Origin of the sequence: Streptomyces incanus (genome assembly GCF_042656345.1) — a bacterium.
Taxonomy (GTDB): Bacteria; Actinomycetota; Actinomycetes; order Streptomycetales; family Streptomycetaceae; genus Streptomyces; species Streptomyces incanus.
In genome coordinates this window covers 76,019-133,689 of the sequence record NZ_JBHSPC010000101.1, presented here as the reverse complement: position 1 = coordinate 133,689, position 57,671 = coordinate 76,019, and the positions used below count along the sequence as shown (strand labels likewise).

At 73.4% G+C, this 57,671-nt stretch carries 33 protein-coding genes and 6 pseudogenes (1 of these 39 cut by a window edge); 17 read left to right on the top strand and 22 right to left on the bottom strand.

Annotated features, from left to right (window positions below; genetic code table 11):
• From ACFP2V_RS30115 to ACFP2V_RS30090, 6 genes and pseudogenes are all read right to left on the bottom strand, one after another.
• Nucleotides 1-3,666: the start of a non-ribosomal peptide synthase/polyketide synthase gene (locus tag ACFP2V_RS30115; RefSeq protein WP_381218453.1), read on the bottom strand. The gene continues 16,296 nt to the left of window position 1, outside the view; the window shows 3,666 of its 19,962 coding nt (coding positions 1-3,666); its start codon is at nucleotides 3,664-3,666; its stop codon lies off the left edge, out of view.
• 13 nt (nucleotides 3,667-3,679) lie between these two features.
• On the bottom strand, nucleotides 3,680-22,285 hold the full coding sequence (locus ACFP2V_RS30110; protein WP_381218452.1) for a non-ribosomal peptide synthetase: 18,606 nt from the start codon (nucleotides 22,283-22,285) through the stop codon (nucleotides 3,680-3,682).
• A gap of 125 nt (nucleotides 22,286-22,410) precedes the next feature.
• Nucleotides 22,411-23,760 (bottom strand): serine hydrolase domain-containing protein, encoded by a 1,350-nt coding sequence (locus ACFP2V_RS30105; RefSeq protein WP_381218451.1) that lies wholly within the window; start codon nucleotides 23,758-23,760, stop codon nucleotides 22,411-22,413.
• 91 nt (nucleotides 23,761-23,851) lie between these two features.
• On the bottom strand, nucleotides 23,852-25,264 hold the full coding sequence (locus ACFP2V_RS30100) for a cytochrome P450 (protein ID WP_381218450.1): 1,413 nt from the start codon (nucleotides 25,262-25,264) through the stop codon (nucleotides 23,852-23,854).
• Between the two features lie 885 nt (nucleotides 25,265-26,149).
• Nucleotides 26,150-26,902 (bottom strand): thioesterase II family protein, encoded by a 753-nt coding sequence (locus ACFP2V_RS30095; protein ID WP_381218449.1) that lies wholly within the window; start codon nucleotides 26,900-26,902, stop codon nucleotides 26,150-26,152.
• A 187-nt stretch (nucleotides 26,903-27,089) separates the two neighbouring features.
• A pseudogene (locus ACFP2V_RS30090) lies at nucleotides 27,090-27,263 on the bottom strand (tryptophan-rich sensory protein); the annotation flags it as partial.
• A gap of 432 nt (nucleotides 27,264-27,695) precedes the next feature.
• Here ACFP2V_RS30090 and ACFP2V_RS30085 point away from each other — a divergent pair.
• The 3 genes and pseudogenes from ACFP2V_RS30085 to ACFP2V_RS30075 all read left to right on the top strand — a co-directional run bounded on the left by ACFP2V_RS30085 (nucleotide 27,696) and on the right by ACFP2V_RS30075 (nucleotide 29,425).
• Nucleotides 27,696-28,028: a WhiB family transcriptional regulator gene (locus ACFP2V_RS30085; RefSeq protein WP_381218448.1), complete on the top strand. Its 333-nt coding sequence runs from the start codon at nucleotides 27,696-27,698 to the stop codon at nucleotides 28,026-28,028.
• Between the two features lie 495 nt (nucleotides 28,029-28,523).
• Nucleotides 28,524-28,820 (top strand): annotated as a pseudogene (locus ACFP2V_RS30080) (DUF2071 domain-containing protein); the annotation flags it as partial.
• Nucleotides 28,821-28,852: 32 nt separating this feature from the next.
• Nucleotides 28,853-29,425, top strand: coding sequence for a hypothetical protein (locus ACFP2V_RS30075; RefSeq protein WP_381218447.1), 573 nt, complete (start codon nucleotides 28,853-28,855; stop codon nucleotides 29,423-29,425).
• A gap of 45 nt (nucleotides 29,426-29,470) precedes the next feature.
• Here ACFP2V_RS30075 and ACFP2V_RS30070 read toward each other — a convergent pair.
• Together ACFP2V_RS30070 and ACFP2V_RS30065 are read right to left on the bottom strand one after the other, a co-directional pair.
• Nucleotides 29,471-30,351 (bottom strand): annotated as a pseudogene (locus ACFP2V_RS30070) (Rieske (2Fe-2S) protein).
• Between the two features lie 243 nt (nucleotides 30,352-30,594).
• Nucleotides 30,595-31,080, bottom strand: coding sequence for an SPW repeat protein (locus ACFP2V_RS30065; RefSeq protein WP_381218446.1), 486 nt, complete (start codon nucleotides 31,078-31,080; stop codon nucleotides 30,595-30,597).
• Nucleotides 31,081-31,533: 453 nt separating this feature from the next.
• On the opposite strand from ACFP2V_RS30065, the gene ACFP2V_RS30060 reads away from it, so the two are divergent.
• Nucleotides 31,534-33,255 carry a SpoIIE family protein phosphatase gene (locus ACFP2V_RS30060; RefSeq protein WP_381218445.1) on the top strand — a complete coding sequence of 574 codons (1,722 nt, stop codon included), beginning with the start codon at nucleotides 31,534-31,536 and terminating at the stop codon, nucleotides 33,253-33,255.
• An 81-nt stretch (nucleotides 33,256-33,336) separates the two neighbouring features.
• Here the strand turns inward: ACFP2V_RS30060 and ACFP2V_RS30055 are convergent, their stop codons facing one another.
• Nucleotides 33,337-33,576, bottom strand: a complete 240-nt coding sequence (locus tag ACFP2V_RS30055; protein ID WP_381218444.1) for a hypothetical protein — start codon at nucleotides 33,574-33,576, stop codon at nucleotides 33,337-33,339.
• Between the two features lie 735 nt (nucleotides 33,577-34,311).
• Between ACFP2V_RS30055 and ACFP2V_RS30050 the strand changes: the two genes are divergently transcribed.
• The 4 genes from ACFP2V_RS30050 (at nucleotide 34,312) to ACFP2V_RS30035 (ending at nucleotide 39,379) form a co-directional block, all read left to right on the top strand.
• Nucleotides 34,312-36,348, top strand: coding sequence for an ATP-binding cassette domain-containing protein (locus tag ACFP2V_RS30050; RefSeq protein WP_381218443.1), 2,037 nt, complete (start codon nucleotides 34,312-34,314; stop codon nucleotides 36,346-36,348).
• Between the two features lie 420 nt (nucleotides 36,349-36,768).
• Complete coding sequence (locus ACFP2V_RS30045) at nucleotides 36,769-37,230, top strand: universal stress protein (RefSeq protein WP_381218442.1); 462 nt, start codon at nucleotides 36,769-36,771, stop codon at nucleotides 37,228-37,230.
• Between the two features lie 153 nt (nucleotides 37,231-37,383).
• Nucleotides 37,384-38,796: an amino acid permease gene (locus ACFP2V_RS30040; RefSeq protein ID WP_381218441.1), complete on the top strand. Its 1,413-nt coding sequence runs from the start codon at nucleotides 37,384-37,386 to the stop codon at nucleotides 38,794-38,796.
• 139 nt (nucleotides 38,797-38,935) lie between these two features.
• On the top strand, nucleotides 38,936-39,379 hold the full coding sequence (locus ACFP2V_RS30035) for a hypothetical protein (protein ID WP_381218473.1): 444 nt from the start codon (nucleotides 38,936-38,938) through the stop codon (nucleotides 39,377-39,379).
• 31 nt (nucleotides 39,380-39,410) lie between these two features.
• On the opposite strand, the gene ACFP2V_RS30030 is transcribed toward ACFP2V_RS30035, so the two are convergent.
• Complete coding sequence (locus ACFP2V_RS30030; RefSeq protein ID WP_381218440.1) at nucleotides 39,411-40,301, bottom strand: oxygenase MpaB family protein; 891 nt, start codon at nucleotides 40,299-40,301, stop codon at nucleotides 39,411-39,413.
• A gap of 5 nt (nucleotides 40,302-40,306) precedes the next feature.
• Nucleotides 40,307-41,176, bottom strand: coding sequence for an oxygenase MpaB family protein (locus ACFP2V_RS30025; RefSeq protein WP_381218439.1), 870 nt, complete (start codon nucleotides 41,174-41,176; stop codon nucleotides 40,307-40,309).
• A 272-nt stretch (nucleotides 41,177-41,448) separates the two neighbouring features.
• On the opposite strand from ACFP2V_RS30025, the gene ACFP2V_RS30020 reads away from it, so the two are divergent.
• Nucleotides 41,449-41,880: a DUF6230 family protein gene (locus ACFP2V_RS30020; protein WP_381218438.1), complete on the top strand. Its 432-nt coding sequence runs from the start codon at nucleotides 41,449-41,451 to the stop codon at nucleotides 41,878-41,880.
• On the opposite strand, the gene ACFP2V_RS30015 is transcribed toward ACFP2V_RS30020, so the two are convergent.
• Nucleotides 41,853-42,479, bottom strand: a complete 627-nt coding sequence (locus ACFP2V_RS30015; protein ID WP_381218472.1) for a TetR/AcrR family transcriptional regulator — start codon at nucleotides 42,477-42,479, stop codon at nucleotides 41,853-41,855. The genes ACFP2V_RS30020 and ACFP2V_RS30015 overlap by 28 nt on opposite strands.
• A 60-nt stretch (nucleotides 42,480-42,539) precedes the next feature.
• Here ACFP2V_RS30015 and ACFP2V_RS30010 point away from each other — a divergent pair.
• Nucleotides 42,540-43,608, top strand: a pseudogene (locus tag ACFP2V_RS30010) (acyl-CoA dehydrogenase family protein).
• Between the two features lie 111 nt (nucleotides 43,609-43,719).
• On the opposite strand, the pseudogene ACFP2V_RS30005 reads toward ACFP2V_RS30010, so the two are convergent.
• A pseudogene (locus tag ACFP2V_RS30005) lies at nucleotides 43,720-43,923 on the bottom strand (long-chain fatty acid--CoA ligase); the annotation flags it as partial.
• Nucleotides 43,924-44,585: 662 nt separating this feature from the next.
• On the opposite strand from ACFP2V_RS30005, the gene ACFP2V_RS30000 reads away from it, so the two are divergent.
• Both ACFP2V_RS30000 and ACFP2V_RS29995 read left to right on the top strand, forming a co-directional pair.
• Complete coding sequence (locus tag ACFP2V_RS30000; protein ID WP_381218437.1) at nucleotides 44,586-45,056, top strand: Hsp20/alpha crystallin family protein; 471 nt, start codon at nucleotides 44,586-44,588, stop codon at nucleotides 45,054-45,056.
• Between the two features lie 91 nt (nucleotides 45,057-45,147).
• Nucleotides 45,148-46,050 carry a DUF1918 domain-containing protein gene (locus tag ACFP2V_RS29995; RefSeq protein ID WP_381218436.1) on the top strand — a complete coding sequence of 301 codons (903 nt, stop codon included), beginning with the start codon at nucleotides 45,148-45,150 and terminating at the stop codon, nucleotides 46,048-46,050.
• Nucleotides 46,051-46,242: 192 nt separating this feature from the next.
• Here the strand turns inward: ACFP2V_RS29995 and ACFP2V_RS29990 are convergent, their stop codons facing one another.
• From ACFP2V_RS29990 to ACFP2V_RS29970, 5 genes and pseudogenes are all read right to left on the bottom strand, one after another.
• On the bottom strand, nucleotides 46,243-46,863 hold the full coding sequence (locus ACFP2V_RS29990) for a hypothetical protein (RefSeq protein ID WP_381218471.1): 621 nt from the start codon (nucleotides 46,861-46,863) through the stop codon (nucleotides 46,243-46,245).
• Nucleotides 46,864-47,044: 181 nt separating this feature from the next.
• On the bottom strand, nucleotides 47,045-47,485 hold the full coding sequence (locus ACFP2V_RS29985) for a pyridoxamine 5'-phosphate oxidase family protein (RefSeq protein WP_381218435.1): 441 nt from the start codon (nucleotides 47,483-47,485) through the stop codon (nucleotides 47,045-47,047).
• 222 nt (nucleotides 47,486-47,707) lie between these two features.
• Nucleotides 47,708-47,905 (bottom strand): annotated as a pseudogene (locus ACFP2V_RS29980) (GNAT family N-acetyltransferase); the annotation flags it as partial.
• A 463-nt stretch (nucleotides 47,906-48,368) separates the two neighbouring features.
• A complete protein-coding gene (locus ACFP2V_RS29975; protein WP_381218434.1) occupies nucleotides 48,369-49,931 on the bottom strand; it encodes an MDR family MFS transporter in 1,563 nt (520 codons plus the stop codon).
• Between the two features lie 90 nt (nucleotides 49,932-50,021).
• Nucleotides 50,022-50,732: a TetR/AcrR family transcriptional regulator gene (locus ACFP2V_RS29970; RefSeq protein WP_381218470.1), complete on the bottom strand. Its 711-nt coding sequence runs from the start codon at nucleotides 50,730-50,732 to the stop codon at nucleotides 50,022-50,024.
• 121 nt (nucleotides 50,733-50,853) lie between these two features.
• Here ACFP2V_RS29970 and ACFP2V_RS29965 point away from each other — a divergent pair, with 121 nt between their 5' ends.
• Nucleotides 50,854-51,042 carry an Lrp/AsnC ligand binding domain-containing protein gene (locus ACFP2V_RS29965; RefSeq protein WP_381218433.1) on the top strand — a complete coding sequence of 63 codons (189 nt, stop codon included), beginning with the start codon at nucleotides 50,854-50,856 and terminating at the stop codon, nucleotides 51,040-51,042.
• Between the two features lie 60 nt (nucleotides 51,043-51,102).
• Here ACFP2V_RS29965 and ACFP2V_RS29960 read toward each other — a convergent pair whose 3' ends face one another.
• The 4 genes from ACFP2V_RS29960 to ACFP2V_RS29945 all read right to left on the bottom strand — a co-directional run bounded on the left by ACFP2V_RS29960 (nucleotide 51,103) and on the right by ACFP2V_RS29945 (nucleotide 52,849).
• A complete protein-coding gene (locus tag ACFP2V_RS29960) occupies nucleotides 51,103-51,738 on the bottom strand; it encodes an Rv1733c family protein (RefSeq protein ID WP_381218432.1) in 636 nt (211 codons plus the stop codon).
• A gap of 39 nt (nucleotides 51,739-51,777) precedes the next feature.
• Complete coding sequence (locus tag ACFP2V_RS29955; protein WP_381218431.1) at nucleotides 51,778-51,993, bottom strand: hypothetical protein; 216 nt, start codon at nucleotides 51,991-51,993, stop codon at nucleotides 51,778-51,780.
• A 91-nt stretch (nucleotides 51,994-52,084) separates the two neighbouring features.
• Nucleotides 52,085-52,456, bottom strand: a complete 372-nt coding sequence (locus ACFP2V_RS29950; protein WP_381218430.1) for a TraR/DksA family transcriptional regulator — start codon at nucleotides 52,454-52,456, stop codon at nucleotides 52,085-52,087.
• Nucleotides 52,457-52,522: 66 nt separating this feature from the next.
• On the bottom strand, nucleotides 52,523-52,849 hold the full coding sequence (locus ACFP2V_RS29945; protein ID WP_381218429.1) for a TraR/DksA family transcriptional regulator: 327 nt from the start codon (nucleotides 52,847-52,849) through the stop codon (nucleotides 52,523-52,525).
• Between the two features lie 282 nt (nucleotides 52,850-53,131).
• Between ACFP2V_RS29945 and ACFP2V_RS29940 the strand changes: the two genes are divergently transcribed.
• From ACFP2V_RS29940 to secD, 4 genes are all read left to right on the top strand, one after another.
• The gene (locus ACFP2V_RS29940; protein ID WP_381218469.1) at nucleotides 53,132-54,085 is read left to right on the top strand and encodes a HAMP domain-containing sensor histidine kinase; all 954 of its coding nucleotides are present in this window, start codon (nucleotides 53,132-53,134) and stop codon (nucleotides 54,083-54,085) included.
• Nucleotides 54,082-54,747: a response regulator gene (locus tag ACFP2V_RS29935; protein WP_381218428.1), complete on the top strand. Its 666-nt coding sequence runs from the start codon at nucleotides 54,082-54,084 to the stop codon at nucleotides 54,745-54,747. The genes ACFP2V_RS29940 and ACFP2V_RS29935 overlap by 4 nt, the downstream gene beginning before the upstream one ends.
• Nucleotides 54,744-55,226: a hypothetical protein gene (locus ACFP2V_RS29930; protein ID WP_381218427.1), complete on the top strand. Its 483-nt coding sequence runs from the start codon at nucleotides 54,744-54,746 to the stop codon at nucleotides 55,224-55,226. Before ACFP2V_RS29935 ends, ACFP2V_RS29930 begins: the two co-directional genes overlap by 4 nt.
• A gap of 66 nt (nucleotides 55,227-55,292) precedes the next feature.
• Nucleotides 55,293-57,632, top strand: coding sequence for a protein translocase subunit SecD (gene secD / locus ACFP2V_RS29925; RefSeq protein WP_381218426.1), 2,340 nt, complete (start codon nucleotides 55,293-55,295; stop codon nucleotides 57,630-57,632).
• Nucleotides 57,633-57,671: the final 39 nt, after the last annotated feature.

Below are 57,671 nucleotides of genomic sequence, written 5' to 3'. Positions count from 1 at the left end.
GATGCGCCAGGAGACGCTGTCCACCGCCAAGTGATGTGTGATGACGAAGAGTTGGGGGAGCTCGCCGGAGCGGGACAGCAGGGCGGCGCGCAGCAGGGTGCCGGTCTCCGGGTCGAGGGCGGCGCGGGCGGCCTCGGCGGCCTCCTCGCGCGCGGCCCTCGAGTCGGCGGCGTGGGAGAGGTCGTGGCGGGTGAGCAGGCCGGTGACCGGGCCGTCGTCGGGGTGCTGGCGCCAGGTGTCCCCCGAGCGGACGAAGCGGGTGCGCAGCGCGGGGTGGTGGGCGACCAATGCCTCCAGAGCGCGCTCCAGGGCCGGCTCGTCCAGGTCGTGCGGCAGGTCCAGCAGCATCGACATGCTGAAGTGCCGCAGCGGGCCGTGCGTGGCGAAGAACCACTCCTGGACCGGCGTCAGCGGCACCGGGCCCTCCTCGCGCGGCCGCCGGGGCGCGGGCACGTCGGCGGTCCGCGGGGACGCGGCGGCGGCGAGGTCGGCGACGGTCTGGTGGCGGAAGACGTCCCGCGAGGTCAGGTCGAGGCCGACCGCGCGGGCGCGGGAGACGGCCTGGATGCTGAGGATGGAGTCGCCGCCCAGCTCGAAGAAGTTGTCGGTCACACCGACCCGGCGCACGCCCAGCACCTCGGCCCAGATGCGGGCGAGGGTCTCCTCCTGCGGGGTGCGCGGGGCGACGAACTCCTTGTCGCGCTCGCCGCCGTCGAGGTCGGGGGCGGGCAGTGCGCGCCGGTCGACCTTGCCGCTGACGGTCATCGGCAGGGCGTCGAGCACGGTGAAGGTGGACGGCACCATGTGGTCGGGCAGCACGCGCCGGCAGGCCGCTCGCACGTCGGCCGCGGTGAGCCGCGCGTCGCGGCCCGCGGGTACGAGGTAGGCGGCGAGCCGGGTGTGGCCGTGCGGGTCGGTGACGGCGACGACCGCGGCGGCGGCGACCTCGGGCCGGTCCGTCAGGGCCGCCTCGACCTCGCCGGGCTCGATGCGGTGGCCGCGCACCTTGACCTGGTCGTCGGCGCGCCCCAGGTGGTCCAGGCGTCCGTCGGCGGTCCAGCGGGCCAGGTCACCGGTGCGGTACATGCGGGCGCCGGGCGGTCCGTACGGGTCGGGCAGGAACCGTGCGGCGGTGAGCCCCGGCCGGTCGGCGTAGCCGCGCGCCAGTTGCACGCCGGCCAGGTACAGCTCGCCGCCGACTCCGGGCGGCACGGGCCGGAGCCGGTCGTCGAGGACGTAGGCGCGCACGTTGGCGAGCGGCCGGCCGACGGTCGGACGGCCGTCGCCCTCGATGCGGCAGGCGAGGGCGTCGACCGTGCACTCGGTGGGCCCGTAGAAGTTGTACGCGGCCACGTCCCGCCGCGTCGCCAGCTCCCGCCACAGGCCGGGCCCGACGGCCTCGCCGCCGAGCATCAGCACCCGGGGGTGGTGGCGCGGGTCGGTGAGCAGTCCGGCGGGCAGCAGTTGGCGCAGGTGGGTGGGGGTCAGGTCGAGGAAGTCGATGCGGTGCTCGACGACGTACTCGACCAGCGCGGCGGCTTCCAGCCGGGTCGTCTCGTCGACCAGGTGCAGCGGGTGGCCGTCGGCCATCAGCAGCACGCCCTCCAGTGAGGTGTCGAAGGAGAACGACGCCGTCAGCGCCACTCGCAGCGGCCCGCCGCCCGCCTCGGCGACGAAGCCCTCGCGGTGGCCCGCCAGGAGGTTCGCCAGGGACCTGTGGGTCACGGTGACGCCCTTGGGGCGGCCGGTGGAGCCCGAGGTGTGGATGACGTAGGCGGTGGTGTCGGGGTGCGGCGGGGCGGGCCGGCCGGAGGCCGTACCGGAGGCCGTACCGGGGACTTCCCGCAGCGCGGCCTCGTCCAGGACGAGCGCCGGCCGGACGTCGTCCAGCAGGAACCGCACCCGGTCCGCCGGCAGCGCGGGATCCAGGGGCAGATATCCGGCGCCGGCCTTCCAGACGGCGAGGATCGCCACGATCATGTCGGCGGTGCGGGGCAGCCTGAGGGCGACCAGACGTTCGGGGCCCGCGCCGCACGCGACCAAGTGGCGGGCGAGACGGTCGGCGCGGGTGTCGAGCGTCGCGTAGTCCAGGTGTACGTCCCCGGCGACCAGGGCGGTGGCGTGCGGGGTGCGGGCGGCCTGCCGCGCGAACAGCTCGGGCAGGGTCTCCTCGGGCACGGGCCGCGCGGTCGCGTTCCAGTCCCGCGTCACCTGCCGCGTCTGCCGGGGCGAGAGCAGGGGCAGGGCACCGAGCGGGCGGTCCGGCTCGGCGGCGGCGCCGTCCAGCGTGCGCAGCAGCTGGTCCGCCATGCGCTCGGCGGTGGCCGCGTCGAACAGGTCGGTGCGGTACTCCAGCAGGCCGGTCAGCCCGTCCCCGTCCGGGACGAACTCCACGCTCAGGTCGAACGTGGCGGCCTGCCGGGGCACGGCGACCGGGGCCGTGGCCAGGCCGTGCGGGTCGGGTGCGGCGGGCGGCGCGGGGTGCAGCAGGACCATCACGTCGAACAGGGGGTTGCGGCCCGCCTCCCTGGCCGCGCCGACGGCCTCCACCAGCCGCTCGAACGGTGTGTCGCCGTGGGCGAAGGCGTCGTTGACGGTGTCCGCGGCAGCGGCCAGCAGGTCGCGGAAGGAACCGGTGGTCTCGACGCGGGTGCGCAGCACGACGGTGTTGACGAAGAAGCCGACGGCCCGTTCCAGGTCGGTGCGCCCGCGTCCGGGGGTCAGCGAGCCGACGGTGATGTCGTCCTGCCCGGACCAGCGGGCCAGCACGGCCTGGGATGCGGCGACCAGGGCGGTGAACAGCGTGGTGTGCCGCTCGGCCGCGAGGTGCTTCAGCCGGGCCGTGGTGGCCGCGGGGACCGTGAAGGTGTGCACCGCGCCCGCGCCGGACTCCTCGCCGCGGCGCGGCCGGTCCAGCGGCAGCTCGGGCGCCACCGCCCCGGACAACCGCTCCTTCCAGTACGCCAGTCGACGTTCCAGCCGGGTCCCGGACAGCTGCTCGCGCTGCCAGACGGCGAAGTCCGGGTACTGCGTGGCCACCGGCGGCAGCGCGGGCCGCGCGCCCCGCGCGAGGGCGTCGTAGGCGGCGCACAGCTCCTCCAGCAGCACGCCCATCGACCAGCCGTCGGTGACGATGTGATGGACCGTCAGCAGCAGGACGTGCGCGTCGGGCGACTCCCGCAGCAGCAGGGCGCGCAGCAGCGGTCCGGTCCGCAGGTCGAAGGGGCGCTCGTACTCGGTCAGCAGCAGTGCGTCCAGGTCCGCCGGCCCGTCGCCGGGGGCCGTCAGGTCCCGGACGGGCAGCGGGAGCGGCCCGGCGGGGTGCACGGTCTGCGCGGGCCTGCCGTCGGCCTCCTGGAACGTGGTGCGCAGCGCCTCGTGCCGCCCCACCACGTGCTCCAGCGCGCCGGACAGGGCGGTGTGGTCGAGGGTTCCGGTGAGGCGCAGCGCGACCGCGCTGTTGTAGCGCGGGTCGCCGGGGCGCAGCCGGTCCAGGAACCACAGGCGCTGCTGGGCGAAGGACAGCGGCAGCGGCCGGGTGCGGTCCGTGTGCGGGATGGTCTGCCGGGCGGGGGTGCCGGCGGCCCCTCCGGCGAGCCGGCGGCGGAGCACTTCCTGGAGGTCCTGCGGCAGGGCCTCGGCGCGGTTTCGCTTCGAAGACGTCATGGTTGTCCGGTCCTCACCGTTCTTCGTGGTCGCTGTCGCCGCGTGCGGCGTCTTCGAGTTCGCTCAGCACCTGTTCCTCCACCCGGTCCGCCAGGGCGGCGACGGTGCGGTTGACCAGGACGTCGCGGGGCGTGAGGGTCACGCCGAAGGTGTCGTTGGCGCGGGAGGCGATGAACAGGGCGCGCAGGGAGTCGCCGCCCAGGGCGAAGAAGTCGTCCTCGGCGCCCACGGTGGTCCCCAGGGCCTCCTCCCACAGGGCGGCGACGGCCTCCTCGGTGGGTGTGCGGGGCGGCACGTGCCCGGCGGTCCGCTCCTGCGTGTCCGGGCCGGGCGCGGGCAGCGCGGCCCGGTCGGTCTTGCCGTTCTCCGTGAGCGGGAAGCGGTCCAGCGTCACGAACGCCGAGGGCACCATGGGGCCGGGCAGGGTGCGGGCGGCGAAGGCCCGCAGTTCCGCGCCGGCGGGCGGCTCGGCACCGGGCGCGACGAGCAGGTGGGCCACCAGGCGCGGTAGCCCCGGTTCGTCCTCCCGCACGCTCACCACGGCGTCCAGTACCGCCGGGTGGCGTACCAGGGTCGACTCCACCTCGCCGGCCTCGATGCGGTGGCCGCGCAGCTTGAGCTGGTGGTCGGTGCGTCCGAGGTAGTGCAGTTCGCCGCGGGCGTCGCGGCGGGCCAGGTCGCCGGTGCGGTACATGCGGGTGCCGGGCGGTCCGAACGGGTCGGCGGTGAAGCGGGTCGCCGTCAGGCCGGGGCGGCCCAGGTAGCCGCGGGCCAGGGCAGGTCCGGCGAGCCACAGTTCGCCGGGGACGCCGTCGGGGACGGGGCGCAGGCGCGCGTCGAGGACGTAGGCGCCGGTGGCGGGCAGTGCGCGGCCGATGGGCGGTGCGGAGCCGTCCGGTTCCAGCGGGTCGGACCAGGTGGCGACGACGGTCGCCTCGGTGGGCCCGTAGGAGTTGACCATGCGGTGGTGCGGTGCCCACCGGGCGACCGGTTCGGCCCGGCAGGCGTCCGCGCCGACGATCAGGGTGCGCAGGTCCGGCAGGGTGCCGGGGGTGTCCGGCGGGAGGGTGGCGAGCGCGGCGGGCGGCAGCAGGGTGTGCGTGATGCGCGCGGTGCGCAGGAAGCCCGCCAGCTCGGCGCCGAGCAGCGGGCCGGGCGGCGGTACGACGAGGGCCGCGCCGTTCGGCAGGGACATGCACAGCTCCAGCACGGAGGCGTCGAAGCTGGGGGTGGCGAAGGCCAGGACGCGGTCCGAGGCGCGGACCCGGTAGTGCGCGGCCTCGGCGGCGGCGAAGCCGGCCAGTCCGCGGTGGGTGACGACGACGCCCTTGGGGGTGCCGGTGGAGCCGGAGGTGTAGATGACGTACGCCGGGTCGTCGAGGTGGAGGGGGCGGACGCGGTCGGTGTCGGTGGGCCGGTGGCCGGGCGTGCCGTCGGGCGGCGCGGCGAGCAGGTCGGCGACCTCCTCGGCGGTGAGGGTGACGGCGGGGTCCGCGTCGCGCAGCATCAGCGCGACCCGCTCGGCCGGGTAGCCGGGGTCCACCGGGAGGAAGGCGGCGCCCGCCTTGGCCACGGCGAGCTGGGCGAGGACCATGTCCGCCGAGCGCGGCAGGACCAGCGCGACGATGTCGCCGGGCCCCGCCCCGCGTGCGACGAGCCGGTGCGCCAGCCGGTTGGCGCGTGCCTCCGCCTCACCGAAGGTCAGCGGCGACTCCCCCGTGTCGAGGGCCGTCCGGTCGGGCCACCGGTCGACCGCGGCCTCGATCAGCGCGGGCAGCGTCGCCGGGGGCGCCGGCGGCAGCTGCGGGCGTGCGGGGCCGTGCAGCAGCCGGTGCCGTTCACCGGGCGGCAGCACGTCGACCGCGTGCAACGGCGCCCGGTCGCCGGACGCGGCGAGGGCGGACAGGGTGTGCACCAGCCGGGCGGCCAGGGCGTGGGCCGTGGTCTCCTCGAAGTACCGGGGGTCGTAGCCGAGTTCCACGCTCAGCTCGTCGCCGGGTGAGATCACCACGGTGAGCGGGTAGTTGGTCGCCTCGCGGGCGTCGAGGTCCCGGATGCGCACGCCGTGGGCGCCGGCGGTGGCGTCGCCCACGGGATAGTTCTCGAAGACCAGCAGGCTGTCGAACAGGGAGGTTCCGGGGGGCAGTTCGCTCCACCGGTGCAGGTCCGTCAGCGGCACGTGGTCGAAGCGCCGGTCCTCCGCGCGGGCGGCCTGGAGCTCCCGCAGCCACGCGGCGCACGGCGTGGACTCGTCCACGGTGACCCGCGCGGGCAGGGTGGTGATGAACAGGCCGGTGATCGTGTCCGCGCCCGGCAGATCGGCGGGCCGGCCGGAGACGGTGGTGCCGAAGCACACCTCCCGCTCGCCGCTGACGCGCGCCAGCAGCAGCGCCCAGGCGCCCTGCACCAGCGTGTTGAGGGTGAGCCGGTGGCGGCGGGCGAAGTCCGTCAGCCGGGCCGTGCCGTCGGCGCCGAGCCGCCGGGACAGCCAGGTTCCCGACCGGGCGGCGGCGCCCGGGGCGGGCCTGCGGTCGTACGGCAGCGCGGTGGGCGCGGCGTAGTCGGCGAGGGCGGCCTTCCAGTGTTCCTCGGCGGCGGCGGTGTCCCGGCCGGCCAGCCAGGCGGCGTAGTCCGCGAAGGGCCGCCGCTGCGGCAGCCGCGGCTCGCCGCCGGCGGCGAGCGCGGCGTGCGCGGCCATCACGTCCGACAGCACGTGGAAGACGCTCCACCCGTCCAGCAGGACGTGGTGGAAGGTCCACACCACGCGCACCTCGTCGGGGCCGAGCCGGATCAGGGTGACGCGCAGCAGCGGGGGACGGTCCAGGGCGATGCCGCGGGCGCGGTCCTCGTCGAGCAGCCGCCCGAGTTCGGTGTCCCGCCGCGCCGGATCCAGGCCGCTCCAATCGAGCACGGTGACGGGCAGGGTCACGTGGCGGTGCACGGTCTGGAGGGGGACCGGGACCTCGCCCGGGGCCACAGCGGTCCGCAGCACGGGCGTGCGGTCCACGACGTGCTGCCAGGCGGCCGCCAGCAGCCGGGGCTCGCGCACGCCGTCCGCGACGAAGGTGATCTGCTCGGTGTACAGGCCCTCGCCGGGCTCGTCCATGCCGTGCACGACCATGCCGGTCTGCGTGGGGGTGAGGGGGTAGACGTCCGCCACGTCACGCCCGTCGCCGGCGAGCCGGTCGACGGCCGCCTGGTCCAGCGCGGCCAGTGGGAAGTCCGACGGGGTGCGGCCGCCCGCGCCCGGCTCGGCGCAGTGCCGGACGATCCGCCGCAGTTCCTCCGCCGTCTCCTCCGCGAGGCGTGTGACGGTGTCGTGCCGGTGCACCTGCCGGGAGTACGACCAGGTGAACTCCAGCCGCTTGTCGGTGACCCGGCCGAGGACGTCGATGAGGTGCGGCCGGTCCGCCGAGCGGTCCATGCCGCCGGTCAGCCCGCCGTGGGGCGCGCGCAGCAGACCGCCCTCGGCCGCGTTCCAGTCCTGCTGTCCCAGGTAGTTGAAGCCCACCTGCGGCAGGCCGGGCAGCTCGCCTCCCGCCGTGGGGCGCAGGTGGCGCAGCGCGCCGTAGCCCACTCCCCCGCGCGGCACGGCCCGGAGGTTCTCCTTGACCGTCTTCAGCGCGGCCTCGAGGCCGGCGTCGCGGGGCACGTCGAGGCCCACGGGGAACATGGTGGTGAACCAGCCGACGGTACGGGCGAGGTCGACGTCGTCGAAGAGGTCCTCGCGGCCGTGGCCCTCCAGCGCGACCACCACCCGGTCCTCGCCCGTCCAGCGGGCCAGGACCCGGCCGAGGGCGCACAGCAGGACGTCGTTGACGCGGGTGCGGTAGGCGTCCGGCACGTCCTTCAGGAGCCGGCGGGTGTCCTCGCCGCCCAGGCTCACCGTCACGGTCTCCTCGTCGGCGGCGGTGTTGCCGCCGGTGAGGTCGGTCGGCAGGGCGGTGGGGCGCAGGGCGCTCCAGTGCGCGATCTCGTCGTCGAAGCCGCCGTCGGCGGTGTGCGCGGCCAGGCGCCGGGCCCAGGCGCGGAAGGAGGTCGTCTTCGCCCCCGGGTCGGGCGTGGCACCGGCGCGCAGTGCCCGGTGGGCGGCGTCGAGGTCCTCCAGGATCACGCGCCAGGACACCGCGTCGACGACCAGGTGGTGGGCGGCCAGCAGCAGGACGGGCGGCCGGTGGTCGTCCGGGCGGCACAGGGCGGCCTTGAGCAGCGGCCCTCGTGTCAGGTCGAATCCGGAGCACAGGGCGGCGGCCGCGTCGGCCGGCGCCACGGGCGCGTCGTGCACCTCGAGGTGCGGCGCGGCGCCGGGCGGGGTGCCGTGCTGGCGCCACCGTCCGCCGCCGGCCGGTTCGTAGCGCATGCGCAGCGCGTCGTGCTGCTCCAGCACCGCCGCGAGGGCGGCGCGCAGCAGCGTCTCGTCGGTGTCGGGCGCCAGCTCGAAGGAGACCGCCTGGGTGAAGCGGGCCGGGTCGCCGGTGAGGGTGTCGAACAGCCAGTGCTGTACGGGCGTGAGGGGGGCGTCTCCGACGACCGGGCCCTGTTCGGCGCCGGCCGTCGCGGCCGGGAACTCCTCGACCGCCGCAGCCAGTTCGGCGACCGTCTGATGCTGGAAGAGGTGCCGGGGCGTCAGCGCGAGTCCGGCCCGGCGGGCGGCGGAGACGATCTGGATGCCGAGGATGGAGTCGCCGCCGAGCGTGAAGTAGTTGTCCGCCGCGCCCACGTCGGGCACACCCAGCACCTCGGACCAGATCGCGGCGAGCGTCCGCTCGGTGGCGGTGCGTGGCGGCCGGGCGCCCTCCGTGGTGATGGCCGCGGACCACACCGGTTCGGGCAGGGCCCGCCGGTCCAGCTTGCCGGTGGCGCCCAGCGGCAGCCGCTCCAGCGGTACCACGACCGCCGGGACCAGGTGGTCGGGCAGCGTTTGGGCGAGGAAGGCGCGCAGGTCGGCCGGTGCCGGGGTGTCGCCGCCGCGGGGCACGGCGTAGCCCACGAGGCGCTTGTGGCCGTCGTGTTCCACGACCCGGGCGGCGGCCGCGGCCACCCGCGGGTGCCGGGCCAGCGCGGCCTCCACCTCGCCGAGCTCGATGCGGAAGCCGCGCACCTTCACCTGGTCGTCGGTCCGGCCGAGGTACAGCAGGTCGCCGTCGGCCGTCCAGCGGACCAGGTCGCCGGTGCGGTACATGCGGCTGCCGGGCGGGCCGAAGGGGTCGGCGAGGAAACGGGACGCGGTCAGGCCCGGCCGGTTCAGGTAGCCGCGGGCCACGCCGGTCCCGGCGAGGTACAGCTCGCCGGGCGCCCCGACGGGCACGGGGCGCATGCGGGCGTCGAGGACGTAGGCGCGGGCGCCGCCGACGGGCCGGCCGATGGGCGGGCTCCGGTCGGGGTCCGCCGGGTCGCAGGTGAAGGCGGTGGCGTAGACGGTGGCCTCGGTGGGGCCGTAGATGTTCATGACCCGGCAGCCGGGGATCGCCGCGCGCACCTGGCGGACGGCGCGGGCGGGCAGCGCCTCGCCGGCCAGGACGACGGTGTCGGCCGTGACCTGCACGGTGTCCTCGGCCAGCAGGCGGCCCAGGGCGGAGGGGACGGCGCTGAGCAGTCCCGCACGCCAGGGCCCGGGCCGTTCGGCGAGGGCCAGCAGGTCGCGGACGACCTCGACGTGACCGCCCGCCAGCAGCGGCGTCAGGATTTCGAACACCGACACGTCGAAGGTGAGCGACGTGGAGGCCACCACGTGGGAGAGCCCGCGGCCGGTGAACTCGGCGGCGGCCCAGTCGGTCAGCGCCACCACCGAGGCGTGGGGGACGACGACGCCCTTGGGCCGGCCGGTGGAGCCGGAGGTGTGGATGACGTAGGCGGGGTGGTCCGGCAGCAGCCCGCCGCGCCGCTCGCCGTCACCGACGGGGGCGGCGGACGCGGCGGCCAGCCGCCCGGCGCAGGCCGCGTCGTCCAGGGCGATCCGCGTGTACGGGCCGTCCGGCAGCCGCGCGGAGGTCTCCGCGCAGGTGATCACCGCGTCGGGCCGCACGTCCTCGAGGAGGAACGCGATGCGCTCCGCCGGATGGCCGGGGTCGACCGGAAGGTAGGCGGCGCCGCTCTTGAGGACCGCGAGGAGCGCCACGATCAGGTCGGCGGTGCGGGGCAGGGCCAGCGCGACGAACCGCTCCGGTCCTGCCCCGGCCTCGATCAGGAGGCGGGCCAGCCGGTTGGCGCGTTCGTCGAGCTGCCGGTACGTGAGGTGCTCGGCGCCGGCGGTCACGGCCGGGGCGTCGGGGGTGCGGGCGGCCTGTGCCGCGAAGGCGTCCGGGAGGGTGCGGTGCGGCAGCGGCGCCCCCGGTCCCGCGAGCCGGTCCAGCAGGCGGCGTCCGTCGGCCGGTTCGAGTGGCGGCAGGTCGGCCAGGCGGCGATCGGCGTCGGCGGCGATCCGCGTCAGCAGCGTGCGCAGGCTCGCGCCGAGCCCTTCGACGGTGGCGGCGTCGAAGGCCGCCGGGTCGTAGTCCAGGGACACCGTCACGTCGTCGCCGGGGGCGACGACCACGCTGAGCGGGTAGTTGGTCGGCTCCAGGTCGCGTTCCTGTTCGAGGGCGAGCCCGTGCCGGGCCAGGGCGCCCTCGTCGAACGGGTAGTTCTCGAAGACGACGATGCTGTCGAACAGGTGGGTGCCGCCGGGCACCTCGCTCCAGGTCTGCAACTGGGCGAGGGAGACGAAGTCGTGGCGCCGGGCCTCCGACTGGGTTGCCTGCACCTCGCGCAGCCACTCCAGCAGGGGGCGCCCACCGTCGATCCGCAGCCGGGTGGGCAGGGTGTTGATGAACAGGCCCACCATGGAGGTCACGCCGGGCAGTTCGGCCGGGCGGCCGGACACGGTCGTGCCGAAGACGACGTCGTCACCGCCGCCGTAGTGGTGCAGCAGCAGCCCCCAGGCGCCCTGGAGCACCGTGTTGACGGTCAGGCCGGCCCGCTGTGCGGTGTCCTTCAGCCGCGCCGACACCTCCTGCCCGAGGGCCACCCGGACCGTCCCCGAGGAGGACGTGCGGTGGGCCTCGGCGGGGTGCCGGTCGCGCGGCAGTGCGGTGGGGGCGGTGAACCCGGCGAGGGTCTCCCGCCAGTGGCGTTCCGCACGGCCGGTGTCCCGGCCGGCCAGCCACCGAAGGTAGCCGGCGAAGGGCTCCCGGTCGGGCACCTGCGGACGGTGTCCGGCGGTCAGGGCCGCGTACCGCTCGCACACCTCGTCGAACACCTGGGCCGCGCTCCAGCCGTCGAGCAGGACGTGGTGGAACGTCCACACCATGCGCACCCGGTCCGGTGCGAGCCGGATCAGCGCGAGCCGCATGAGCGGGGCCGTGCCGAGGTCGATCCCGGCCCGCCGGTCCGCTTCGAGCAGCGACTCCATGTCCCGCGCGCACTGTTCGGCGGGCCGGTCGGACCAGTCGTGGTGGGTGACGGGCACGACGGCCCGCCGCTCCACCACCTGGAGGGGTTCGGCGGTCTCCTGCCACACCAGGCGGGTGCGCAGGATCGGGTTCGCGTCCGCCGTGCGCCGCCACGCCTCGGCGAGCGCGTGCGGGTCGGTGACGCCGCGCAGCACCACCTGGACCTGGTTCACGTAGGTGCGGGCCCGGGGGTCCATGAGGCTGTGGAACAGCATGCCCGCCTGCATCGGCGTCAGCGGGTACGCGTCCTCGACCGTGCGTCCGTCTCCCACGAGCCGGTCGACGGCGGCCTGGTCGAGCCGGGCCAGGGGGAAGTCCGAGGGCGTGCGGCCGCCGGCGTGCGGGGCGGCGCAGTGCGCGACGATCTCCTCCAGCGACCGCAGCATTCCCTCGGCGAGCGAGGCGACCGTTTCCTCGCGGTGGCGTCCACCGCTGTAGTGCCAGGTGATCTCCAGCTCGTCGTCCTCGACGCGGGCCACCACGTCCAGCAGGTGCGGACGCGGCGCCCCGGGGTCCTCGGCGCCGCCCAGGCCGCCGGGGACCGCCCGGACCAGCGCGCCGCCGTCGGCCGACCAGTCGAACCGGCCCAGGTAGTTGAAGCTGATGCCGGGCGTCGGCGCGGCGGCGAGCCGCCCGTCGCCCGCCAGGTGGCGCAGGACGCCGTGCCCGACGGCCCGGCCGGGTACCGCCCGCAGTTGTTCCTTCACGGACTTCAGTGCGGTGCCCCAGTCCCCCTCGGGCAGTTCGAGGGCGACCGGGAAGAGGCTGGTGAACCAGCCGACCGTGCGGGACAGGTCGAGGTCGTCGAAGAGCTGGTCCTCGCGGCCGTGCCCCTCCAGTCCCACGGCGACGGTGCCGCGGCCGGTCCAGTCGGCCAGCACGCGGCCGAGGGCGGTCAGCAGGGCGTCGTCGATGCGGGTGCGGTAGACGCCGGGGACCCTGCGCAGGAGGTCGTCGGTCCGTCGGCGGTCGAGGCGTACGGTCACCGCGCGCAGGTCGGCGACGGTGTTGCCGCCGTCGAGGTCCACCGGCAGCGGGTCGGCGCAGTGCCTCGACACGGTCTCCCAGTGGGCGCGCTGGGCGGCGAAGTCTTCCTCGCCCGCGCGTTCGGTGAGCCGCCGCACCCATTCCCGCACGGACGTCGTGCGCTGCGGCAGCCGTATGCGCTCGTAGGCCCGGGCCTGCCGGTAGGCGGTCTCCAGGTCCTCCAGCAGGATGCGCCAGGAGACGCCGTCGACGATCAGGTGGTGGGCGGTCAGCAGCAGGCGCGGGGCCCGGTCTCCGCCGGTGAACAGCCGGGCGGCGATCAGTGGGCCGGCGTCCAGCCGGAATCCGGTGTGCGCCTCCTGCGAGAAGCGGGCCTCGGCCTCCGCGGCGGCCCGCGCGTCGAGACCGTTCAGGTCGTGCGCCCGCAGCAGCCGGGGGGCCTCGGAGTCCGGGGCGGCGTACTCCTGGTGCCAGGTTCCGTCCGCGGCGCGGGTGAAGCGGGCGCGCAGGGCGTCGTGGTGGGTCCACAGCGCGGCCAGGGCGGCGTTCAGCGCGTCGGCGTCGACGTCCTCGGCCGGCTCGACGACCACGGACTGGTTGAAGTACTCCGGGCGCGGCGGTTCGGCGTCGAGGAACCAGTGCTGGATCGGGGTGAGTCCGACCTCGCCGGTCACCGGACCGGTGCCCGCGACGGCCGGGGCGGCGCCGGTCGCGGCGGTGGCCAGGGCGGCGAGCGTGGGGTGCCGGAACAGGTCCCTCGGGGTCAGCGCGAGCCCGGCGGTGCGGGCGCGGGAGACGACCTGGATGCTGACGATCGAGTCACCGCCCAGCATGAAGAAGTTGTCGTCGACGCCGACCCGTCCCACGCCGAGGAGCTCGGCCCAGATGCCGGCGAGCACCCGTTCGGCGTCGGTGCGCGGCGCGCGGTGGGCGGTGTCGCCCGCCGCCGACAGGTCGGGTTCGGGCAGGCGTCGCCGGTCGACCTTGCCGTTCGCGGTCAGCGGCAGCTCCGCCACGGTGACGAACGCGGCCGGGACCATGTAGTCGGGCAGTTCGCCGGACAGCCGCTCGCGCAGCTCGGCCGCCGACGGCACGGCCGCGCCGGGGGCGGGCACCAGGTGGGCGACCAGGCGTGTGCGTCCCGCGTGCCGCGACACCGACACCACCGCCTCGGCGATCTCCGCGTGGGCGGTGAGCCGGGCCTCGATCTCGGCGGGTTCGACGCGGAAGCCGCGGATCTTGATCTGGTCGTCGGCGCGTCCCACGAAGTGCAGGTCGCCGCCGGCGCTCCAGCGCACGATGTCACCGGTGCGGTACATGCGGGTGCCGGGCGAGCCGAAGGGGTCGGCGAGGTAGCGGGTCGCCGTCGCGCCGGGACGTCCGGTGTAGCCGCGGGCCAGTCCGGCGCCCGCGAGGTACAACTCGCCCGGAACACCGGGCGGTTGTGGCTGGAGCGCGCCGTCCAGGACGTACGCGCGGGTGTCGTCCAGGGGGCGGCCGATGGGCAGTGCGGCGGGCAGCGCGTCACCGGAGCGGAAGACCCGCCGGGTGGCGAAGGTGGTGGTCTCGGTCGGCCCGTACACGTCGACGACGGTGAGGTCCGGGCAGGCGTCCAGCACGCGCCGTACGGCGGAGCCGGGCACGGCCTCGCCGCCGGTCCACACCTCCCGCGCGCCGCGCAGGCAGGCAGGGTCCTCCTGGGCGAGGAGGCGGAACAGGCCCACCGTCAGGAACAGGCAGGTCACCCCCTGTTCGGTGATCGCGTGACGCACGGCGGCGGCTTCGAGGTCCCCCGGCGGGGCGAGCACGGCCGTGCCGCCGCGCAGCAGCGGCACCCACATCTCGTAGGTGGAGGCGTCGAAGGCGTGCGGGGAGTGCACCAGGACGCGGTCGTGGACGGCGAAGGCACGGTCGAGGGCGAGCGCCGCGACGTCCCGCTGCCGCGCCGCCACGCCCTTGGGGTTGCCGGTGGAGCCGGACGTGAACATGAGGTACTGGACGTTGTCCGGGTGGACGCGCGGCGCGGCCGTGGGTTCCGGGGCCGCGACCGTGTCGTCGTCCGGGTCGTCGTCCGGCCGCAGCACGCGGCCTTCCGGGAGAAGGGCCGCGGCCGTCTCCTCCCACACCCCGTCCGTGAGCAGCAGGCCGGCGCCGGCCTCCCCGAGCATGGTGCGCAGCCGCTCCTTCGGCGCCCTGCCGTCGAGCGGGACGTACACGCCGCCGAGACGGGCGAGGGCGAGCTGGGTGACGACGAGGCCGGCCGAGCGGTCCATCAGGACGCCGACGGGGACCTCCGGGCGCACCCCGAGCGCGGCCAGCCGGCCGGCCAGTGCCCCGGCCCGGTCGTCGAGTTCGCGGTAGGTGAGCCGCTCGTCGCCGGCCAGCAGCGCGACGGCGCCGGGGCTGCGCCGCACCTGCGCGGCGAAGAGGTCCGCGGTGGTCGCCGCGGGGGTACCGGTGGCGGTGTCGTTCCACGCGTGGAGCACCTGCTCACGCCGGGCGGCCGTCAGCAGGGGCAGGCGGGCGGGCGTGCTCCGCGGTGCGGTGGCGAAGCCCTCCAGCAGGACGGTGAGGTACTCGGCCATCCGCTCGACGGTGGCGGTGTCGAAGAGGTCCGGGTCGTAGCCGAGGCGCAGGGTGAGTTCCGTGCCGGGGTAGGCGACCAGGCCGAGCGGGTAGTTGGTGGTCTCGATGCCGTCCAGGCCGCTGAGCCGCAGCCCGTGCGCGGCGGCGAGACCGTCGTCGACCGGGTAGTTCTCGAACACCACGATGCTGTCGAACAGGGCGACGCGTTCAGGTAGTTCGGTGAACGCCCTCATGTGGTGCAGCGGCACGTGGTCGTGGCGGCGGTCCTCGCTCTGCTCCTGCTGGAGCCGGCCCAGCCAGGTGAGCAGCGTCTCGTCCCGTGGCACGGTCACGCGGGTGGGCAGGGTCGCGATGAACAGGCCGGTCATGGTGTCGGCCCCGGGCAGCTCGGGCGGCCGTCCGGAGACGGTGGTGCCGAAGACCACCTCGTCGCGGGCCGCCTGGCGGCTCAGCAGCAGCGCCCAGGCACCCTGCACGAGGGTGTTCATGGTCAGACCCGCCCTCCTGGCCAGGCCCTCCAGTGCCCGCGTGGTGGTCTCGGGCACCGTGACGCGTACCGCCCGCGTCGACTCCGCGCGGTGGCTCTCGCGCGGTTCGCGGTCGAAGGGCAGCGCGGTGGCCTCGTCCAGGCCGTTCAGGCGGGTGTGCCAGTGCCGTTCGGCCTCGGCCCGGTCGGCGCGATCCCGCAGCCAGGCCACGTAGTCGCGGAAGGGACGGCGGTCGGGCAGCGGGACGTCCACGCCGCCCGACAGGCCGGCGTGGCACGCGAAGACGTCGGAGAGGACCTGGAACAGGCTCCAGCCGTCCAGGATCAGGTGGTCGAAGGACCACACGACACGGACCGCGCGGTCGGAGAGGCGGGCCAGCGCCAGGCGCTGGAGCGGCGCGCGCGTCAGGTCGACGCCGCGGGCGCGGTCGCCGTCGAGCAATGCGCGCAGCCGCTCGTCCCGCTCGGCGTCGGACAGGCCGCGCCAGTCCAAACGCTCCACCGGCACGGCGGCCCGGCGCTGCACCACGAGGAGCGGCTCGGGCACGTCCTCCCAGACCACGCGGGCGCGCAGCACCGGCGTGCGGTCCGTGACCCGCTGCCAGGCGTCCGCCAGCACGGCCGGGTCCTCCACGCCGTCCAGGTCGAACGTCAGCTGCTGGAAGTACACACCGCGGTCGTCCTGCGAGAGCCGGTGGAAGAGCATGCCGGCCTGGGTGGGCGTGAGGGGGTGGACGTCCTCCACGCCGGCGGGGTCCTCCCCCGCGATGCGGTCGACGTGCGTCTGGTCGAGCCGGGCCAGCGGGAAGTCCGAGGGGGTGCGTCCGGCGGCGCCGGGCCGGGCCGCGTGACGGGCGAGGCCGGCCAGCGCGTCGGCGAACCGTCCGGCGAGGTCCGCGACGGTCTCCCGCCGGTGCAGCTCGTCCGAGTAGAACCAGGTGAACTCCAGGCCGTCGTCGTCCAGGAGCCCCACGACCTCCAGGGCGTGCGGGCATGCCGCCGAGGGGTCGGCGTCCAGCTCCAGCGGACGGAACGGCCCGCCGTACAGCCCCTCGGAGGTCTCGGAGAGCCCGAAGCGGCCCAGGTAGTTGAAGCTGATCTGCGCGGTGGTCGCCGGGAGCGGTGCGGCGCCGCGGCCCGGCAGGGCCAGGACGCCGTGGCCGAGGCCGTGCCGGGGCACCGCGCGCAGCTGCTCCTTGACCTGCTTGAGCACGGCGTCCCAGGGCTCCTCGGGCGGGACGGCGAGCGCGACGGGGTGGCGGGTGGTGAACCAGCCGACGGTGCGGCTGGTGTCGACGTCGTCGAACAGTTCCTCGCGGCCGTGGCCCTCGACGTCCACCAGCACCCGGTCGTGACCGGTCCAGCCGCACAGCACCCGGCCGAGGGCGGCGAGCAGGACGTCGTTGGCCCGGGTGCGGTAGGTCTCGGGCAGGGTCCGCAGCAGCACTTCGGTGTCCTCGGGGCCGAGGCGTACCGTCACCGATCGCTGGGAGGCGTAGGTGTTGGTGCCCGTCCGGTCCGACGGCAGGGCGGCATGGGCGCCCTCGGTCGCCCGCGTCCAGTAGGCCTTCTCGTCGTCGAAGCCGCCGGCGGCGGCGTGCGCGGCGAGGCGCTCGGCCCACTGCCTCAGAGGGGACGACTTCGGGGGCAGCGCCGCCGCTCCGTCCCGGCCGGCGCGACGGGCGCGGTAGGCCCGGTCGAGGTCCTCAAGGAGCAGGCGCCAGGAGACTCCGTCGACGACGAGGTGGTGGACGGCCAGGTGCAGCACGTGCGGCCGTCCGGGGCCCCGGTCGTGCACCACGGCACGCAGCATGGAGCCGTGGCGCAGGTCGTGGGGGCCGAGGTGCGGGGTGTCGGTGTCCGGGCCGGTGTGGCGCGCGAGGCCGCAGCGGGCGGCCGGGCCGTCGATCAGCCACCGTACGCCCGCCTCGTCGGTGAGGAAGCGGGAGCGCAGGGCGTCATGGTGGGCGATCACGTCGTCGAGGGCGGCTTCGAGTGCCCTCGCGTCGACGCCGGCGCGCAGTTCCACCGAGAGGGTCTGGGCGAAGCGCCCGGCCCGCTCGGCGGCGCTGTCGAAGAGCCAGTGCTGGATGGGTGTCAGCGGCGCGGAACCGGTCGCCTCGACGGGTGCGGACCCGGGAGCGGGCCGCCGGCTTCCCGCCTCGTCGGCGCGGCGGGCCAGGGCGGCGACCGTCTGGTGCCGGTAGACGTCCCGCGAGGTGATCGTGAGGCCCTCCTGCCGGGCCCGGGCGACGACCTGGATGCTGAGGATGGAGTCGCCGCCCAGCGCGAAGAAGTTGTCGTCCGCTCCGACCCGCTCCACGTGCAGGACGTCGGCCCAGATGGCGGCGAGGGTCCGTTCGGTGGGGGTGCGGGGCGCGACGTGGCGGGCGGCGGGTTCGGCCGGCGCCGGGTCGGGGAGCCGGCCGCGGTCCAGTTTGCCGTTGGGATTGAGCGGCAGGGCGGGCAGCACCACGACGGCCGCGGGGACCATGTAGTCGGGCAGGGTGCGGCCGAGTTCGCGGCGTACCGCCTCCGGTTCCACGCGGGCGCCGGGGGCGGGGACGACGTATCCGGCCAGGCGGCGGTGGCCGTCGCCGTCGCGGACGGTCGCGGCGGCCTCGGCGACGCCCGTGCAGCGGCGCAGGGCCTCCTCGACCTCGCCCAGTTCGATGCGGAAGCCGCGCACCTTGACCTGCTGGTCGATGCGGCCGAGGTACTCGAGCCGGCCGTCGGCGCTCCAGCGCACCAGGTCGCCCGTGCGGTACATGCGGCCGCCGGGGGTACCGAAGGGGTCGGCGACGAAGCGGGCGGCGGTCAGGCCGGGGCGTCGCAGGTAGCCGCGGGCCAGTCCACCGCCACCGAGGTACAGCTCGCCCATGACGCTCGGTGGTTGGGGGCGAAGGAGGCGGTCCAGCACGTAGGCGCGGGTGCGCGCGACGGGACGGCCGATGGGCGGGGCCTGGTCGGGGACGGTGCCACCGGCGAACCAGGCGGTGGCGTAGACGGTGGCCTCGGTCGGGCCGTAGAGGTTCGCCACCTCGGCCGAGGGCATGGCGTCCCTGATGTCCCGCACGGTCCGGGCGGGCAGGGCCTCACCGGCCAGGACGACGGTGTCCGCCTCGAGGGCGCCGTCGCCGCCGAGCACGCGGGAGAGCACGGACGGGACGCCGCTGAGGAGCCCGGCCGGGCGCGGGCCGGGGCCGTCGGCGAGGGACGGGAGGCCGGCGACCACCTCGACGCCGCCGCCGGCCAGCAGGGGGCACAGCAGCTCGAAGACGGACACGTCGAAGTTGAGGGAGGTGGACGCGACGACGTGCGCCAGCCCGCGCGGGCCGAACGTCTCCTCGGCCCAGGCGGCCAGCGCGGCCACGCTGCGGTGGGTGACGATCACGCCCTTGGGACGGCCGGTGGATCCGGAGGTGTAGATGACGTAGGCGGGGTGGGACGGGTCGAGCGGCCGGGTCCGGTCGGCATCGGTCAGGTCGGTGTCGGTCAGGTCGGTGTCGGTCAGGTCCGGGGCGCCGTCGTCGGACGGTTCGGCGTCCTCCAGGAGCAGCGGCTCGCAGTCGTCGGGGAGCGCGTGGGCGGTCTCACGGGTGGCGACGACGAGGGCGGGGGCGGCGTCGGCGAGCATGAAGCGGATCCGCTCGGCGGGGTAGCCGGGATCGACGGGCAGGTATCCGGCGCCCGACTTCAGGACGGCCCACAGCACCGGCAGCAGGTCGGCGGAGCGCGGCAGGCACAGCGCCACCAGGGACTCCGGGCCCGCGCCGCGCGCCGTCAGCAGCCGGGCGAGCCGGTTGGCACGCCGGTTCAGCCCGGCGTAGTCCAGCCGGGCCCCGTCGCAGGTCACGGCGGTCCGGTCGGGGGTCCGGGCGACCTGTGCCTCGAACAGCGCCGGGAGCGTGGCGCCGTCGGCGTGGTCGCCGGCCGGCGCGGGCGGGTTCCAGGAGTCGAGGAGCGTGCGCCGCTCGTCGTCCGACAGCAGCGGCAGTTCGGCCAGCGTCCGGTGCGGGCCGTCCGCCATGCCCTCCAGCAGGCGGTGCAGTTGGCGGCTCATCCGGGCCACGGTCGCCGCCTCGAACAGGTCGGTGTTGTACTCGACCGTCAGCTCGCAGCCGCCGTCGGCGCGCGGCGCGAACTCCAGCACGAGGTCGAAGCGGGCGGCCGGGCGGGGCAGCGGGTGCTCCTCGATCCGCACCCCGGCCGCCAGCGGCGGCCGGGCGGGCGCCGCCTGCTGCACCACCAGCACCTGCACCAGCGGAGTGCGGCTGGGGTCCCTCGGCGGGGCCAGTTCCTCGACGACCCGGTCGAACGGCACGCCGTCGTGCGCGAAGGCGTCCAGCACGGTCGTGCGCACGGACTCCACGAACCGGTCGACCGTGACGGCGTCGTCGACCTCGCCGCGCAGCACGACGGTGTTGGCGAAGAAGCCCGTCACGTCCTCCAGTTCGCGGCGGCCCCGCCCGTTGGTGACGGTCCCGAACGCCACGTCCCGCTGCCCCGAATAGCGGGAGAACAGCACGGCCGCCGCCCCGGCGAACAGCGTGAAGACGGTCGTGCCGCGGCCCTGGGCCAGCTGCCGCAGCCGGTCCACCAGGTGTTTCGGGAGGCCGTGGCGGTGCGCCGCGCCCGCTGTGGTGCGCACCGCCGGCCGGGGCCGGTCGGTGGGCAGGTCGAGCTGCTGCAGGCCGGCCAGGTGGCGCTTCCAGTAGCCGAGGTCGCCGGCGTCCGCGTCGCCGGTGCGCCGCCCGCGCTCCCACAGCGCGAAGTCCGGGTACTGCGCGCCCGGCCGCGGAAGGCCGTCCGGTTCGTCGGAGGCTTCGGCGCGGTAGAGCGCCGCCAGGTCCCGGGTCAGGACGCCGACCGACCAGCCGTCGGTGACGATGTGGTGCTGGGCCAGCAGCAGGACGTGGTCCTCGGGGGCACGGCGGACCAGCAGCGCCCGGGTCAGGGGTCCGGTCGTCAGGTCGTGGGGGCGGCGCAGTTCCTCGCTCAGCAGGCGCTCGACCGCGTCGCCCTGCCGGTCGGCGGGCAGGTGCTCGACGCCGGCGGTGCGCAGGGGCAGGTCCGCCTCGGGGGCGATCAGCTGGACGCCCTGGCCGTCGACGGTGGCGAAGGTGGTGCGCAGGGAGTCGTGGCGGGCGGCGAGCCGGTCCAGGGCGCGCCGCAGGGCCGGCGTGTCGAGCGGGCCGCGCAGCCGCAGCGCGACACCGGTGTTGTACTCGGTTCCGCCGTCGGTGAGGTCGTCGAGGAACCACAGGCGTCGCTGGGCGCTGGAGAGCGGGACGGGCTTTTCGCGCGAGGCGGAGGGGATCGGGTCCGGCGGCGCGGCGGCGGACGGCTCGGCGGCCAGCGGGGCGAGCGCGGCGACGGTCCGCGCGGTGAACACGTCGCGCAGGGAGAGCCGGACGCCGAGGACGTCCCGGATCCGCGTCAGGGTGCGGGCGGCGAGGAGCGAATCGCCGCCCAGGTCGAAGAAGTCGTCGGTGACGCCGACCGTGTCGACGCCGAGGACGTCGGCCCAGATCGCGGCAAGGGCCCGCTCGTCGTCGGTGCGCGGCTCGGCGTGCTCCTCGGTCCGCGCGCCGCCGGGGGCGGGCAGGGCCCGCAGGTCGGTCTTGTGCTGCGGGGTGAGTGGCAGCGCGTCCAGGACGACGACGGCGGAGGGCACCATGTGGGCCGGCAGGGTGGCGGCGAGGGCGGCGCGCAGCCGGGCGGGCTCGGGCCCGCGGGCCGGGTCGGCGGGGGTGACGTAGCCGACGAGCCGGCCGCGGGCGGGTTCCTCGTCGCGGACCACGACGACGGCCTCACGGACACCGGGGTCGCGGATCAGGGCGGCCTCGATCTCGCCGGGCTCGATGCGGAAGCCGCGCACCTTGACCTGCCGGTCGGCCCGGCCGAGGAACTCCAGCTCGCCGTCCGCCCTGCGGCGCACCCGGTCGCCGGTGCGGTAGAGGCGGGCGCCGGGCGGGCCGAAGGGGTGGGCGACGAACCGGGTCGCGGTCAGGCCTGGGCGTCGCAGGTAGCCGCGGGCCAGCCCGTCACCGCCCACGTACAGTTCGCCCTCGGTGCCGGGCGGCACCGGGCGCATCGCCGCGTCCAGGACGTGGGCCTCGGTGCCGGGCAGCGGGCTGCCGATGGCCGGTGTCCCGGTGCCGGCGGTCAGCGGCCCGGTCCAGGTGGCGACGACGGTGGCCTCGGTCGGCCCGTAGGAGTTGATCATGCGGCGGCCGGGTGCCCACCGGTCGACGAGCGCGCCCGGGCACGCCTCGGCCCCGACGATCAGGGTGCGCAGGTGCGGCGCGCCGCCGGTGTCCGCCGGGTCGGGCAGGGTGGCGAGGGCGGCGGGCGGTATGAGGGCGTGGGTGATGCGGTGCTCGTCCAGGACGGCGGCCAGTTCGTCGCCCAGCCAGGGCCCGTCCGGCGGTACGACCAGCAGGGCTCCGGACAGGACGGATATGCACAGCTCCAGTACGGAGGCGTCGAAGCTGGGTGAGGAGAACTGCAGCACGCGGTCGCCCGGGCCGACGGCGTACCGCTCGGCGGCGGCCGCGGCGAAGGCGCCGATGCCGCGGTGGGTGACGGTGACGCCCTTGGGGGTGCCGGTGGAGCCGGAGGTGAAGATGACGTACGCCGCGTGGTCGGGGAGCACTCGGCTCCCAGGCGGGTTCGCCTCCCGGTCCCCGGCGTCCATCAGCGCGCGGACCCGGTCCGGGTCGTCCAGGACGACGGCCGGCGCGGCGTCGGCGAGCATCAGGGCACGCCGTTCGGCCGGATAGCCGGGGTCCACGGGGAGGAAGGCGGCACCGGCCAGGGCCACGGCCAGTTCGGCGGCGATCAGTTCCATCGAGCGCGGCAGGACCAGCGCCACCGTCCGCTCCGGTCCGGCGCCGCTGCCGACGAGGTGGGCGGCGAGACGGCCGGCCCGCCGCGCGAGTTCCCCGTACGACCAGGTGCGCCGGCCGTCGGTCACCGCGGGGGCGTACGGGTCGCGCGTCACCCGCCCGGCGAACAGCTCACCGAGCGGGACGTGCCGGGTGGCATGGTCGGCGCGGGCCGGCGGGGTGGTGCCGGCCGGTGCGGAGGCGGGCGCGGCGGGGCGTTGGGCGTGCAGGTCCGTCATCGGGGTGCAGTCCTTCGGGCGTGGGGCGGCGCGCGGACCCGGCGCGCCGGTCTCGGGCGGCCTGCGGGCACACCGGAGCGGTGCGGGGTCCGTGCGTACGGGGCTGGTGCGTGACGTGGGCGCGGTCAGACGGTGCCGGCGCGGCGCGCGGTGCGTCCGGATATCTGCAGGCGGTCGATGGTCCCGGTGGCGGGGTCGCGGTGGAAGCGGCCGCCGGGCTCGTGCCGGCCCGTGGCCGGGTCGACCAGATCGCAGGACAGGTCCGGGTAGCACACCAGTGGGATGGGGCAGTCGCCGTCGACGGACAGGGTCGGCGTGCCGTCGCCGTCGAGCTTGACCGCGTACTCGGTGCCCCCGTTGCGGTAGGTGCCGGCGCATTCCGGCAGCGGTACGGCAAGGCCGCGGCGGGCGGTGGCCGGGGCCGCCGGCACGCGTACGCCGGTGAGCCGGGCGAGGTCGGCGGCGAGGTCCCGCCACAGGGCGGTGGCGCCGCCGGCGTTGCCGGTGAAGGCGACGACGACGCCGCTGTCCGGGTCGGCCCGCAGATGGCAGGAGGTGCCCTGGGCGTTCCCGTCGTGGCCGCACCACACGCGGCCGTCCTGCTGGAAGAGGGCGAGGCCCAGGCCCCAGGAGTCCGCCAGGGCACCGGGGTCGGCGGCCGGCTCGGGACGGCGCATCCGGGCGGCGACGGACGCGGGCAGGGCGGTGGACCGGCCGATGACGGCCCTTCCCAGGGCCACTAGGTCCTCGGCGCTCGCCAGCAGGGCTCCGGCCGGAGCCTCCACCGGGGCGAGGTTCTGGTGGGCCGGGCGCACCAGGCCCGTGGCCGTGTTGAGGGCGTGACCGATGGCGACCGGCCGCGCGGGGGTGGCGTCGCCGAGGAAGGCGGGGACGATGCCCAGGGGTTCGAGGAGGAGCGCTCGCAGCGCTTCCCGCCAGGTCATGCCCGTCACTTCGGACACGAGCAGGCCGGCGGCGACGTAGCCGGCGTTGGAATAGGAGAAGCCGGTTCCCGGCGGGAACAGGGCGCTCTGCGCGGTGCAGACCGCCGAGAGGTAGCGCGTGGCGGTGGTGCCGGCGGCGCTGTCGGAGTCGGGTCCGGTGGGCAGGCCGGCGGTGTGACTGAGCAGGTGACGCGCGGTCACCTCGGACGACGGCCGTAATGCGGGTAACAGTTCGGCGGCGGGCCCGTCGAGGTCGAGGTCTCCGTCGTCGGCGAGGAGCAGCACGGCGGCGGCCGTGCCGATCTTGGTGACGGAGCCCAGGGGTACGGCCGTGTCCTCGGTGAACGGGGTTCCCGTCAGGGCGTCGGCCGTGCCGGTGTGCACGCTGAGGGTGTGCGTGCCGGTGTGGACGGCCAGTTGGGCGCCGGGCACGCGGTGGGCGCGCGCGAGGGAGTCGAGGCGGCTCTGCACCTCTTGGCGCAGTGGGGACGGCGGCCGGTCGGCGGCCGGAGCGGCGGTGGGGTACGGCATGGGAAAGGGACTCCTGGTGAGAGCGGGTGCGGGGAGAAAACGCGGCCGGCCCGCGGGTGAGCGGTGCGGGACCTGGGCGCGTCGACGCGCGTTACGGCCTGGTGGCGACGGTCGGCAGGTGGCGTACGCCGACGATGACGGCCGGGTTCTGGTACGCGACGTCGTCGTAGGAGGGGACCGCGAAGGCGGGGAAACGTTCCATCTGCATATGCGGCGTGATCCGTGCTTCCAGCCGGGCCAGGGGCGCGCCGAAGCAGAAGTGGATGCCGTGGCCGAAGGTCGGATGGGGATTCGGACCGCGGGCCACGTCGAAGACGTCCGGATCGGTGAAGCGGGAGGGATCACGGTCGGCGGCACTCAGGTGCACCATCAGCAGGGTGTCGGCCGGGATTTCGTGGCCGCCTAGGGGGTGTTTCGAAAGTCCTGTGCGGTGCCCGCGGTGCTCGGTGCGTGCTCTCGGCGTGCCGGACGAAAGCCCTCGTACTGGACGTACTTGGGCTTTCGGCCGGTGCGGCGAAGGGGGTACCTCCCTGCTCGAGCGAAGCCGAGAGCTTGGGGGCGCGTGCCGGGTGCCGCGGGCGCTGTGCGGGACTTTCGAAACACCCCCCAGCACCACCGGCCGGGTGGTGCGCCTTCCCCGTTCGGGGAAGGGCGGCAGCAGGCGCGGTACTTCCTCGACGGCGTCCGGCAGTCGGCCGGGGTTCTCGCGCAGCGCGGCGAGCGTTCCGGGATGCCGGTCGAAGGTGACCACGGCGTCGCCGAGCAGAGCGGTGGTGGTGATGTGCCCGGCGACCAGCAGCAGGGCCACCCATCCGGCGATCTCCTCGTCCGCAGGGCGCGTTCCGTCCACCTCGGCGGTGAGGGGTCTGCTGGTGAGGTCGCCCCCGGGGTGGGCGCGGCGGTGCCGGATGCGGTCCAGCGCGTAGCCGTTCGTCTCGCGCACGGTCGGGGCGGTGGCCTCCAGGGCCCGTTCCAGGTCGGCCGTGCCGAGGCCGTCGCCGAGCTGGTCGCCGCCGAAGAGGGGACTGGCCCGCTCCTGGAACAGCCTGGGGTCGTCGGCGGGGACGCCGGGGAGTTCGGCGATCACGGTGATCGGCAGGGAGTGGGCGAGGGTGTCGGCCAGGTCGAACCGGTCGCGGTCGGCGACACCGTCGAGGAGGCGCGCGCACACGGCCTCGATGCGCGGTTCGGGCCCGGGGACCACTCCGGGGGTGAAGGCCTGGCTCACCAAGGCGCGGAGTGTGCGGTGTTCCGGCGGGTCCATGCCGGCGAAGCCGCCCTGTCGGAAGGTCTCGAAGTCCTGCTGGGTGGGAGCGATCGGGGTGGGGCCGGAGGAGTACGCCCCCGGGTCGGCGAGTACGGCGGAGACCCCCCGGTGGTCCACGACACGCCACTGGTCCTGCGCTTCGTCGTAGGTCACGGGGCCCGCCTCGCGTATGGACCGCCACTGGCCGGGTAACGCGTCCAGGGGCGATTCGGCCTCGGTCGGTTGAGTGCTTGTCACCGGTTCTCCTTGGGTGGGGACGCACGGGCCCGGCATGGGCCGTCAACGGTGGTGGGGGCTCGCCGGGCAGGAAGCTACGGCCGTCATGGGCGCGGTCGACGGGTGTGCCACCGCACGGCGGACCTCGCTCCGCGCCAGGTGGCCGGCTCGCGGCCGGGCCGGGCGGGCCTCCGCTCGGGAGCGACCCGTCCGTCCGCCCCCTCGCGGAATCCCCGTGGTGGCCGGGGGCGTCAGCAGACCCGTGGACAGGTTCCGTACGCCGGGGCGGCGGTTCCGAGCGGTCCGGACGTCCGCCGTGCGGTCGGCAAGCCCGCACGCCCGCAGCCTGGTGACACGTGCCTCAAGCGCAAAACAGACATTCCTGCATCCCCCCAGCGGCTTTCCCGCGCAGTGGCTCCGCGCAGGACTCTCCTGTCCCATGATGTGGCGCTTTACGTGCCGAAAAGGCACTTCGGCACGATCCATCCGGGCCGAATGCGCTCACAGTTTTCACGTTGGGTCACAGGATGGCAACCCCCCGAAATCGGAGGGGAGACGGCCTGTCAGCAACCCACCGTCAGGGGCGTGTGTCCCGCCGTTCCAGAATCAAACCCCTTGCCCCGCAGCAGAATTGACTTTATTTCGACAACTGGGCCACAACCGCCACCACCTGCATCGTCCGTCTCGGACGCAGGGGCTCTCGCCCCGTGGGTTTCGGCCAGATTCGGCAACGGCACGCCTGAACGCCGCCCCGTCCCAGGCACTTCGGCGGGCACCCGGCGCGGGGGAACGACCCGGCGCATGGAGGGAGTCACCGGCGCTCACGGTCACCACGCGCGCACGGGCGCACACCAACAAGGTCGTGGCGCTACCACGAGCCCCCGCGAGCCGTGAACGCGCCGCCCGTCATCGTCCGCCGGCGTCGGCGCACTCGGCGACGAGCCGCACGACGGTGTCCGGACGGTCCGTCAGGAAGAAGTGCTCCCCGGGGAGGATTTCCAGCCGGAAACCGGCCGTGGTGTGACTCTTCCAGGCCGCGGCCTCCTCCGGCGCGACCTGTGGGTCCCGGTCCCCGGTCAGGCAGAGGACGGGCGTGTCCACCACCGCGTCGGGAACCGGCCGGTACCGGGTGACCGCCCGGTAGTCATTGCGTAGGACGGGCAGGAACAGGTCCATGAGTTCCGGACTGCGGACGATCGCCGGGTCGGTGCCGCCGAGACCGGCAAGGTGGTCGAGGATCTCCTGGTCGGAGTCGAAAGCGGGCAATTCGCGCTGTGCCGACGGGGCGGTCCGGCCGGAGACGACGAGACGGCAGTGCGCCGTCAACCGGTCGCGCCCGAGCCGGAGTACCGACTCGAAGGCGACGGACGCCCCCATGCTGTGGCCGACGAGCACGAGCGGCACGGGCTCCGCCGCCCATCGCCGCAGGGACGGCACCAGCCGGTCGGCGAGTCCTTCGACGGTCGCCACGAACGGTTCACCGAAGCGCTCCTGCCGCCCCGGGTACTGAACGGCCGCGACGTCGTACCCCTCGGGGAACCGCCGGGCGAACGGCGCGTAGAACGATGCGGCGCCACCGGCGTGCGGAAAGAAGAGCACGCGCGCGCGAGGTGGCGTGGCACCGCGCAGTGGTCTGATCCAGGGGTCCTTGTCCTCCATCGGCGTTCTCCGCCCTCCTTCCCTGTGGCCGGGGTCGTGCGCCCGGCCGGCCCGGTGTGGCCCTCGCCGACCGTACGGTGCCCGGGCGCCGACCGTCGATGGCACCACGTCCACAGCGCGTAGGGAGCGAGGCGGCCGGGCTCTCGCGCCGGAAAAGCAGCATCGTGGTGCCGGGAGCGGCCAGGAGCGGGCAGATGTCGGGGAACGCGAGGCCGTACCGGCCGACCGCGAAGAACAGCGGCGTCCAGGTCAGGTCGAAGGCGAGCTGCGCGCCCCGGAAAAGGACCTCCGCCTCGGCCTTCGCCAGTGACCGGCGGCGCGGTACGAGCCAGGCGGAGACGGCGGTGGTGGCGTACGGCACCGTCCGGACCGGACCGCCGGGAGGGCGGGGCCCACGCGGGACCCTCGAGTGAGCGGTACGTGCTGCCTGAGTCCGCGGCCGCGACACCACCCAGGGCGGCAACCGCGTAGCAGACCACGAGAAGCAGGGGCAGGAGCGACCGGCGCGAGGCGGAGCGGGGTCGCAGGTCCTTCCCGGGCGGGCTCCCGTCACCTGCTGTCTCCTTCCGACGCGCCGCCGGCGTCGTGTCCGGGCGCCCCCGGAACCCGCTGTCCGATGCGAACGTGGTGCGCGGCGCCCGCTCACGCCCGTCCCGGGCGTGGCCGTGCCGAAACCTCGCCGGTATGCCCGGCACACCGGGCTTACAGTGGGAAGCACGACCCCTGCCGGGCCTGCGGCACACCCGTGCCGCAGCCACCTGCCGGCTCAGCCGGCGTCTGGCGGAGGTGTGCCGTGCCGGACAACTGTCGGCCTTCTCGCTTCAGCGCTGACCTGTTCCCCGCCGCACGCGGATGGATCCGCGATGCCGCGTGCGTGGGCGAGGACCCCGAGCTGTTCTTCCCTCTGACCGAGCAGGACAGCGAGCCCCAGGTTGCTCGCGCGCGGGCGGTCTGCCGCGGCTGCCGCGTCCTGCTCGCCTGCCGCCGGTGGGCCGTCGAGCAAGGGGAGGACGCCGGCATCTGGGGTGCGACCACCGCCGCGCAGCGTCGCGCCATCCGCCGGGGGCTGTTCGACGGCCCGGCGGGGCCGACGGCCGGGAAAACGGTTCACGCACGTCGGGAATGACCACAGCCGCCGCGGCGCCGGAACCGATGGGGCAAAGCCGCGGCGTGCGAGGCGGGGCGAACGGGTACTCGGCGTCCGGTGCGAACCCATGAGCCCGCAAAAGGCCTCGCAGAGGACGGCCCGCCGGACCATGCGTACCGCGTGCGCGGCTCGTGGACGAGCCGAAGACCCCTCGCCGTCCGCGGAAAAGGGCATCCTGTAAGTCGGCGGCCTCGCCCACCCGTTGCACTCCCGCCGTCTCGGCAGGTCGGTGGGGGCTCCGGCGAGTCCCGGCGTGCGGACGAACCGACGGGCGCTCGCGCCCCTGCCCGCCAGGGCGGCCGCCGCCCGGAGTCGGCGCGGTGGATGAGCGGTGGATGACCAGTGAGCACAGAGGGAAAGCCGGCACTCCCGCTTGGACGGTGCCGGGCTTCATGCCGCTCCAGGAGCATCCAGCGGTGCGCTCTCGTTGCGCAGGCCTTGTATCAGCACCCTCCGTTCCTCCTCACAAGCCCCTCCCACCGCCTGGTCGTCCGCCCCGGCGAACCGGTCGAGCCGGCGGAACAGGACGTATGGCTGACCTCGCGCCGGCGGGCGTACACACGTCGGCTCGGCATGCTCCGGGAGACGCCCGTCGAGCATGCACCATGGCCGCCGGCCACAGCCGCCGTCGACGTGCTGGAGGAGACGCCGACCACGGCGGCCGGCCTTCCCGCCCCCCTCCGCGAGCCCCTGGCGCACTTCTCGGAAGGGGTCGGGCACGTACGGCTGGGGCCCTCCAGGCCCTGTGCCCCAAAGCCGAGCCTTTCGTGACCCGGCTGCGCTTCGACGGCTGGATCGCGGGCATGGGAACCTCTTCCGGGACGCGCATCGTGCTCGGACACTGGCTGCGGTCGCCGTTCGGACCCTTCAGCGATGTGATGCTCGAACGGGCCGATGGGGACAGGCTGCTGCTGGCCCCCACGCAGGAGACGGCGAACTTTGTCAGCGGCACCTACACCTTCGACACCGTACGCGTCCTACCGGTCGACGTAAGCGTCGCAGCCAGTACCTGGACCGTTGCGGCTGGGTCATTCGACCTGCGCTTCTCCACCGGTCGGCGAGGACTCCTCGGGTTCCTGCTGGCTGCCGTTCCAGGCGCGCTCGCCCGCCGCCCGGCGTGGATCGCGCTGCTGGACCGGCCGGCCCGTGTGCTGCTGCCCGGTGTGCGGACCCGTGGCAGTGCCGGCGGGGGCCGCCGCGAGTGGTACGGCGCTCGTGACCTGCGGCCGATCGCCGCGCTGTCGGCGGTCTTCGAGGGCGAGGACCTCGGCGCCATGGCACGGGTCGAACCGCCCGTTCGCTTCGGGTTCGGTTCGGTTCCACAAAAGCCCACCGTCACTCGGGTGACGACGACGGTGGAGCTCGGTCCGGAGTGAGGACATCCGGCCAGGGGCACCCGGCCGGCCCCCCGCGGGGACGGCTCACTCGCCGTCCGCTTCCCGGCCGGTTCGGCGCAGACGCACCTCGACATGCCCGTCGAGGATCCGGGTGTCGAAGGCGGGCTGCGGTGCGGTGGCCGGACCGCGGACGTTCCAGCCGTCCGAGAGCCGGAAGACACTGCCGTGCCACGGGCACCGGACACATCCGTCGGCGACCGTGCCCTCGGACAGCGGACCGGCGAGATGGCTGCACCGCTCGGCCAGTGCGTGGATCACCCCGCCGGTTTCACGGACCACCAGGACCGGCACATCGTCCACGACGCGCCGCACGGGCCGCCCGGCCGGAAACTCGGCCACGGCACCGATCCGGTGCCAACCCTCCCGGACGACGTGCGGCACCTCTTCCGCGTGGTTGGCGCCGGACGCCTGGCGGTAGGCCAGGTGGCCGCCCAGCATGCCGCCGAGCCCCACCGCCGTCAGCCCCAGGAAGCCGTACGCCCGGCCGGCCCCGTACGCCCCTTGAGGCGACAGGTGAGCGAGGTCGCGTACAAGCCCACGGCCGCCCAGTTCGCCATGGCGTGCACCAGCCCCACACGCGCCTGCTCGCGGTGCAGCTCCGCCCAGTCGACGGCGCCCGCCAGCGCGGAGGGCGCGGCCGCGGCCAGGCCGACACCGACGAGCAGTCCCGCCTCGCGGGAGCGATCGGACCGTGTGTCCAGCACGGCCGCGGACAGCCAACTCCCGATCGGTACCTGCACCATCAGCGGATGGGCCGGGTGCCCCAGCCACCTGCCGTGCAGCACGTCCCGGCCGCGCCCCAGCGGCAGGGACCGTACCCCCGCCCGTAGAGCGTCGATCACCGGGTCGGCCCAGGGCGCCCGTTCCAGACGGTCCAGCAGCCACAGCACTCGGCTCTGCTGCATCCGGCGGCGACGTGGCGTTGCAGTCATGGGCGCCGAGTCCCCCGCCTGCGCACATGACAAACGCGGGCGGGTCCCGGCGCCCTCTTGGCTCAGTCCGTCGGCCGGATGACGGCGCGCACGCAGCCGTCCTCCTTCTCCTTGGAACATCTCCTGGGACCGTGGCGCCTCGTCCAGGGGTACGGTGTGGGGCGCCGGGTGGGAGGTGCCCGGCTCCCCGGCCGCCATCCGGTCGAGCAGCACTCGTCAGCGAGCCATCCGGGCGGAGCGGCCGCGGCCGCCCCGGGCGGTGCCGCCCCGGTCGGTGCCGCCCACCGCCATGCCGGCCGCCAGCGCGAGCAGCAGGGCGATGCCGCCGACGATGACGTTGCTGACCACCGTGCGCGTGGTGGCCACGCTTCCGGCCACCACCCACGGCGCGATGATGGTCCAGACGCCGAGCATGGCGGCAGCCCACGCGCGGGCGTGAGTGCGCTCGTAAGCCTGGCCGAATCCGCTCAGCAGCAGGGCGTAGGCGATGCCGGTGATGAGATTGTTCACTGCCAGGGTGGTGAAGCCGTTGAAGCCCGCGATCCAGGGAGACGCGGCCAGATACAGGCCGGTGACGAGAGCCAGTGCCTCGACGGCCTGCCCCCGCTGGGTCGTCACGGCCCGCTCGGCCTGGGCGTGACGCTCACGCATCTCCGCGATGTCCGGGTGCGACTCCATGGTGGTGTGGGTCCGATCGGTCATGATCGCCTCCTGGTTCAGGGGTCTACGACGACCGGGTACCCCCCACACGGCCGCGAACCGAACCGGTCGATCGAGTTGCGACCGTCCTGCTGACCGCTCGCAACCGACCAGGCACGCGGACCGTCAGCTGTCGCCCCCCATCGCCTCGCGTACGGCGTCCTTGGTGCGGTCCCTGAGGGCCTCGACGGGCCCAAGGGCGATGTTTCGCCGTCGCGGACTCCACTCCGGGGTGCGGACGGGTGGGCGCCAGGGCCTCGGCCGCCTTGATGCCCTTGGCCGGGGTGGCGAGCCCGTCGACATCCGCGCTACGCCGGATGTGGGTGAACTCGTAGCACTCTTCGGCCCGATCATGGTGTTGTTCGAGGGCGAGGCTGGATTCACCGGCGCCGGGGCGCCCGGGGAAGGAAAAATCGCTGTGCGGACGTTCCGCCAGTCAGCGAAGGAGATGAGGGTATGGCAGGGGAACATGCGCGGGCCCTCGGGAAACCGTCCCCGGCCGAACCCGCTGCCACGCTCACCAGGGCGCTGGAGGCCATCGGGACCGGAGCGTACATCGTGGACGAGCAGGGCCGCGTCATCGCGGTCAACGCCCACGCCGAACAGCTGCTGGCCCGGCCCGCCGAGGAACTCCTCGGTCGCGACGCGCACGACCTGTTGCACCGGGACGCCCACGGCCAGCCCTTGTCAAGGGCTCAATGCAGCGTGCGCCAGGCTTTCCACGCCGGGCGCACCGCCCAGGTCGAGGAGGACCACTTCGCACGCGGGGACGGCTCCCTGCTGCCCATCTCCTGGCTGGTCACCCCCTACGACATCGGTGACCACGAACTCGGCACGCTCGTTCTCTTCCACGCCCGGCACCCGCTGGAAATCGACCCTCGGCCGGAGCCGACGACCAGGCCACTGCCGGAACTCGAACGGCTCGCGCTCCTGGCCGAGACCACCACTCAGCTGACCTCCACCCTCGATGTCGAGGAGGCGCTGCGCCGGCTGGTGACCCTGGTGGTGCCCCGGCTGGCGGACTGGGCCATCATCGATTTGATCACCGAGCGCGACGAGGTGTGGCGCACCCTCGTCACCCACGCGGACGGTGACGCCCTGGTGCGCCACGAGGAGCTGCAGGGACCGATGCCACCGGTCCCGGAGGATTCCCCGATGCCCTTGTCCAGGGCCCTGCGCGGGGTCGCTTCCGCCCTGGCCGGCCCGCAGACCTACCAGGGGGTACCGGATTCCGGCCTCGCGCTCGAACAGCGCCACCTGTTCGACGCCACCGGCATCCGCTCCGCGGCCATCGCCCCCATCCGCAGCACGCGCGAAGTACTGGGCGCCCTCACCCTGGGCCGCACCAAGAAAGCGGTGGACTTCACCACCGCCGATCTCCCCCTGATCGAGGACATCGCCCGCCGCGCCGGCCTCGCCCTGGACAACGCGAGTCTCTATGAGCGCCAGCGCAAGGTCGCGGAGACCATGCAGAACCACCTGCTGCCCCAGATGCCGCGCGTGCCCGGGTTGCAGATGACGGTGCGCTACCTGCCCGCACCCGACGCCTCACAGATCGGCGGCGACTGGTACGACGCCTTCTCCTTGTCCGACGGCGCCACCGCGCTGGCCGTGGGAGACGTCGTGGGTCACGATCTGGAGGCCGCGGCCGGCATGGCGCAGCTGCGCAACATGCTCCGCGCTTACGCCTGGGCCCTGCGGGAGCCCCCCAGCAGGATCATCGGCCGGCTGGACGAGGCGCTCCTGCACATCACCGACGTCACCATGGCCACCGTGATCTTCGCCCGGCTCGAAGAGGCGGAGGACGGCCATTGGAGACTGTCCTGGACCAACGCCGGCCACCCGCCACCCCTGCTGATCAGCCACGACGGCCTGGCCGGCTACCTCACGGACGGCCACGGCATTCTTCTGGGCACCGGGGCCCGTGGGCCCCGTACCGACGCCGTCGCCCTGCTGCCGCCCGGATCCACCCTTTTGTTGTACACCGACGGGCTGATCGAAGAACCCGGCCACACCCTCGACGAGGGTCTGCACCGGCTGCGCCAACACGCCGCCGCCCTCGCCCACCGCCCTCTGGCCGCCTTCACCGACCATCTGCTGCGCCGGGTCCGCCCCGTCGCCAACGACGACGACGTCGCCCTCCTCGCCTTGCGGACGCCTCTTCGAACGCGCCCCTGACCGCCGGTTCCCCCGGCGCGGCCGGCGACCGGGTACGCCGCCGTGCACTCGCCGCGCCGGCCCCCGTCCAGCTCACTGGCGTTACGGAGGGCCGCCCACTCCATCGGCGGCGGGAGTGGCGTACGGCCGGTCCTCGCCCGCCGCGGAGAACCGCGCGGTCCGCCGCGCGGACATGTCGGCGAAGACGCGCGGTGTGCGCGCCGTGCGCAGGGGTGGGGGAAACATGGTGCGGAAGGGGGCTGCGCCGACGGTCGGTTCACCGGGAGCGGTGACGATTTCCTGATCCACCTCACCGAGGGTGACCGGGTCGTCCCATCGCATGGGGCACTTCGGACAGGACACAGGGCGACCGTCCAGGTACTGACGGTGCGTTGTACGGGCGTACGGGCGTGACCCGGCCGTGCCTTCGCCGGTTCGCCCTCGGTACAGGAAACAGGGCGGTGGACGGCATGCCGGCACAGCCGGGTACGGGGGTTCCCACGGGCGGCGAGGCGGACGGTCCACTGGTGTCGGGGAGCCTCCAGGAGTCGTAGCCGGGACTCGGCCTCCGCCGGCAGCCCTCCCCCGTTCGCGCAGCACCTCTGCCGCGGGCGAGCCGTGGAGGCACGTATCAGACCTTACGGGCGGGAGCCGGGGACGACAGGGCTGGGCACCTTTCGGCCCGAGGGGGCCGGCGTTCTCGGGCAGCCGTCTGCCCCCGTGCGGCATGCGTGACCTGGGCCCTGCTGTTCCCCGGGCCCGCAGGGCGGATGCGGCTTTCGAGCTGGAAGCACGCTCGGCGTTTCGGCCACCGCCGCTGTGTGGCTGGCCCTTTGTGCGACAAGGGTCGGTGCACCCCACACGCTCCGCCACGCCCCGCTTCCGGGGTTCCGCACGCGACCGAAACACAGGTGTTCGAAATCCCGGCTGGGTCGTTGAGCCCGGGAAGCCAACCGCGGCGACCGTCAAGGGGGACACCATGACCTCGGCCGGCACACGAGAACAACCGGATCCCGGCACACCGGGCTCGGACACGGGCTCGGACACGGACTCAATCACGGGCTCGGGAGGAACACGATGACGGAGTCCATGAAGGGTCCGAAGGCCAAGGCCGGGAGGCGTCCTGTGCGGAGGCTCTTCGGTCGCGTGCGGATGGCCGAGCCCCAGGTCTCCGATGCCGAACGGGAGTTGTTCGGTGGTCCACTGCGCTACGACATGGGCTGGTCGGAACACGAGCACGCCCGACTCGACTTGACCATGCTGTCCGCTCTCCGTTCCATGCCTGGGCTGGCCGGGGCGACCCTACGGATGGCGTGGCAGGCAAACCGGCGTGCCCTGCTCGCCGTCGCGATCAGCGAGGTCGGACAGGGAATCACCACGGCCGTAGGACTGCTCGCGGTCAACGCCGTCATGCACGCGCTGCTCGGCTCGGGCACGCCGGTGGAGCGGCTGCACGCGATGCTCCCCGGCCTGCTCGCCGCTGCCGGGGCGGCCGTGGTCAACTCGGGTCTGGCCGGATGGTCCACCGCGCGGGCCGGCCGGCTGGAGCCGCTGGTCGAGCGGATCGCCACGACCCGGTACCTGGCCGCCGCCGCGTCGGTGGAGCTGGAAGCCATCGAGGATCCGGAGTTCCGGCGGCTGATCGATGTCGCCCAGTACGGCGCCGCGTCCGCCCGCCGCATGATCGGCGCCTGCGTGGCCTCGCTGAACGGGGGCATCTCCCTGATCTCCACGGCCGGAGTGCTCACCATCCTCCACCCGGCCTTGCTGCCGATGCTGATCCTGATCGCGGCCCCGCGCGGCTGGGGCGCGATGCGGGTGGCGCAGGAACGGTACGTGTCGGTGATGAGCTGGGTCGAGCACGTACGGGCCGGCCGCCTCATCGGCAACCTGCTCACCGAACGCACCGCCGCGCAGGAGGTGCGCATCCACTCCGTCGGGCCGTTCCTGCTCAGCCGCTACGAGCGTATGGCCGAAAGCGCCGAGGCCGAGCAGGAGCGACTGGCCTCCGGCAAGGCCGTCACGGAGTGGGTGGCCGCCGCGCTGTCCGGCGTGGCCATGGCCGGCACGTACGGAATCATGTTCTGGCTGATCATGGGCGGGCACATGAGCCTGGCAGTCGCCGGCACCGCGGTCATCGCCGTCCGCTCCGGCTCGGCGAGCCTGGGCGCGCTCGTGATGAACGTGAACCAGCTGCACGAGGAATCCCTCTACGTCCGCGACCACTCCCGTTTCCTGGACGAGGCGACGCGTCGGACCATCCCCAGCGGGGGCGATCCCGTTCCCTCGCAGGTGGGGCAGGTCACGCTCGACCAGGTCACCTACCGCTATCCGGACCGGGCGGAGCCCGCGCTGGACGAGGTGTCGCTCACGCTGCCCATGGGCTCGGTCACCGCCGTGGTCGGCGAGAACGGCTCCGGCAAGAGCACTCTGATGAAACTGCTGTCGGGCCTGTTGCTGCCGCAGGGCGGGACCGTGCGATGGGGCGACGCCGAGGTGGCTTCCCTGGACCGCTCCCAGCTCTTCGACCGCGTCGCGCTGCTCACCCAGGACTTCCAGCGCTGGCCCGTGACGGCGGCGATGAACATCCGGATCGGCCGGCCCGCCCACGAGGCCGGCCCCGAGGACCTTCGGCCGTCCGTCGACTACGCGGGTGCCGGACCGGTCATCGCGAAACTCCCCGACGGCCTGCGGAGCCTGCTGGCCCGCGTGTTCCGCGGCGCCAGTGAACTGTCCGGCGGCGAGTGGCAGAAGATCGGCCTGGCCCGCACCCACTGGCGCAGCTCCACCTCGGCGGCGGACGGCGTTCTGATCGTGGACGAGCCCACTTCCGCCCTCGACCCGGAAGCCGAGATCGCCGCCTTCGACCGCCTCCGCCGGCTCGCCGCCCCGGACCTGGCCGTCGTCCTGGTCACCCACCGCATGTCCGGGGTCCGGCACGCCGACCGCATCTACGTCCTGCACCAGGGCCGACTGGCCGAACAGGGCAGTCACGAGGAGCTGATGGTCGCCCGGGGCCGGTACGCCGCGATGTTCGCCGCCCAGGCCGCCCAGTACGCCCCGACACCCACCGTTCCCCACCCTGCCCCGCCCACCGTCGTGGACCCCGCCTGAAGGGGCACCTTCGCATGCTGAACGGGCCCCTCCCCCCGCCCTCCGCTCCCGGGAGTTCACACGACCGTCGAGGACCTCAACGCCGAAGCGTGGACCACGTACGGCCAACGACAGCTGAATCATGGGTACATGCCGCCCGTCCCCGAACGACTGGAGTGGACTCCTTGGAAAGGGGTCGGCCCCGGTACGGAGATCCTCGGTGACCTCACCGGGAAACGTGTCCTGGACATCGGCTCCGGCGCCGGACACCACGCCGTGCGCCTGGCCCGTGCACACGGCGCGCAGGTGACCGCGGTCGAACGGTCCGCCACCCAGCACCGACGGGCCACCGGCACTGCCAACAGTTGGATTGTCCACGGTTCTGGGCCAGGGCGCTTTTCGTCAGCTGCCTGGTACTGCGACGGTGCTTGCCTCGCAGGCGTGGAGGAACAGCACGAGCGGGACGAGCGGCAGGCGCACCGGTTCGAGCGGGGCACGGACGAACCCGAGGTCGTCGTCATCGGCGTGGACGGCTCCGACTCCTCGACGCGGGCCGCCGCGTATGCCGCCGGTCCCGTCCGGCGGCAGGGCGTGCCGCCCGCGGTGGTGTACGTGCCGCCGTCGCTGACGGCGGGAACGGTTCCGGGCGCGCCGGTGGCCGAGACGACCCACGAGATCGCCGAGCACCTCGTCCAGCGGATCCGGGAGGCAGCCGAACGGGTGAAGGGGATATCCGGGATCCGCTGGGAGTTCCGCACGTTCCGCGGCGCCCCGTACCACGGCCTGGTGAGGGCCGTTGACGAGCTGAAGGCGGGCGCGGTGGTGGTGGGCGCCTCCGAGCAGGCCGGTCATCGGCTCATCGGCTCGGTCGCGGTCCGCCTGGTGAAAGCGGGACGATGGTGACGATGGTGCCGTAGGCAGGGCCTGGACCAGTGGGCCGGACCGGCGACCGCCCCACCGCGGTCCGGCCGCGTGCGTGGCGGTCCTCCGTACCCGGCGGCGCTGAGCCGGCATCGTCCGCCGTCAGCCGTTGCCGTAGGCGAAGAGGTGAGGCACATGGCCGGACTCCGGATGGGCGAGGGCATGCTCCGCCGTAAACCCATTGAATACATCGAGGAGACGGAAACGGGTGAGGGGCCTCGGCTGGAGCGGACGCTGGGGCTGTGGCAGCTGACCGCGATCGGTGTGGGCGGCATCATCGGCGCGGGCATTTTCACCCTCGCCGGCACGGTGGCCAACGGCACGGCGGGGCCCGCGGTGCTGGTGTCCTTCCTCATCGCGGGCATGGCCAGTGCGGCGGCGGCCCTGTCGTACGCCGAGTTCGCGGGCCTGATCCCGAAGGCGGGTTCGGCCTACACCTACGGCTACGCGGTGCTCGGCGAGTTCGCCGGCTGGTTCATCGGCTGGGACCTGCTCCTGGAGTACACGGCGATCGTGGCGGTGGTCGCGATCGGCATCTCCGGCTACTTCAGCTTCCTGGTCGAGGACATGGGCGCGCATCTGCCCGCCTGGATGCTGGGCGCGCCCGGCACCGGTGCCGGGCACAGGGTGGACCTGTTCGCGGCGATCCTGTGCCTGCTCATCGCCTGGCTGCTGAACCTCGGCATCCGCAGCGCGGCCCGCTTCGAGACGATCGTGGTGGGGCTGAAGGTGCTGGTCGTGCTGGTGGTGATCCTGGTCGGTGTCTTCCACATCAACACCGCCAACTACCACCCCTTCTTCCCCTACGGGATCGGCGGGGCGTTCACGGGTGCGGCGACCGTGTTCTTCGCGGTCTTCGGCTACGACGCGATGTCGACGGCGGCCGAGGAGTCCAGGGACGCGCGGCGGCACATGCCGAAGGCGATCGTCTACTCGCTGGCGATCGCGATGGTCCTGTACGCGGCGGCCTGTCTGGTGCTGACCGGTATGCAGAACTACAAGGACATCGACAAGGAGAGCGGCTTCTCGACCGCGTTCAAGTCGGTGGGGCTGAGCCGGCTTGCGGACGTGATCGCGGTGGGCGCGATCATCGGCATCCTCACCGTGATGTTCACGTTCATGCTGGGGGTGACCCGGGTGTGGTTCTCCATGTCCCGGGACGGGCTGCTGCCCAAGTGGTTCGCGAAGACGCACCCCACGCGACACGTGCCGACGCGCGTGACGTGGATCGTCGGGGTGGCGTCGGCCGCCATCGCCGGCTTCCTGCCGATCGTGGAGGCGGCCGAACTGACCAACATCGGCATCCTGCTGGCGTTCGTGGTGGTGTGCACGGCGGTGATCGTGCTGCGCTACCGGCAGCCGGACCTGCCGCGCGGCTTCCGTACACCGGGGATGCCGTTCGTGCCGGCGCTGGGTGTGGTCTTCTCGCTCTGGCTGATCACGTTCCTGCAGTGGCAGACCTGGGTGCGGTTCGTCGTGTGGTTCCTGATCGGGTGCGGGATCTACTTCTCGTACTCGTACAAGCGCTCGGAGCTGGCCAAGCGCTAGGGTGCGTATCGAGTCGTGGTCGATGGGTGGTCCGGATGAGGTCTTTGCTCCGGATCATCGAGGCGCGCAGGTGGAGACCGGCGAGGCAGCCCGGGCGTGAGACCGGTAGGCGCGCATGCTCAGGAGTCGTGTGTTCGCCATGGATGCCGGTCGATCGTCACCCTGTGCCGGTGCTCTGCGGCATGATGACGCCGTGGACACCGAGGTACTGGTAGACGTCTGGCAGCGGCTTCTCGCCGACCCTCGCAAGTCGTGGGTGTTGTTCGAACACGGGACTTGTGTCGTGCTGACCGCTCCGGATGGAGAGCTCGCCGAACAGGCCACCGAGATCCTGAAGAAGTTCGGCCCGGTGCATGCCGGATCTTCGGCAGGGGACTTCGGGGTGACCGGCCTCAAGGACGTCGAGGGATGGATCGTCACCGGGCATCACAACGACGTCCTCACCTATGTCGGCCCTGATGAGCCTCATGATCAGTCGGAGATCGCCGTCGGGCTGTTCGGACGGTCCAAGCGTCATCGGGACGGCACCGAACTGAGCATCCTCCATGTTGAGGACAAGCGGGCTTCAGCGGACCTGGCATGAGTACCTGTGGGGCGCCGTACCGGCACCGGGGTCACGTCCGGGCGGCGCGGCGGGCGGCGCGGGCCTTGGGCAGGTAGCGCAGACGCTCGGGCAGCAGCGGGACCACCGTGCGGACGACGGTGCCCAGTCGGCGCAGTCTGCGTTCGTCCCGTGCCGTCCACACCAGGCCGAGGTGCTCGCGGACGGCCGGCGGGAGCAGGCCGGTCGTGACGAAGACGTGCAGCCGCGCCAGGGGCGGGCGCAGCACCGGCCAGATCCGGCGCAGCAACGCGCCCGCGCCGTCCGGCGGGCGGATCGGCCGCCGCGGGTCGAGCAGTTCCGCCACGACGGGCGTCTTCTCCAGTTCCTCCCGGACCATCGTGTCGAAGTACGGCCAGAACTCCTCCGGGGTGCGCGGCATGTCGCGCTGCTTGATGCCGAGGATGGCGCCGAGGTGGAGGAGTTCGTCGTAGAGGCGGCGTTCGTCCCGCTCGTCGAACGGGTGGGACAGGTACTGCGCCGCTCTCAGGAAGATCGGGTAGGCGGTGGCGTGCACCCAGGCGTAGTAGGCGGGGGTGAGTGCGTGGTAGGGGCGACCGCGGGTGTCGGTGCCGCTGATGGTCCTGTGCAGTCGGCGGAGCCTGCGGCCCTCCTCGAGAGCCTGTTCGCCGCCGTAGACCCACAGTTGCAGGGAGTCCAGTGAGCGTTCGGCCCGGCCCCAGGGGTCGGTGCGGAACACGGAGTGCTCGTCGACCCCCGCACCGACCGCCGGGTGGGCGACCTGGAGCACCAGGGCGGCGGGCAGGGAGAGCAGGAGCCGGACGTCACCGGCGATGTCCCAGAGGAGGGAACCGGGTGCGAACGGAACGGGCTCGGAGCGGGGGTCCGGGCCGGGTGCGGGGCCCGCGTCCGGACCGGCCGCGTGTGCGGAGCCGTTGTCCATGGCCGTCACCACGCTCCGAGGGGCCGCCGGGCGGCGGGGTCGGTGCCCGGCCGGTGGGTGGCCCAGTAGGCGATGGCCAGGGAGACGGTGATCCTGAGCGGCGGGGGTACGAGTGCCATCAGGAAGCGCACCCGTCGTGCGAAGCGCCGCAGGGCGCGTTCCTGCCGCCCGCTCCAGCTCAGGTGCAGCCGTTCCCGCAGTTCGGGGGGCAGGGTGCCGACGGTGACCAGCAGGGCGTAGTGCGCGGCGACCCGGGCGAACGGCCACCAGAGCAGGCCGGGGAGCCGGCGGAACGGCTTGGCGGGGCGGGCGAGTTCGTCCAGGACGTCCTGGACCGACCGGTTGTGTTCCAGGCGCTGGGCCACCATCCCGTCGTAGTACTCGACGAAGGACGGCCAGTCCGGCGGCAGGTGATGGTCCTTCAGGCCCCATACGCGGCCGACGTCCCGCATCCCGCGGTAGTACTCCTCCAGTTCCTTCTTCGTCATGCCCTTGCCGAACAGGCGCTGGGCGTCCACGGGACCCTTGACGAGGGTCGCGTGGACCCAGTGGTAGGCCTCGGGGTTCAGTGCGTGGTAGCGGCGGCCCGCCGAGTCGGTGCCCTTCATCGGGGTGTGCACCCGTATGAGACGGCGCGCCTCGGCGGTGGCGGCCTCCTGCCCTCCGTAGACGACCGTGGTGAGCGAGAGGAGCGTACGGATCAGGCGGGGCCAGGGTTCGGCGCGGAAGGTGCTGTGGTCCGCGACGCCGGCTCCGACCACCGGGTGCGACACCTGCAGCAACAGCAGCTGGGGTGCCATCAGCGTGGAGCGGGCGTCGCCGAAGTAGCGCCAGACCGCTCCGCCCCTGCGTGGCGCCCGAATGCGTGACGTCACGTCACTTGATTTTGATTGCAGGCGAGTCGGGGTGTCGGACGTGTGCGGCATGCCACTCATGAGACCTCCGGTCCTCCGTCGCGTCCGGAGTGTTGACGCACCCGGTGAAACAAGTCAATGGTTTTTGTATCTTCGACTCTCTCACGGTCCGGCCGGCACGTCATCCCGCACCATCACTCCAACGTGAAGGAACTCCCCTGAGGGACGGAGAGGCACGCAACGGCGGCCTCCCCACCGGGGAAGGCCGCACCCGCTGGAAGCGCAGCGCCGTCGTGTTCGCCCCCTGCGCCCTGGCCGCGGGAGCCCTGGGCATCGCCCTCGCCCAGGGCGCGATCGCCGCCTCCTTCGCGGTGTCCGGCACCGCGTTCAAGGTGCACGCCGAGGAGGTCACCACGGACGGCCTGCCCTCGTTCCCGTCCTCCATCGGCTACGGCGGCGGCGCCAAGCCTGTTCCGCCGGTCGCCGTCAAGGACGGCGCGATCTCCGGCGTGTGCGTCTCGCTGAAACAGAAGGTGCCGGCGGTCGGAGAGATCTCGGTGCCGGTCCGCTCCGGCTCGGACAAACCGCTCAAGGGCGGCAACCCCATCGCGAACGCCGACGCGCTCATCGGTGGCGGCGGGAAGGTCACCGGGGTCCAGGCCGGCCGCGACGCCTCCACCCTGTCCCGCAACCCCCGTCAGGCGTCGAGCAGCGGCGTGAGGTAGCGCCGGGCGAAGGCGCGGGCCTGCTCCTCGTCGCCCAGTTCGATGCAGCCGGCCGGATTGAGGAGGAAGGAGACGGCGACACGCACCATCAGCTCCGCCACCGGCCGCAGGTCGGAATCCGAGCGGCCCTCGGTGTGCCGGGCCCGCCGCAGACGGGACGTCAGGTAATCGGTGGTGACGGCGAGGGAGGGACCACCCTGGACGGTCAGGTAGGGCAGGACCACCTCGGGCTCGAGCCGCAGCAGCCCCCCGAGGAGCGGGTGGGCCCTGGTGTGACGCAGGGCGACCACGAAACCCTCGACGACCCTGTCCTGCATGGTCGGCAACGGAGCGACCGCGTCGTCCAGTTCCCGGAAGAAGCGGCTGGCCTCGCGCAGCAGGCACGCCTCGACCAGTCCGTCCTTGTTCCGGAAACGGCGGTACACCGTCACCCGCGAGACGCCGGCCCGTTTGGCGACGTCGTCCACCGAGGAGCGACGCAGGCCGAAGGTCATGAACTGCTCCAGGGCGGCGTCGAGGATCTGCCGCGCCAGCCTTTCCTCCGTCTCCGGCCGCGCGAGGGCACGGGTGATCAAGGAGTCGTTCGCAGAAGTCTTCATGGTGTCTTTCACGGTACCGGCCCACCTCCGGTGAGCGACATTGAAACGTATTCCATACAGATGTATCCCAACGATGTATCCCACCGCGTTCAAAGGCCCCTCAGGAGAAGTCTTCTCACCGCACAGCAGTCGGACTTCGCCGCCTCCATCCGTGACTTCGCCCAGCGCGAGTGCGGGACACGGGAGCAGCGCGCCGCACTGACGCGGACGGCCGGGAGCCGCACAACCTCAAGATCTACGGCATGCTCGCCGAACCCGGCCGGCTCGGGGTCTGTCTGCCCGAGGAGTGCGGCGGCGCGGGCGGCGGCCTCGGCGACGCCTGCGTGTTCCTCGAGGTGACCTCCTACGGGAGGGTGCCCGCAGGGGGTTTCGTCACCACCGCCATCACCGCCAAGGCGTAGGAACGGTTCGGCTCCGAACGGCAGGCGGACGGCAACTGGCTGATCGACGGTCAGAAGGCCTGGATCTCCGACGCCCACCTCGCCGACAGCATGCTGCTGGTGGCCCGGACGGGCGGTGGCAAGCACAAGGGACTCACCATGTTCCACGTGCCGGCAAGCACGCCGGGTGTCGAGATCCGCGGCATCGAGACCGTGGGCGGCAAGGAGGTCAACGATGTCTTCCTCACCGGCGTACGGCTGCCCGCCGACGCGCTGGTCGGGGAAGTCGACGGAGGATGGGAGCAGTTGACGGCCGGGCTGAACCACGAGCGGCTGTTCCTGGCCGCCACCATGCCGGGCCTGGCACGCAGGGCCTTCGACGACGCGGTCGCCCACATCGGTGAACGCGAGCAGTTCGGCCGTCCCGCCGGGAGCTTCCAGGCGCTGCGGCACCGCGTCGCCGATCTCGCCACGGAGATCGAGTGCACGCGGCCGCTGGTGCGCGAGGTGGCGTCGGACTGTGACGCCGAGCCCGACCGGCTCTTTCCCGGGATGCCTCGATGACCAAGCTCAAGGCCCCCGAGACGGCCAAGCGGGTCGTCCTGCAGTGCCTGCAGATGATGGGCGGCACGGCTACGCCACCGGGTACGGGACGGAGCGCCGTCCGCGGTCCACCGTGATCTCCACCGTCCTACGGCGACACCAGCGAGATCCAGCGCGGCATCATCGGCAGGAGCTACGGGCTGTAGGCGTCGCTGAGGGCCGTACGGCGATGACCGCCCCACCGGTTCGGGCAGGGCTGCCATCGGTGTGCGGGGCGGGTCTCGGTGCGCGAGGCGGATGGAGCGACGCCGCCGTCGGTCGGCGTAGAGCTCCGTCAGTTCGGTGGCGTACCGGTCGCGGAGGACGCGGCGGCGCGTCTTCAGCGACGGCGTCGGCTCACCGGTCACCGGCTCCCACTCCCCGGCCGGCAGCCTGTACCGCTTGACCTGTTCGGTCCGGTTGAGCCGGTTGTCGGCCGCGGCGACCGCACGGTCGGCCTCCTCGAGCACGACGGGGCGGGCGGGCGGCCAGGGCCGCGAGGCCGTCGCCGGTGTCGATGCCGCGGCCGAGCCGAGCGTCACGTGCTCCTCGGTCTCGGCACGGCCGGCCGCCCCGGCGCGGTGGACGGGCCCGAAGGAATCTCCTCCCGCCGCCGGGCGGCCCCGCCGAGGCCGCGGACGAACCCGAAGAGCCGCCGCCGAGGGGGACAGGCGCGACCCGCGAGGCACAGGGCGCGCGCACGCCGCGCCGCGCGGCGCCGAAGGAACGGCGCCGAGTGGCCTTCGGCGCCGTTCCGCGCCCGGTCGGCCCGTGCCGCCCGGGCGGTCCCGCGGACCCTGGGATCAGGGGTTCCGGCGGGAGCCGTCATGGCCGACGACTCGCCGACGACTCCTGGCCGACGACTCCTGCGTGGCGGTCCGGCCGGGCAAAAACCGCTCGTGATCGTCACCGGATTCCGAAGGGAACGGTTCCATGAACTCGCACACCATGCCCTCGGCGGCATCTTCCGTGGTGGCACGGCCGGCCGCTCCGCCCGACCACGGTCCTCGGCACATCGCTGAAGCGGCCGCGACAGCCTTGTGGGTGTCCCGCGCCCACCGGGGTACCCGGCTCCGGAGCGACGAATCCGTCCTCCGTCGACGACGGGTGGCGCTGCCGTCGCAGAAGCCGAGGAGGAGGACCCATGTCGCATCCAGCACGCCGCAGCAGGGGCTCGTTCTCCGGGTGGGACGTCCTCCGGGAGCTCGATGACCTCCGCTCCCGGATGGAGCACCTCGCGCACTCCACCTTCCCCTTTCCCGGCGACGACTTCTCCGAGGCCGGCACGGCCGGTGCGTGGACGCCGCCGGCCGACGTCGAGGACACCGGGGACGCCCATGTGGTGGAGCTGGAGCTCGCCGGCGTGGACAAGGACCAGATCGATGTCGAGGTCAGCGACGGCGAACTCGCCGTCCACGGCGAGATCGAGGAGCGGGAACGCACGGGCATGCTCCGGCGGCACACCCGTCACGTCGGACGGTTCCACTACCGCACGACGCTGCCGCCCGACGCCGACATCGAGCACATCAGTGCGGAGCTGGCCAACGGAGTCCTCACGGTGCGTGTCCCGAAGACCGGGAAGGCCACGCCGCGCCGCATCGAGATCACCGGCTGAACCGAGGGCGGGGCCGGCCGTCAGCGAGCGGCCGGCGGTCCCGCCCCGTCATTCCTTCCACACCCCGAGCATCCGAGCAAAGGCAGCGATCATGCAAGCTCACCTCGGCGATCAACTCGTCATCGAAAGCCCGGCGACCGGCGCCACCCGGCGCGACGGCGAGATCATCGGACTCCACCACAAGGACGGGACGCCCCCGTACGACGTGCGCTGGTCGGACACGCAGGTGGTGACGCTCGTGTTTCCCGGGCCCGACGCGCACATCCTGCATCCGGGGCACGAACCCGAAACCGCCCGGGAGCCCTCCCGTCCACCGGGCGCGGCCGGGGCGGGCGCCGATTCCTGCGCGCACCACACCAGCGACCTAGGCCGGCGGGTGGCCACCGAACGCGAGCGGCAGGGTATGACCCGGGCCGAGACGGCCCGCCGCGCCAGGATGGCGCCGGCGTATCTCGCGTACCTCGAGGAACAGCAGGCCGACCCGAGCCTGGCGACGCTCATCAACCTGGCCGGGGCGCTGAACACCACGGTCCAGGCCCTGCGCGGCGGTGGCACCGAGATGCCTCCGGGTCAGGGTGTCGCGCTCGCGCACCCCCGGCTCCTGGACCTCGGCCCCGAGGAATGCCGCATCCTGCTGTCCACCCACGGTGTGGGGCGCGTCGCGGTGTCGACCCCGGACGGCCCGGCGGTCGTCCCGGTGAACTACGAGGTCGTCGATGACGTGATCGCCTTCCGGACCGCTCCCGACTCCGTGCCCGGGGCGGCCGTAGGATCGGACACCGCCTTCGAGGTCGACCACGTGGACGAGGCCATGAGCCAGGGCTGGAGCGTGCTCGCCGTCGGCCCCGCGCGGCTGGTCACGGACCCCGACGACGTGCAGCGGCTGACCGAACACTCCCACACCGCTCCGTGGGCCGGGGGCGAACGCGAGATGTGGGTGTCGATCCGGCCCACGAGCCTGACGGGGCGCCGCATCAGTCCGGCCGACTCCTGAGCGGCGCCTTTGCACAGCTCATGCTCCGCCGCTCGGGGCGGCGAGCCCGGGACGGCGAGCCGCCTGATCCCCGAACCGCGCCACAGGATCCGGCGAAGGGAGGTCCCGGCACCGGGGCGCCCCCGCCGATGAGCGGAGGTGTCCCGGTGCGTGGAGCGTGCGGCCGTCGGAGGTCAGGCGACCCCGCAGCCGTCAGAGGAGCCAACGGTTGCGGCTGACGAAGGGGAGCCGTGCCCAGACCCTGCCCAGGCCCCAGGTGACGCCGGCGCCCGCGGCGGCGAGGGCGATCAGGACGACGGCGTAGATCAGGTGGTAGTCGACGAACGGGTTCGTCGACATGCTCGGCGATCCGTCCGACAGGTGCTGGGCCGGCGGCCATTCCGCGACCCACATCAGCGCCATCATGAGGGTGCCGCCGACCGCGGCGAGCCGCAGGCCGATGCCCGCGATCAGGGCAGCGCCGATGCCGAGCAGGCCGAGCATGAACAGCCAGTCGGCCCACGCCGCCCCGGCCCAGTCATGGAAGGCGGACTCCATCGGTCCGACGGCAACCCCGCTGAGGAACCCCTGGGTCGGCGAGCCGCCGTCGGTCCATGCCTTGCCGGAGGGGGTGGCGTAGCCGAGGCCGAACGTCTTGTCCAGGAACGCCCACAGGAAGACGAAGCCCGTCAGGATCCGGAGCCCGGCGAAGACGTACGCGCGGGTCGCGGTGTCCGCCGCCGCCGACTCGGCGGGCACGGGAGCCGTCCCGGCCCGGCGCAGGGACGGGACGCCTAATCCCGGACGCCGTGGGGAGTTGTCGTGAACCGCCATGATGCTCATCCCTCCAGGGGTGTGCGACGCGCAGTAGGTGAACGACTCTCGTTACACCTTCAATATCTCGCGTCACAGGCCCCACCGGAAGGGCTGCACGGCCCGGTCTCCGGGTCGAACGGCCCTTTTTCCGGGACCAGTTGGAAGAGCCTGGAAGAGGTCGGACCAGCTCAAAAAAGGTTCAGGCGGTGGGGGCCACTCCGTACAGGGCGCGTCCAGTGACGAGTTCACGCCCGGTGACCGGCCCGGACTCGATGCGGACGAGGACCGCCCGTGCCGCGGGCGCCCGGGAGACCGGGCCGGTGCGGGCCAGGCACTCGTGCTCGGCCGGGTCGGTCACCACCGTGGCCGGGCCCGTGACGACCGCGCTCCAGCCGGCCTGCCGGGCCGCGTCGCCGTCGTCGGCCCCGAAGGCGACCACCGCGCCGTCGATCGCGCGAACCGGTTCCGCGGCCTCGGCAGCACACAGCAAGACCGAACCGCCGCCGTCCAGACCGAAGTCGACCGGCAGCACGGCGGGCAGGGCCCGACGCGTGCAGAGGATGCGGCCGACAGGCACCGTGCCCCTCAGCCGCATACACTCCTGCCGCCCGATTCCGCAAAAGCCGTCACTGGGGTGCACCGGCCCACATCACCCCGGCGACCCATCCCTTCGCGACCTCCTCGAGGCACCCGCCGACGGTGACGTGCCCCCCGGCCTCCGGCGCGGCCACGGCCTTCCTCACGCCGGGCACGGGCTCGATGTCCCGCTCCGAGGCCGAGGCGTCGAGCGGGCCGCCGCTGAACAGCCACGGCCGGCGTCCGGCGGACAGCCCTCCGCCGACCACGAGGCGCCGTACGACGCCACGCCGCCGAGCGGGGCCGTGAACTCCTCGTCGGGGTGGCGGGCGAGTTCGGCATGGGCCTCCTCGCCGTAGCGCGTCGCGTACTCGTCGCCGAGTTCGCGCAGCAGGGGGTCGACCCGCGGATCGGACACGGCCACGTGGACGACCGTCGACTCGCTGGAGGACGGCGGCGGGGGCGGTGGTGCGACGGCCGTCACCCGGGATGACCTTTCGTCGAATGCTCCGGCGCGGCCGGGCCCGGGGCACCTCACGGCCGCCCCGGAGCATCCTCGGTACGGCGCAGGGGCATGGGCCCCGGGTGGAGTCGGGCGGCGGCATGCGGGCCGGATCTCGCGGGTCGTCCGTACGCGGGCCCGGCGCGCGCCGAGCGCGTGGGTACGGCCGTGCGGCGAAGGAGAACTCGGCCCGCGAGGGGCCGCCGGGGGAGGGAAGGGCCGGCCGGACGGCCCGTTGCCGCGTCAGGCGCGACACACCGCGGGCCCCACCCGACCGAAGTCGATGGGGTCACGGGTGACGAGACGCTGCCCGGAATTCATGCGACCGGTTGAGCCGGACGACTCGCTTCTCGTCCACAGCGCCCGGCCCGCTGCATACACGTGCGGAGGCCCTCCGGGCACCTCCCCGGAAGACCTCCTAACGCTCCAAAGGGCGTTGTTCGCCTCAGCCGACGCCGACCGGCGACGCCGTCGTACCGGCGGACTCCGCGGACTCCGCGGTGAGCCGTTCCATGCCGCTGGTGTCCTTCAGCGGCTTCTCCTTGATGAACAGCACGGCGATCACGGCGAGGGCCGCGACGGGCGTGGCCACGAGGAAGAGGTCCGCGGTGGCGACGCCGTAGGCGTGCTCCACGATCTCCCGCATCGGCTCGGGCAGCGTCGTCATGTCGGGCACCCCGCCCCCGCCGGACCCGTTCGAGCCGGCCGGGATGCCCGCTTGCGTCAGGCCCTTGGTCATCTCGGTGGCGACCCGGTTGGCGAGGATGGCCCCAAGCACACTGGTGCCGATGGTGCCACCCATGCTCCGGAAGAAGGACAGCACCGAGGTGGCGGCGCCCAGCTCGGTCGCCGGGACGTCGTTCTGCGCGGCCAGGACCAGGTTCTGCATCAGCATGCCGACGCCGACGCCCATGACGGCCATGTAGACGCTGAGCAGGGCGAAGGGGGTGTCCGTGTCGATGGTGGACAGCAGTCCGAGGCCCGCGGTCATGATGATGGAGCCCGCGACCAGATACACCTTCCACCGGCCGGTGGCAGTGATGATCTGCCCGGCGACGGTCGACGAGACGAGCAGACCGAGGATCATGGGCAGGCTCATCAGACCCGCGACGGTCGGGGACTTGCCCAGGGAGATCTGGAAGTACTGCGAGAGGAAGACGGTGCCGCCGAACATGGCCACACCGACGAGGAGACTCGCGACCGTGGTGAGCGTCACCGTGCGGTTGCGGAAGATGCCGAGGGGGATGATCGGCTCCGGCACACGCGCCTCGACGAGGACCGCGGCGATCAGCAGCAGCACTCCCCCGCCGGTCAGAGCGGCGGTCTGCCACGAGATCCAGTCGAACTCGCGGCCGGCGAACGAGACCCAGATCAGCAGGGTGCAGACACCCGCGACGATCAGGAAGGCGCCCAGGAAGTCGATCTTCGCCTCGCGGCGGACGGTGGGCAGCTTCAGAGTGCGCTGCAGCAGCGCGATGGCGAGCAGCGCGAACGGCACACCGATGAAGAAGCACCAGCGCCAGCCGAGCCAGGGCGTGTCCACCAGAACGCCGCCGATGAGCGGTCCGGCCACGGTGCCGACCGCGAAGACGGCTCCGAAGATGCCGGCGTACTTGCCCAGCCTGCGCGGCGGGATGATGGCCGCCATCACGATCTGTGCCAGAGCCGTGAGTCCACCCGCGCCGACGCCCTGCACCACACGGCTGAAGATCAGCAGTCCCACGTCCTGGGAGAAGCCCGCGAGCAGCGAGCCGACGACGAACAGGGACAGGGAAAACTGGAGCAGCAGCTTCTGGTTGAACAGGTCCGACAGCTTGCCCCACAGGGGCACCGTCGCCGTCATCGCCAGCAGTTCGGCCGTGATGACCCAGGTGTAGGAGGACTGGCTGGCCTCCAGGTCGGCGATGATGCGCGGGAGCGCGTTGGCGACCACGGTGCCGGCCAGAATGGCGACGAACATGCCGGCCATCAGCCCCGACATGGCCTGGAGTATCTGCCGGTTGGTCATGGAGGTGGGTGGCGCCTCTGCGGGCGCCGATGATGAGGTCACTTCAGCTCTTTCACAAACGTTCGAAGGTCGGGTGCGAAACGGATCCGCTCAGGCTTCGTCCACCGGCGCGACCGGCGCGCCCGGTTCCGCGAGTCCGGCGGCCAGGTGGTCGAACACCGTCCGGAAGACGGCCTCGAAGGTGGACTCGTCCTGTCGCACGCACCAGTACTCCACGGCGACGCGGACCGCCGTGGTGCCCACTGCGGCCAGCAGTCTCGGATACAGCCCCAGGGCCTGCCTCCGCAGCTGCCCCTCGGCCGTTTCGAAGGGGGGACGGTCCCCGGTGAACAGCGGCGAACCGGCGCCGATGCGCTCCGCGAGCGTCTCGGCCAGGCTGAACTCGTCCTCGATGTGGGCGCCGACACTGCGCGCGAGCAGGTGCGGTGACCTGCGCAGCACTTCGGAGTACAGCCGCCACAGCTCGTGCTGCTGTTCCACCTCTCCCAGTTCCGCGGCCAGCGCGTCGCGCAGCGCCACCAGCGGGGAGACGTCGGCGGGCGCGGCGAGCACCGCCTGCCGGACGCGCACGCTCGACTCCGCGCCCACCATCACGAACGCCTCGTCACGGGAGTCGAAGTAGTTGAAGAACGTGCGGGGCGATACACCGACCGCCTCGCTGATCGCGTCGACGGTGACGTTCTCCGCGCCGTGCTCCGCCGCCAGCCGCACCGCGGCCGCCACCAGAGCAGCGCGGGTCTCCCGCTTCTTGCGGCCCCGAAGCCCACCCTCTGCGGGGTCCCTGTTAAGCACGTCGTGCAGGATACGCAAATATGCAGAGCCTGCAAAAACACATCCGGCCTCGCTCCGGCCCTCTGCCTCTCCCTGCGTTCCTGTGACCGCCTCGGGGATACGGGGTGAGGCAGCCGCCCGTGGCGGTGAAGTGCTCCGTGGCGGGGAGTGCGTCGCCGTCACAGGGCGGACGAACCTCGTCGTCTCGGCCCCGTGCCGCAGCACCGAGGAGCTCTACACGTTCCTCAGCGAGGGGGTCGGCGCGCTGCCCGGCGTCCGCACGGCGGAGACCGTCCTCACGCTCCGCCGGGTCGGGACCCTCACCTCCGAGCACGGGTGACACCGGGGCCGGAGGCGCGTACGGGGTTCCGTGAGCTCCCTGCCGGCCGCGTGCGACGGTTCATCCGGGTGTCGTCCAGCGGGGGGCCGTCTCGGCCCAGGCCCTCTCCCATGCGGCGAGGTTGCGGCGGCGCACGGCGTGGCGGGTCACGGCGTGGGCGGCGGCGCCGGTGAGGGCGATTCCGACGGCGGCGAGGAGGGCACAGCCCATGCTGCGGCTGCGGACCTCTTCACGCGTCAGCGGCGGCTCACTCGCCTCGCCGTCGGCGGTGACCCAGATGCGCACCGGGGTGCCGGCCGACAGACCCGGTGGGACCTCGGCCCGGGTGGTGGCGGTGCGCCCGTCGGGGGTGGTGAAACGGACCTCGGCCGGGTAACGGGCGAGCTTCGCCTCGTCGGATCCGGGCTCCGGATGGCGCGGGACGTCCTCGGTGAGGGTCGCGCTCGTCTCGTGCCGGGTCAGGGTCTGGTGGCGGGCCGCGTCCGCGTAGTGGCGGTGGGCGAGATCCGCGACGACGGCGCCGGCCACCGGCGCCACGGCCAGTACGGCGAGCAGCAGCCCGAGGCCGAGCCGGGCCTGGAGACGGTCGGTGGGGCGGCGCAGGGGGTTGGACCGCCAGTGCCACGGCCGGGTGCCCGGGGGCGGGCCGAGACGGGGTCCCGGGGGCGGCTGTGCGGGAGGAATGGTCCCCGCCACGTCGTAACTCCTTCGGGGTGGGTCGTGTCGGGGCGCGGGTCACGTACGCGAGTCACCGGCGCCCGGCGGAATGTGCCGGGCGCCGGTGACGGGGCCCTTCGCGCGCGACACCCCCTCGGTGAGGTGCGCACCGTGGTGCCCCACCGGGAGCGGTCCGGTGGGGTGGATGTCCGCGGCGAGGGCGGCCACCGCCCGCGCGCCCGGGACGGTGGATGCAGCGCGCGGGCGGAGGAATTCGGCGGCCGGGCGGGTCACCCGCGTACGTGCCCCGCACACGGGCTGTCCGCCCGCACGCGCCTCGTACGCATGTGCTCCGTCCGGTCCGGCGGCCGGTGGTGTGCCGGGGTCACCGCGCGGCCTCCCGCACCTGCTGGCAGCGGGCGCAGTAGCGGGCCTGCGGAACGATCAGCAGCCGGTCGCGCTCGACGCGGCCGCGGCACAGGTGGCAGACGCCGTAGCCCCCGGTGTCCATGCGGGTGAGCGCCGCCTCCACGTCGGCGAGCACCATCCGGGCGGACGCGGCGAGCCTTACCTGGACCTCGAGCTGGCCGGCGACCGGCGGTCCGCCCGGGTCCCCCGGATGCGGCCCCGCATCGACGGCGAACTGGCGCAGCTGGTCCCGGCGGAACACCTGTTGCTCACACAGGTTCGCACGCAGCAGGGCGAGGTCCTCGGATGTGAGGACCTCGTCGTGCTCGTCGATCGTCTGGTGGGTCACCACTGCACCCCCTTTGGGCGGAGCGGGAGAGGAACACGGACGGGGCGGGGCCGGCGACGGGTACGGTCAGGCCGCGCGGCTCTGGCACGAGACGCAGTACCGGGTGTGCGGGAGGATCTCCAGCCGCTCCGCCGGAACGGGCTTGGAACAGCCCAGGCAGGTGCCGTAGCTGCCGTCCTCGACACGGGCGAAGGCCTCGTCGATCTCCTTGAGGACGCGCTTGATGGCGTCCCGCTGGTTGACCAGCAGGTGGTCGTCGGGGCTCTGTCCGGTGTCGTCGAGGGCCTTGAGTTGTGCCACCCGTGTGGTGCGCGCGTGTTCGAGGCGCTGCCGGATCTGGTCCACGGCGGGGTGGTCGGTGCGCGATTCGGTCAGGGGCAGGTCGAGCGACACGGAAGTCTCCTCGGGTGGCAGATGGGCGATTCATCACCATCGCCGTTTCCCCGCCCGGAACCCATCGGGCGCGATACCCATCTCCGCCGGGTCCGAGGACCCACCCAGGAAGGCATGGGCCCGCCGGCCGGGCGAAAATGGGTCACGGAGCCCATCGACCGGAGGACGTCGGCTCGTGCACTCTTTCAGTTTCACTGTTCGCCGGGATCAGGGACCGCTGCCGCATCGGGTGTCGCGGTGCCCGACAGTAGAGGCAGACGAAAGAGGAAAGGCGTGACCTCCGTGTCCCTGTACTGGCGGATCTTCGGACTCAACGCGGTGGTGCTGGGTGCGGCCACCTCGTTGCTGCTGTGGGCTCCGGTAACCGTGTCCGTGCCGGTGCTGCTGACCGAGGCGGTGATCCTCGTGGGCGGCATGAGTGTGATGCTCGTCGCCAACGCGGCCCTGCTGCGGATCGGGCTCGCCCCGCTGGGCCGGGTGACCCGGCTGATGACCACCGTCGACCTGCTGCGGCCCGGTCAGCGGCTTCCGGTGCGCGGCGGCGGGGAGGTCGCCGAGCTGGTCAGCACGTTCAACGCCATGCTGGAGCGGCTGGAGAAGGAGCGCGCCGCGAGCAGCGCCCGCGCCCTGCTCGCCCAGGAGGCGGAGCGGCGCCGGATCGCCGCCGAACTCCACGACGAGGTCGGGCAGAGCATGACCGCCATCCTGCTGGCCCTGAAGCGGGTCGCCGACGAGTCGCCCGCTCCGCTGCGCGGCGAGATCCAGCAGGTGCAGGAGATCACCCGGGAGAGTCTGGACGAGGTCCGCCGGCTGGTGCGCCGACTGCGTCCGGGCGTACTGGACGATCTCGGTCTGATCAGTGCGGTCACCTCGCTCGCCACCGAGTTCGCCACGCACACCGGGCTGCGGGTGCATCGCCGTTTCGGCGCCGATCTGCCCACTCTGGACAACGGTACGGAGCTGGTGATCTACCGTGTGGCGCAGGAGAGTCTGACCAATGTCGCCCGGCATGCCGAGGCGCGTTCCGCGACGGTGAGCCTGTACCGGGACGACGACCGTGTCGTCCTCGAGGTGACCGACGACGGCCGTGGCATCGGCGCCGCCCACGAGGGGGCCGGCCTGCGCGGCATGCGTGAACGGGCCCTGCTCATCGGGGCCACACTGGACGTCACTCCCGTTACCCGGACCGGTACCCGGATCCGGCTGGCCGTGCCCGCCGTCAGGAAGCAGTCATGAATCACCAGACCCCACCCGCCACGATCCGGATCCTGCTCGCCGACGACCATGCCCTGGTGCGCCGCGGCGTCCGGCTGATCCTCGACCGGGAGCCGGACCTGGAGGTCGTGGCCGAGGCCGGTGACGGTGCGGAGGCGGTCTCCATGGCCCGCACCCAGGAGATCGACCTGGCGGTGCTGGACATCGCCATGCCCCGGATGACCGGTCTGCAGGCCGCCCGTGAGCTGTCCGCGCTGAAGCCGGGCCTGCGCATCCTGATGCTGACGATGCACGACAACGAGCAGTACCTGTTCCAGGCGCTCAAGGCCGGGGCCGGCGGGTACGTGCTGAAGTCGGTCGCCGACCGCGATCTGGTCGCCGCCTGCCGGGCCGCGATGCGGGACGAGCCGTTCCTGTACCCGGGGGCGGTCACCGCCCTGATCCGCAACTACCTCGACCGGGTCCAGCACGGCGAGGAGGCACCCCAGCTGCTGACCCCGCGCGAGGAGGAGGTGCTCAAGCTGGTCGCCGAAGGACACTCGTCGAAGGAGATCGCCGAGATGCTCTTCATCAGCATCAAGACGGTGCAGCGGCACCGCGAGAACCTGCTGAGCAAGCTGGGGCTGCGGGATCGCCTGGATCTGACCCGTTACGCCATCCGCGCGGGGCTCGTCGAGCCTTGACCACCGCCCTGCCGGGACACGCTTCCCGCACCGCCCGCCTTCCGCTCCCCGCCGTCGCGGTCCTGGCCGCCCTGGCCGCCGTACTCCTGACTCTGGGGTTCGGCCCCACCGACGACCCGTGGACCGTCCCCGGGGCGCAGTCACCCGGCTACGACGCCCCTGCGGCGCCCGGTGCCCCTGCGTCCGACGGGCCGGGGCCGTCCGTTCCGGACCCCCCCGCCGCGCCCGGGACCCACTCGTCCGACGTCCGTCCGCACACCGACGACGGCTGCACCGCCCGTATCGTCCCCCTGAGGCCGCAGCGCGATGCCGGGGAGCGCACGGTGCCGGCGGGCCATCTGCTCTTCACTCCCGCGCACACCCCCCGCGTACCTCCGCGGCCGGCCCGGCCCGCCCCGGCGGCCGGGCACACGTCACCCGCCGCCGCCCACATGCCGTCGGACCTCGGCCGGGCGCCTCCCGGAGCCTCCAGCACATGAGAGCCCCCTCCCTCTTCCTCTCCGCCGCGCCCCAGACCGGCCGCGGCGTGACTGCTGGAGTCATCTGTGAAAAGTTCCGCCCGTATCCGGGCGTTGTTCGCACTTGCCGTGATCGTCATGTCCATCTACATCGCCGTGACGGTACCCATCCGCCTGGGACTCGACCTGCGCGGCGGTACCCAGATCGTGCTGGAGACCCGTTCCACCGAAACCGTCGAGGCCGACGGCGAGTCGACGGACCGCACGCTCGAGGTGCTGCGCGGCCGGATCGACGCGCTCGGTGTCGCCGAGCCCACCATCGTCCGCTCCGGAGACAACAGGATCATCGTCGAGCTGCCCGGCGTGCAGGACCCGCGGAAGGCCGCCGAGGTGCTGGGCCGTACCGCGCAGCTCACCGTCCACCCGGTGCTCGGCCCCGGTATCGAATCAGACCCCGACAAGGCGCTGCCGAAGGGCGAACGCGTGCTGGCCGACGAGGCCGGGGAGCGGCTCCACCTGGCCCCCGCCGCGCTCACCGGCCAGGACGTGAAGGGCGCCGAGGCCACCTTCGACCAGCAGAGCGGCGCCGGCTGGCTCGTCAGCGTGGACTTCGCGGACGACAAGGGCTGGTCGAAACTGACCGGCGAGGCGGCCTGCAACCCCGCGGGCGATCACAAGCGCCGGGTCGCGATCGTGCTGGACAACAAGATCATCTCGTCGCCGCAGGTCGACCCGTCCGTGGCCTGTGGGGCCGGTATCACCGGCGGGTCCACCCAGATCACCGGGTCCTTCACCAGTGACGATTCCAAGGAGCTCGCCCTGCTCATCAGCGGCGGTGCTCTTCCGGTGCCGGTCGAGACGGTCGAGCAGCGGACCGTGGGCCCGACGCTGGGCGCCGAGGCCATCGAGTCGAGCGCCTGGGCCGCCGCCCTGGGCACCGCCCTCACCGCGCTGTTCATCATCGTCGTCTACCGGCTGATGGGTTTCCTGGCCATCGCGGCCCTGGCCTGCTACGGCGTGATCTCCTACGCCGCCCTCGCGGGCCTCGGCGCGACCCTGACCCTGCCGGGTCTGGCCGGTTTCGTCCTGGCGATCGGTATGGCCGTCGACGCCAACGTGCTGGTCTTCGAACGAGCGCGCGAGGAGTACGGCAAACGCAACCGGCCCAGCAGCCGCTCGGCCCTGACCGCCGGCTTCAAGGGCGCCTTCAGCGCGATCGCCGACTCCAACATCACCACGCTCATCGCGGCGGGGCTGCTGTTCCTGCTCGCCTCCGGTCCGGTGAAGGGCTTCGGCGTCACCCTGGCCATCGGTGTCCTCGCCTCCATGATCAGCGCACTGGTGATCACGCGGGTGCTGGCCGAGTTCGCCGTGGAGCGCCGCTGGGTGCACCGCCGTCCCAAGCTCACCGGCCTGGCCTCCATCGGGCGGGTCCGTGAGTACCTCACCCGTCGCGACCCGCAGCTGATGCGCCGCCCGCGCCGCTGGCTGGCGGTGTCCCTCGTCGTGCTGATCGTCACCGGCGCCGGCATCGTGGTGCGCGGGCTGAACTTCGGTGTCGAGTTCACCGGCGGCCGGCTGATCGAGTACTCGACCACCAAGACCGTCGATCCGGACCAGGCCCGCACGGCCCTGGCCGACGTCGGCTTCCCGCAGGCCGTCGTGCAGTCCTCCGGGGACAACGGGCTGACGGTGCGCACCGATGAGCTGAGCAACGCCGAGGCGGTCAAGGTCGCCGAGGCCATCGACGAGGTCGGCGGCGGGGCGGAGAAGGTCCGCGACGAGCTGATCGGCCCGAGCCTCGGCGACGAACTGCGCCGCAACGCGCTGATCGCGCTCGGCCTGGCCCTCGGCGCCCAGCTCCTGTACCTCGCCTTCCGGTTCCGCTGGATGTTCGGTACGGCGGCGGTCAGCACCCTGGCCCACGACGTGGTGATCCTCACCGGCATCTTCGCGTGGCTGGGCAAGCCGATCGACGGGGTCTTCCTGGCCGCACTGCTCACCGTGGTCGGTTACTCGGTGAACGACTCCGTCGTGGTCTTCGACCGCGTCCGGGAACTGTGGCAGAAGGATCCCAAGGCGCCCCTGGCCCAGTCCACCAACCTGGCGGTCCTGCAGACGGTGCCCCGTACGGTGAACACCGGTATCGGTGTGATCTTCATCCTGGCCTCGCTGGCTCTGCTGGGCGGTGACTCGCTGACCGACTTCGCACTCGCCCTGCTGATCGGCATGCTGGTGGGCACGTACTCGTCGGTCCTGACCGCGTCGCCGCTCGCCATCGAGCTCGACGCGTACGCGAGCGGCGGCCGTGGTCGCGGCCGTGGCCGGGGTCGTGGCCGGAGCCGGGGCCGGAGCGATTCCGGGCGCGGGAAGTCCGGCGCCGGGGAGAGCTCGAGCCTGGCGAAGGCCACCAGCCAGGGAACCTGACGCCGAGCGGCTCCTTTGCGGGGAGCCGCCGTGCGCACG

What these genes read in the sequence shown, in the direction of transcription:
- ACFP2V_RS29990 (WP_381218471.1), bottom strand. Translation starts at nt 46,863, where the DNA reads ATGGCGGTTCACGACAACTCCCCACGGCGTCCGGGATTAGGCGTCCCG.
- ACFP2V_RS30000 (WP_381218437.1), top strand. Translation starts at nt 44,586, where the DNA reads ATGTCGCATCCAGCACGCCGCAGCAGGGGCTCGTTCTCCGGGTGGGAC.
- ACFP2V_RS30030 (WP_381218440.1), bottom strand. Translation starts at nt 40,301, where the DNA reads ATGGACAACGGCTCCGCACACGCGGCCGGTCCGGACGCGGGCCCCGCA.
- ACFP2V_RS30055 (WP_381218444.1), bottom strand. Translation starts at nt 33,576, where the DNA reads ATGCGATGGGACGACCCGGTCACCCTCGGTGAGGTGGATCAGGAAATC.
- ACFP2V_RS30050 (WP_381218443.1), top strand. Translation starts at nt 34,312, where the DNA reads ATGACGGAGTCCATGAAGGGTCCGAAGGCCAAGGCCGGGAGGCGTCCT.
- ACFP2V_RS29995 (WP_381218436.1), top strand. Translation starts at nt 45,148, where the DNA reads ATGCAAGCTCACCTCGGCGATCAACTCGTCATCGAAAGCCCGGCGACC.
- ACFP2V_RS29935 (WP_381218428.1), top strand. Translation starts at nt 54,082, where the DNA reads ATGAATCACCAGACCCCACCCGCCACGATCCGGATCCTGCTCGCCGAC.
- ACFP2V_RS30065 (WP_381218446.1), bottom strand. Translation starts at nt 31,080, where the DNA reads ATGACCGATCGGACCCACACCACCATGGAGTCGCACCCGGACATCGCG.
- ACFP2V_RS30075 (WP_381218447.1), top strand. Translation starts at nt 28,853, where the DNA reads ATGGGAACCTCTTCCGGGACGCGCATCGTGCTCGGACACTGGCTGCGG.
- ACFP2V_RS29975 (WP_381218434.1), bottom strand. Translation starts at nt 49,931, where the DNA reads ATGACCAACCGGCAGATACTCCAGGCCATGTCGGGGCTGATGGCCGGC.
- ACFP2V_RS30060 (WP_381218445.1), top strand. Translation starts at nt 31,534, where the DNA reads ATGGCAGGGGAACATGCGCGGGCCCTCGGGAAACCGTCCCCGGCCGAA.
- ACFP2V_RS30110 (WP_381218452.1), bottom strand. Translation starts at nt 22,285, where the DNA reads ATGACGGACCTGCACGCCCAACGCCCCGCCGCGCCCGCCTCCGCACCG.
- ACFP2V_RS30015 (WP_381218472.1), bottom strand. Translation starts at nt 42,479, where the DNA reads ATGAAGACTTCTGCGAACGACTCCTTGATCACCCGTGCCCTCGCGCGG.
- ACFP2V_RS30095 (WP_381218449.1), bottom strand. Translation starts at nt 26,902, where the DNA reads ATGGAGGACAAGGACCCCTGGATCAGACCACTGCGCGGTGCCACGCCA.
- ACFP2V_RS30040 (WP_381218441.1), top strand. Translation starts at nt 37,384, where the DNA reads ATGGCCGGACTCCGGATGGGCGAGGGCATGCTCCGCCGTAAACCCATT.
- ACFP2V_RS30105 (WP_381218451.1), bottom strand. Translation starts at nt 23,760, where the DNA reads ATGCCGTACCCCACCGCCGCTCCGGCCGCCGACCGGCCGCCGTCCCCA.
- ACFP2V_RS30035 (WP_381218473.1), top strand. Translation starts at nt 38,936, where the DNA reads ATGGATGCCGGTCGATCGTCACCCTGTGCCGGTGCTCTGCGGCATGAT.